Source organism: uncultured Pseudoteredinibacter sp. (assembly GCF_947502065.1).
Lineage (GTDB): Bacteria > Pseudomonadota > Gammaproteobacteria > Pseudomonadales > Cellvibrionaceae > Pseudoteredinibacter.
Window position 1 is genome coordinate 1 of the sequence record NZ_CANMYE010000015.1, and the last position, 57,671, is coordinate 57,671.

At 46.3% G+C, this 57,671-nt stretch carries 53 protein-coding genes, 1 tRNA gene and 1 pseudogene (1 of these 55 running past the window's edge); 19 read left to right on the forward strand and 36 right to left on the reverse strand.

Going from position 1 to position 57,671, the window contains the following annotated elements:
* Position 1: 1 nt before the first annotated feature.
* From Q1A41_RS19475 to Q1A41_RS19555, 17 genes are all read right to left on the reverse strand, one after another.
* Positions 2–77, reverse strand: a tRNA-Lys gene (locus Q1A41_RS19475).
* Between the two features lie 104 nt (positions 78–181).
* Positions 182–862 (reverse strand): 7-cyano-7-deazaguanine synthase QueC, encoded by a 681-nt coding sequence (gene queC, locus Q1A41_RS19480; RefSeq protein WP_299982602.1) that lies wholly within the window; start codon positions 860–862, stop codon positions 182–184.
* Between the two features lie 28 nt (positions 863–890).
* Positions 891–1,709 carry a transporter substrate-binding domain-containing protein gene (locus Q1A41_RS19485; protein WP_299982605.1) on the reverse strand — a complete coding sequence of 273 codons (819 nt, stop codon included), beginning with the start codon at positions 1,707–1,709 and terminating at the stop codon, positions 891–893.
* Between the two features lie 104 nt (positions 1,710–1,813).
* Positions 1,814–2,464 carry a 7-carboxy-7-deazaguanine synthase QueE gene (gene queE / locus Q1A41_RS19490; RefSeq protein WP_299982608.1) on the reverse strand — a complete coding sequence of 217 codons (651 nt, stop codon included), beginning with the start codon at positions 2,462–2,464 and terminating at the stop codon, positions 1,814–1,816.
* Positions 2,465–2,576: 112 nt separating this feature from the next.
* Positions 2,577–3,356, reverse strand: coding sequence for a YbgF trimerization domain-containing protein (locus Q1A41_RS19495; RefSeq protein WP_299982611.1), 780 nt, complete (start codon positions 3,354–3,356; stop codon positions 2,577–2,579).
* Positions 3,357–3,365: 9 nt separating this feature from the next.
* Positions 3,366–3,881: an OmpA family protein gene (locus tag Q1A41_RS19500; protein WP_299982614.1), complete on the reverse strand. Its 516-nt coding sequence runs from the start codon at positions 3,879–3,881 to the stop codon at positions 3,366–3,368.
* A 278-nt stretch (positions 3,882–4,159) separates the two neighbouring features.
* Entirely contained in the window at positions 4,160–5,476 is a 1,317-nt protein-coding gene (tolB, locus tag Q1A41_RS19505) for a Tol-Pal system beta propeller repeat protein TolB (protein ID WP_299982617.1), read from the reverse strand.
* On the reverse strand, positions 5,476–6,309 hold the full coding sequence (gene tolA, locus Q1A41_RS19510; RefSeq protein WP_299982620.1) for a cell envelope integrity protein TolA: 834 nt from the start codon (positions 6,307–6,309) through the stop codon (positions 5,476–5,478). Before tolA ends, tolB begins: the two co-directional genes overlap by 1 nt.
* Complete coding sequence (gene tolR, locus Q1A41_RS19515; protein WP_299982623.1) at positions 6,299–6,739, reverse strand: protein TolR; 441 nt, start codon at positions 6,737–6,739, stop codon at positions 6,299–6,301. Before tolR ends, tolA begins: the two co-directional genes overlap by 11 nt.
* Positions 6,740–6,747: 8 nt before the next feature.
* The gene (gene tolQ / locus Q1A41_RS19520; protein WP_299982626.1) at positions 6,748–7,437 is read right to left on the reverse strand and encodes a protein TolQ; all 690 of its coding nucleotides are present in this window, start codon (positions 7,435–7,437) and stop codon (positions 6,748–6,750) included.
* Between the two features lie 120 nt (positions 7,438–7,557).
* Positions 7,558–7,980, reverse strand: coding sequence for a tol-pal system-associated acyl-CoA thioesterase (gene ybgC / locus Q1A41_RS19525; protein ID WP_299982629.1), 423 nt, complete (start codon positions 7,978–7,980; stop codon positions 7,558–7,560).
* 148 nt (positions 7,981–8,128) lie between these two features.
* Complete coding sequence (gene ruvB / locus Q1A41_RS19530) at positions 8,129–9,157, reverse strand: Holliday junction branch migration DNA helicase RuvB (protein ID WP_299982632.1); 1,029 nt, start codon at positions 9,155–9,157, stop codon at positions 8,129–8,131.
* Between the two features lie 27 nt (positions 9,158–9,184).
* Positions 9,185–9,817 (reverse strand): Holliday junction branch migration protein RuvA, encoded by a 633-nt coding sequence (gene ruvA, locus Q1A41_RS19535; protein WP_299982635.1) that lies wholly within the window; start codon positions 9,815–9,817, stop codon positions 9,185–9,187.
* 68 nt (positions 9,818–9,885) lie between these two features.
* On the reverse strand, positions 9,886–10,416 hold the full coding sequence (gene ruvC / locus Q1A41_RS19540; protein WP_299982637.1) for a crossover junction endodeoxyribonuclease RuvC: 531 nt from the start codon (positions 10,414–10,416) through the stop codon (positions 9,886–9,888).
* A gap of 109 nt (positions 10,417–10,525) precedes the next feature.
* Positions 10,526–13,795 carry a sensor histidine kinase gene (locus tag Q1A41_RS19545; RefSeq protein WP_299982640.1) on the reverse strand — a complete coding sequence of 1,090 codons (3,270 nt, stop codon included), beginning with the start codon at positions 13,793–13,795 and terminating at the stop codon, positions 10,526–10,528.
* A 466-nt stretch (positions 13,796–14,261) separates the two neighbouring features.
* Positions 14,262–16,040, reverse strand: a complete 1,779-nt coding sequence (aspS, locus tag Q1A41_RS19550) for an aspartate--tRNA ligase (RefSeq protein WP_299982642.1) — start codon at positions 16,038–16,040, stop codon at positions 14,262–14,264.
* A gap of 68 nt (positions 16,041–16,108) precedes the next feature.
* Positions 16,109–16,342, reverse strand: a complete 234-nt coding sequence (locus tag Q1A41_RS19555; protein WP_299982645.1) for a zinc ribbon domain-containing protein — start codon at positions 16,340–16,342, stop codon at positions 16,109–16,111.
* Between the two features lie 502 nt (positions 16,343–16,844).
* Here Q1A41_RS19555 and Q1A41_RS19560 point away from each other — a divergent pair.
* Positions 16,845–17,225: an HU family DNA-binding protein gene (locus tag Q1A41_RS19560; protein ID WP_299776326.1), complete on the forward strand. Its 381-nt coding sequence runs from the start codon at positions 16,845–16,847 to the stop codon at positions 17,223–17,225.
* Positions 17,226–17,335: 110 nt separating this feature from the next.
* On the opposite strand, the gene Q1A41_RS19565 is transcribed toward Q1A41_RS19560, so the two are convergent.
* From Q1A41_RS19565 to speB, 3 genes are all read right to left on the reverse strand, one after another.
* The gene (locus Q1A41_RS19565) at positions 17,336–17,947 is read right to left on the reverse strand and encodes a DUF2799 domain-containing protein (RefSeq protein WP_299982648.1); all 612 of its coding nucleotides are present in this window, start codon (positions 17,945–17,947) and stop codon (positions 17,336–17,338) included.
* Between the two features lie 82 nt (positions 17,948–18,029).
* Positions 18,030–18,539 (reverse strand): shikimate kinase, encoded by a 510-nt coding sequence (locus Q1A41_RS19570; RefSeq protein ID WP_299982651.1) that lies wholly within the window; start codon positions 18,537–18,539, stop codon positions 18,030–18,032.
* Positions 18,540–18,650: 111 nt separating this feature from the next.
* Positions 18,651–19,613, reverse strand: a complete 963-nt coding sequence (speB, locus tag Q1A41_RS19575; protein WP_299982654.1) for an agmatinase — start codon at positions 19,611–19,613, stop codon at positions 18,651–18,653.
* A gap of 172 nt (positions 19,614–19,785) precedes the next feature.
* Between speB and Q1A41_RS19580 the strand changes: the two genes are divergently transcribed.
* Complete coding sequence (locus Q1A41_RS19580) at positions 19,786–20,694, forward strand: LysR family transcriptional regulator (protein ID WP_299982657.1); 909 nt, start codon at positions 19,786–19,788, stop codon at positions 20,692–20,694.
* Positions 20,672–21,589: a LysR family transcriptional regulator gene (locus Q1A41_RS19585; protein WP_299982660.1), complete on the forward strand. Its 918-nt coding sequence runs from the start codon at positions 20,672–20,674 to the stop codon at positions 21,587–21,589. The genes Q1A41_RS19580 and Q1A41_RS19585 overlap by 23 nt, the downstream gene beginning before the upstream one ends.
* Before the next feature lie 126 nt (positions 21,590–21,715).
* On the opposite strand, the gene Q1A41_RS19590 is transcribed toward Q1A41_RS19585, so the two are convergent.
* Complete coding sequence (locus tag Q1A41_RS19590) at positions 21,716–23,179, reverse strand: NAD-dependent succinate-semialdehyde dehydrogenase (RefSeq protein ID WP_299982663.1); 1,464 nt, start codon at positions 23,177–23,179, stop codon at positions 21,716–21,718.
* A 343-nt stretch (positions 23,180–23,522) separates the two neighbouring features.
* Between Q1A41_RS19590 and Q1A41_RS19595 the strand changes: the two genes are divergently transcribed.
* Together Q1A41_RS19595 and Q1A41_RS19600 are read left to right on the forward strand one after the other, a co-directional pair.
* Positions 23,523–24,005: a Dps family protein gene (locus tag Q1A41_RS19595; protein WP_299982666.1), complete on the forward strand. Its 483-nt coding sequence runs from the start codon at positions 23,523–23,525 to the stop codon at positions 24,003–24,005.
* Between the two features lie 246 nt (positions 24,006–24,251).
* Positions 24,252–25,037 (forward strand): transporter substrate-binding domain-containing protein, encoded by a 786-nt coding sequence (locus Q1A41_RS19600; RefSeq protein WP_299982668.1) that lies wholly within the window; start codon positions 24,252–24,254, stop codon positions 25,035–25,037.
* A 42-nt stretch (positions 25,038–25,079) separates the two neighbouring features.
* Here the strand turns inward: Q1A41_RS19600 and Q1A41_RS19605 are convergent, their stop codons facing one another.
* The 3 genes and pseudogenes from Q1A41_RS19605 to Q1A41_RS19610 form a co-directional block, all read right to left on the reverse strand.
* Entirely contained in the window at positions 25,080–26,921 is a 1,842-nt protein-coding gene (locus Q1A41_RS19605) for a TonB-dependent receptor (protein WP_299982671.1), read from the reverse strand.
* 27 nt (positions 26,922–26,948) lie between these two features.
* Positions 26,949–26,993, reverse strand: a pseudogene (locus tag Q1A41_RS20430) (hypothetical protein); the annotation flags it as partial.
* A complete protein-coding gene (locus Q1A41_RS19610; protein ID WP_299982674.1) occupies positions 26,990–27,373 on the reverse strand; it encodes a TonB-dependent receptor plug domain-containing protein in 384 nt (127 codons plus the stop codon). The pseudogene Q1A41_RS20430 and the gene Q1A41_RS19610, both read right to left, overlap by 4 nt.
* 298 nt (positions 27,374–27,671) lie before the next feature.
* On the opposite strand from Q1A41_RS19610, the gene Q1A41_RS19615 reads away from it, so the two are divergent.
* On the forward strand, positions 27,672–28,172 hold the full coding sequence (locus tag Q1A41_RS19615; protein WP_299982677.1) for a DinB family protein: 501 nt from the start codon (positions 27,672–27,674) through the stop codon (positions 28,170–28,172).
* A 28-nt stretch (positions 28,173–28,200) separates the two neighbouring features.
* Here Q1A41_RS19615 and Q1A41_RS19620 read toward each other — a convergent pair whose 3' ends face one another.
* The 3 genes from Q1A41_RS19620 to Q1A41_RS19630 all read right to left on the reverse strand — a co-directional run bounded on the left by Q1A41_RS19620 (position 28,201) and on the right by Q1A41_RS19630 (position 31,640).
* Positions 28,201–29,385 carry a CaiB/BaiF CoA-transferase family protein gene (locus Q1A41_RS19620; protein WP_299982680.1) on the reverse strand — a complete coding sequence of 395 codons (1,185 nt, stop codon included), beginning with the start codon at positions 29,383–29,385 and terminating at the stop codon, positions 28,201–28,203.
* 68 nt (positions 29,386–29,453) lie between these two features.
* Positions 29,454–30,539, reverse strand: a complete 1,086-nt coding sequence (locus tag Q1A41_RS19625) for a rhomboid family intramembrane serine protease (protein WP_299982683.1) — start codon at positions 30,537–30,539, stop codon at positions 29,454–29,456.
* Positions 30,540–30,653: 114 nt separating this feature from the next.
* A complete protein-coding gene (locus Q1A41_RS19630) occupies positions 30,654–31,640 on the reverse strand; it encodes an NAD(P)H-quinone oxidoreductase (protein ID WP_299982686.1) in 987 nt (328 codons plus the stop codon).
* Between the two features lie 125 nt (positions 31,641–31,765).
* Here Q1A41_RS19630 and Q1A41_RS19635 point away from each other — a divergent pair, with 125 nt between their 5' ends.
* The gene (locus Q1A41_RS19635; RefSeq protein ID WP_299982689.1) at positions 31,766–33,289 is read left to right on the forward strand and encodes an FMN-binding glutamate synthase family protein; all 1,524 of its coding nucleotides are present in this window, start codon (positions 31,766–31,768) and stop codon (positions 33,287–33,289) included.
* Between the two features lie 62 nt (positions 33,290–33,351).
* Here the strand turns inward: Q1A41_RS19635 and pdxH are convergent, their stop codons facing one another.
* A complete protein-coding gene (gene pdxH / locus Q1A41_RS19640; protein WP_299982692.1) occupies positions 33,352–33,999 on the reverse strand; it encodes a pyridoxamine 5'-phosphate oxidase in 648 nt (215 codons plus the stop codon).
* 149 nt (positions 34,000–34,148) lie between these two features.
* On the opposite strand from pdxH, the gene Q1A41_RS19645 reads away from it, so the two are divergent.
* From Q1A41_RS19645 to Q1A41_RS19690, 10 genes are all read left to right on the forward strand, one after another.
* Complete coding sequence (locus Q1A41_RS19645) at positions 34,149–34,769, forward strand: molybdenum cofactor guanylyltransferase (protein WP_299982694.1); 621 nt, start codon at positions 34,149–34,151, stop codon at positions 34,767–34,769.
* A gap of 66 nt (positions 34,770–34,835) precedes the next feature.
* Positions 34,836–35,813: a GTP 3',8-cyclase MoaA gene (moaA, locus tag Q1A41_RS19650; RefSeq protein ID WP_299982697.1), complete on the forward strand. Its 978-nt coding sequence runs from the start codon at positions 34,836–34,838 to the stop codon at positions 35,811–35,813.
* 21 nt (positions 35,814–35,834) lie between these two features.
* Positions 35,835–36,350, forward strand: a complete 516-nt coding sequence (moaB, locus tag Q1A41_RS19655; RefSeq protein ID WP_299982700.1) for a molybdenum cofactor biosynthesis protein B — start codon at positions 35,835–35,837, stop codon at positions 36,348–36,350.
* Positions 36,351–36,408: 58 nt separating this feature from the next.
* A complete protein-coding gene (locus tag Q1A41_RS19660; RefSeq protein WP_299982703.1) occupies positions 36,409–36,783 on the forward strand; it encodes a VOC family protein in 375 nt (124 codons plus the stop codon).
* 40 nt (positions 36,784–36,823) lie between these two features.
* On the forward strand, positions 36,824–37,117 hold the full coding sequence (locus tag Q1A41_RS19665) for a DUF1244 domain-containing protein (protein ID WP_299982706.1): 294 nt from the start codon (positions 36,824–36,826) through the stop codon (positions 37,115–37,117).
* Between the two features lie 44 nt (positions 37,118–37,161).
* A complete protein-coding gene (locus tag Q1A41_RS19670; protein ID WP_299982709.1) occupies positions 37,162–38,034 on the forward strand; it encodes an MOSC N-terminal beta barrel domain-containing protein in 873 nt (290 codons plus the stop codon).
* Between the two features lie 136 nt (positions 38,035–38,170).
* Positions 38,171–39,586: an aldehyde dehydrogenase family protein gene (locus Q1A41_RS19675; RefSeq protein WP_299982712.1), complete on the forward strand. Its 1,416-nt coding sequence runs from the start codon at positions 38,171–38,173 to the stop codon at positions 39,584–39,586.
* Between the two features lie 638 nt (positions 39,587–40,224).
* Positions 40,225–41,199 carry an asparaginase gene (locus Q1A41_RS19680; RefSeq protein WP_299982715.1) on the forward strand — a complete coding sequence of 325 codons (975 nt, stop codon included), beginning with the start codon at positions 40,225–40,227 and terminating at the stop codon, positions 41,197–41,199.
* Positions 41,200–41,246: 47 nt separating this feature from the next.
* A complete protein-coding gene (locus Q1A41_RS19685) occupies positions 41,247–42,434 on the forward strand; it encodes an alanine--glyoxylate aminotransferase family protein (RefSeq protein ID WP_299982717.1) in 1,188 nt (395 codons plus the stop codon).
* 237 nt (positions 42,435–42,671) lie between these two features.
* Complete coding sequence (locus Q1A41_RS19690) at positions 42,672–43,124, forward strand: GNAT family N-acetyltransferase (protein WP_299982720.1); 453 nt, start codon at positions 42,672–42,674, stop codon at positions 43,122–43,124.
* 25 nt (positions 43,125–43,149) lie between these two features.
* Here Q1A41_RS19690 and Q1A41_RS19695 read toward each other — a convergent pair whose 3' ends face one another.
* From Q1A41_RS19695 to Q1A41_RS19710, 4 genes are all read right to left on the reverse strand, one after another.
* Positions 43,150–44,376, reverse strand: a complete 1,227-nt coding sequence (locus tag Q1A41_RS19695; protein WP_299982722.1) for an acetyl-CoA acetyltransferase — start codon at positions 44,374–44,376, stop codon at positions 43,150–43,152.
* A 141-nt stretch (positions 44,377–44,517) separates the two neighbouring features.
* Positions 44,518–44,970: a ribosomal protein S18-alanine N-acetyltransferase gene (gene rimI, locus Q1A41_RS19700; protein ID WP_299982725.1), complete on the reverse strand. Its 453-nt coding sequence runs from the start codon at positions 44,968–44,970 to the stop codon at positions 44,518–44,520.
* 110 nt (positions 44,971–45,080) lie between these two features.
* Positions 45,081–45,995, reverse strand: coding sequence for a hypothetical protein (locus Q1A41_RS19705; protein ID WP_299982728.1), 915 nt, complete (start codon positions 45,993–45,995; stop codon positions 45,081–45,083).
* 103 nt (positions 45,996–46,098) lie between these two features.
* Positions 46,099–48,948 carry an autotransporter domain-containing protein gene (locus Q1A41_RS19710; RefSeq protein ID WP_299982731.1) on the reverse strand — a complete coding sequence of 950 codons (2,850 nt, stop codon included), beginning with the start codon at positions 48,946–48,948 and terminating at the stop codon, positions 46,099–46,101.
* 258 nt (positions 48,949–49,206) lie between these two features.
* Between Q1A41_RS19710 and Q1A41_RS19715 the strand changes: the two genes are divergently transcribed.
* Positions 49,207–49,875, forward strand: coding sequence for a hypothetical protein (locus tag Q1A41_RS19715; protein ID WP_299982734.1), 669 nt, complete (start codon positions 49,207–49,209; stop codon positions 49,873–49,875).
* Position 49,876: 1 nt separating this feature from the next.
* A complete protein-coding gene (locus Q1A41_RS19720) occupies positions 49,877–51,022 on the forward strand; it encodes a helix-turn-helix transcriptional regulator (RefSeq protein ID WP_299982737.1) in 1,146 nt (381 codons plus the stop codon).
* A 15-nt stretch (positions 51,023–51,037) separates the two neighbouring features.
* On the opposite strand, the gene Q1A41_RS19725 is transcribed toward Q1A41_RS19720, so the two are convergent.
* From Q1A41_RS19725 to Q1A41_RS19740, 4 genes are all read right to left on the reverse strand, one after another.
* Entirely contained in the window at positions 51,038–52,573 is a 1,536-nt protein-coding gene (locus Q1A41_RS19725; RefSeq protein WP_299982740.1) for a 2-isopropylmalate synthase, read from the reverse strand.
* Between the two features lie 365 nt (positions 52,574–52,938).
* Positions 52,939–53,397 carry a MarR family transcriptional regulator gene (locus tag Q1A41_RS19730; RefSeq protein WP_299982743.1) on the reverse strand — a complete coding sequence of 153 codons (459 nt, stop codon included), beginning with the start codon at positions 53,395–53,397 and terminating at the stop codon, positions 52,939–52,941.
* Positions 53,398–53,427: 30 nt separating this feature from the next.
* The gene (locus tag Q1A41_RS19735; protein ID WP_299982748.1) at positions 53,428–53,898 is read right to left on the reverse strand and encodes a glutathione peroxidase; all 471 of its coding nucleotides are present in this window, start codon (positions 53,896–53,898) and stop codon (positions 53,428–53,430) included.
* 178 nt (positions 53,899–54,076) lie between these two features.
* On the reverse strand, positions 54,077–57,671 hold part of the coding region annotated (locus Q1A41_RS19740) for an Ig-like domain-containing protein (protein WP_299982746.1) (this coding region is incomplete at its 5' end). 623 nt of the annotated region lie beyond the right edge of the window; 3,595 of 4,218 annotated nt are visible.

The window sequence follows — 57,671 nt, forward strand, 5'->3', positions numbered from 1 at the left end:
ATGGTGGGTCGTACTGGATTCGAACCAGTGACCAATTGGTTAAAAGCCAACTGCTCTACCAACTGAGCTAACGACCCAAAAGAGGCGCATATCTTAATGATTTAACGGCAAAAGACAAGGCCTTTTTTTGAGATTTGTAAGATTTTTTTCGCTGCAAAACAATCGCTTATGCAAAAGCTGTTCACGAGCCCCGATATAAGGTCGCATCTTCGACACTGGCATCGATAAAACCTTGTCTACGCAAACGGCAACTGTCACATACAGCGCAAGCCCTGCCCTGTTCGTCAGCTTGATAGCAAGACACTGTACTGCGGTAATCAACTCCCAAAGCACTTCCTTGCTGAATAATCTCGGCCTTGGTCAACTCCAGGAGTGGCGTTTGAATGGTCACCCTCTGCCCTTCGACAGCCGCCTTGGTTGCCAGGTTCGCCATCTGCTCGAAGGCGTTAATATACTCACCACGACAGTCAGGGTAGCCAGAGTAGTCCACAGCGTTGACCCCAATAAAGATATCCTGAGCTCCCAAAACCTCTGCCCAGCCCAAGGCTATTGAAAGAAACACTGTATTTCTAGCGGGTACATAAGTTACTGGAATGCCCTCGCCTTCTTCTTCAGGCACATCGATAGATGTATCAGTTAGAGCTGAGCCGCCGATAGTGCCAAGGTCTAGGCGAACCACCTTATGCTCTTGAGCACCCATAAGTTTTGACGTTTTCTCAGCGGCCTGCAACTCAGCCCTATGGCGCTGACCATAGTCAAAACTTAAGGTATAGCACTCATGACCCTGATTCTGAGCGATAGCCAATACTGTGGTGGAATCCAAGCCACCTGACACCAAAATTACAGCTTTTTTTGCAGTCATATAAAACTCTGATAAAACCCTTTCACAGCTATCTAGCGGCCACAATTGGTACAGCAACCTCCAAGGAGGACTCCTGCAACACATTAGCCGCATTATGAAGCTGACTAATTTCTTTTAATTTGTCCCAATGCTTCAGCATGGCTCGCTTAGTGGCCGCTTCAATTTCGGCCTTATTGACTGAGCTCAAGCGAGATAGAAAAACCGAGCCCTGCACGCTATTTAAATATTCAGCGCGCACACCCGGCACCTGTTCAATACCGAGCTGTTGCAATGCGTATTTATAAGCGGGAGCGGTTGTTACCAGCATATGCAGGCGCTCACGCCCTAGCATACCAACACCTTGAGCTACCGAATTAACCGTTACCCACTGTTGATCTTTTACCGGCAGGGAATCCGCCCCGTAAAAGCCCAAACGCAACCTCCCTACCTTAAGATCTTGCTTGTGCTGCAGATCTTCAAGCGTTAAATCTTCGCGCATCACCATAATTACATCGACCTTCGGCAATGACAAAATACGATGCGCGGCTTCTTCAGAACTAGGAGAATCAAACAGCACACTAAGGTCAGCTTTACCCCTTTCAATATCTCTTGCGACCCTGGCGTAAGGCATCACCTTTAGTTGGTACGCTTTGTTCCACTCACGACCAATATCGCGTAATAGCTCAACGTGCAAGCCCTGGGCCTTACCATCTTGCAGGTAGCCCCATGGGGCAATATTGGTAACGACCATATGCAATGAACGGTTATCGTCTACTGGCATAGACTCTGATACCCCCTGAGCACTCGACAAGGAGCCCATTAAAGATAAACAGATGACAGCAGTGAATAAATATGGACTGATCTTCATACTAGCAATAACCTACTTCAGGGCTGATAGCTTATAAGCGACAGCATCATTAGCGGGGACGCGCTTTAACTGGTACTAGATCCATCTGGTACGTTGCTTAGTGGCTAAAACCCTGGCTGATCTCCCCACAAAAGCTTATGCAACTGCATTTGGAATCTCACTGGCAAACGATCAGCTACGATCCAATCTGCCAAGTCTCGATGAGGCAGCTCCTCATGACTCGCAGAGAACAATACCTCAGCAACTCTTTCTGGTAAATTATATTCTGCTAATTTAAAGCGGGCCCACTCATAGTCTTCCCGACTGCAAATCACAAACTTGAGCTGATCATTATTCGTAAGATGCTCAATATTTTCATAGCGATTCCGATGGGACTCGCCAGAAGCTGGGGTCTTAAGGTCCATAACCTTGATAACCCTCGGGTCCACGCTGTCTACTGGCATGGCGCCACTTGTCTCTAAAGAGACTTCAAAGCCAGCGTCACATAAAGCGCTCAGCAGTGGCAGGCAATTGGGCTGCGATAAAGGCTCGCCACCGGTCACGCAGACGTGCTGAGCACCATAGGATTCAACCTTTTTCACAATCTCGGCCAGAGACATTTTTTCGCCACCGAAAAAGGCGTACTCGGAATCACAGTAATTACAACGCAAAGGGCAACCGGTCAAACGTACGAATACCGTACACAGGCCCGCGCTCAAAGCCTCACCTTGCAAAGAGTGAAAAATCTCAGTAATTCTTAACTGCTTGGAATCCATACTTCTCGCTGTGCAATTTTTAGCCAGACAAACAAAGGGCGCAGATTCTACAGAAATCTGCGCCCCTATACCAGCTCAATCCATCGCCAGCGCGACGATCGCTTCGGTGCTACTAGCGGAAATTCTTCGCTAGATAAGCCTTAGCTAGCTTGCCAACAGAACCACTGTCTTTTGCGGCCTGCTGCAAGTGTGGCATTGCACTGGCATTATCACCTAGCAAATGATATGCCTTGCCCAACTTAAACACGGCATCAATGTACTTATCGTGATCTGGGAACTGCTCTTTAACGATCAGAAAGCGTTGCTTGGCCTGCTCATAATCGCGCTTGATTAAGTAGATCTGCCCCAACCAATATTGTGAGTTTGGCAAAAACTTACTGCTTGGATAGTTGCTAATATGTTGCAGAAGCAGCTTTTCACCCTGATCATAATCTTGCTTGTGCAAAACCAAATCAATAGCCGCCCTATAATCTTGCAAATCACCCGCCGATACTGCCTGAGTTGCTGCAGAAGCAACATTGGCAACAGTACCTGGAGCGCTCACCAACGAACCGGGCGTACTAGTCGGCGCTGTCTTTGCTAGCGATGCAAGGCGGCGATCTAAATCCAGATAGTCGTCCATACGCTGCTGCTTGAGGCGCTTGAGCTCAAAGGCTTGTTCTTCCACTAGGCCACGAAGCTGCAACACCTCTTGTTGTAGCTGCTGCAGCTGATAAAAAACCTGGGCTTGACTGTCTGCCGAGGAATTAGAAACGGGGCCAGACTGAGAAATAGCCGGGCTGCGGTTATCAACAATAGGCTGAGTATCAACTACCTGAGCCTGGGCAAAGGATAGTTGGGCGGCAGATAAAGAAACCGCTGCAAGAGCAGCGGTTAAATATGGAGCTTTCATCAAAATAACTTACTTAAGTTCAACGCGACGGTTTTGGCCACGAGCATAATCGCTGGTGCCATCTTGTGCTGGACGCTCTTCACCGTAGCTTACGGTCTCTAGCTGGCTAGAACTAACACCTTGTAGCAACAAGAAGTCACGAACCGCATTGGCACGACGCTCACCTAGAGCCATGTTGTACTCGCGAGTACCGCGATCATCAGCATGGCCTTCCAAACGAACATTGTCGCCAGACGCTTTCAAGCGGGCAGCGTGGCCGGTCAAGGCTGTGCGAGACTCAGGGCGCAATAAGCTCTGATCAAAATCGAAGTAAAATACAGTGTCTAGCTCAGCGTATTGATCGCTGTTGTCGCCACTGCTTAAACCGTTGTTATCTGCAGTACCTGTGGCTACACCAGAGTCGGCGCCATTGGCAGATGCATTACCAGCATCACCTTCTTTAGTATCACCAGTGCTGCTACATCCAGCCATGGCAGCTACAATAATGGCCAAGCCCAAGCTATTTTTAATTGTTTTAAGTGTCATAGTTAACTCCCAATAATCTTTATACGCTCGCTGCGCAAAAATCAGTCAATTTAGGTACCGCAAAAAAATACAAATAATGTCGTGCAATCGGGCCCAAGCCGCTATTTGATGACAGGAACCTTCTTCTTGTTAGATAGCCGCCAATCTATTGGTCAGATATCAGACAATGGGATATTAAACCCTGTCACTATTACGATTCGATTATAGCTCTCAAATCTTCCTATGAATACCGGCTAAAGCGGCTTAGGTCAAGGCCTAGGCCACAAAGCTTGCACTTATTAATTAAAATATGGCGACCAAGCCGGTTCTCGAACATCTCCACGCTGAGAAGGCAGCCTAAACTTCACCCCGGCATCAAGAGAGACCGCCGCCAAAATACCCTTCCCTCTATGCCGAGTGGCATACATCAACATAGCACCATTTGGCGCAATCGTTGGCGACTCATCCAAACGTGTTTCGGTCAAAATACGTAGATCACCTGTTTCTAGATCTTGTGCGGCAATGTGGAAAATGCCATTTTGCCGATTCACGACCACCAAGGTTTTACCATCAGGTGATAGTCGCGCACGCGCATTGTAATCACCTAAAAAGGTAAGGCGCTCAACACGACCTGAAGCCAGTGTTTTCTGATAAATCTGGGGCTTACCGCCTCGATTTGAGGTGAAAATAATGCCCTTACCATCCGCTGTCCAACTTGCTTCGGTATCAATGGCAAAATGATTAGTCACTCGCGTTAATCGACGAGAGGCAATTTCAAGAACGTAAATCTCAGGATTACCATCTTTAGATAAGGTAATTGCCAGCTTCTTACCATCTGGCGACCAAGCTGGCGCACCATTGAGACCTTTAAAGTTGGTCAGCTGCTCACGCTTCGAGGTAGCCAGTTCTTGACGGAAAATCGCCGGGCGCCCTGTTTCAAAAGACACATAGGCAACCTGCTGCCCATCTGGTGACCAAGCGGGTGACAGCAATGGATCATCAGATTCCAATAACAAGCTTGGACGAGCGCCATCCACATCGGCACGATTCAAACGATATATCAGCTTACCTTGGCCATTACGGTGCGCCTCTACATAAATCATCTTAGTGGAAAAAGCGCCGCGAATCCCAGTAACCGCCTCATATACCTCATCACTGGCAAAATGCGCCATATCGCGCAGGCCTTTGGAGGTAACCGTCACATTCTTATTCAGCATACGGCGCTGACCCAACACATCCAAAAGCTGAAAATCTAAGCGATAACCATTGGTTCCCATTGCAGACAAACTTGGCTTAATAGAGCCAATCAATAAGAACTCAGCCCCCAAACGCGCCCAGTCACGAAATAGAACCTCTGACTCATCCTGCGGAAAGGACAGCATATCCCCTTCAGGGATCGGATCAAACTGGCCACTGCGCAGCAAGTCAGCCGATACAATATTGGCGACGTTTTCCGGTAAGGGGCCACTGCCAGCCCAAGAAAAAGGCACAATGGCAATTTTTGCTGGGTTATCGACGCCCTGTGTAATTTCGATGGTCAATTCCGCTTTGGCAAAGGCACTTATAGCCAACAAAAAAACTAGCGCCAATGATTTAATGTGTTGATGGATAGTCATCACAATCTCAAGTCCTTAGGGTTAAATACCAATCGTAATTGGCGAAAATTTCTTTCAAATACCGCCGGTGGTAATTGCTTAAGCTCTGGGAACTGCTCGGCTTTTTTTACCGCCTGCTCAGCAGAGCGATCAAAAGCCGCATTGCCACTGGATTTAACCACCGTAACACTGATCACGCGACCGGTAGGCACCAGCTGGATACGCAATTCACACTGCATGCCCTTGCGAGCGGATGCTGGGCGCGACCAGTTGTTTTCGACACGCTGAGCAATAAGGCCTATAAAGCTTTGGGCCACCACCTGATCTTCCTCGGCTTGCTGCTCGGCAAGCATAGCCTCTCGTTCGGCTTGCATCTCTTGATCAATTTGACGCTGCAACTCTTGTTCACGGGCGACCTGCTCAGCTTTTTCTCTGGCCGCCTTTTCCTTTGCCGCTTTCTCGCGAGCAGCTTTTTCACGCGCTTTCTTTTCTTTCGCCGCTTTATCTCTCGCCGCTTTAGCCTTACGCTCTCGCTCCGCCTTTTCGCGCGCTAAGCGCTTAGCCTTATCACGCTCTTGTTTTTTACGGCGCTCAGCATCACGGCGCTTTTTAGTTAAATCAATAACCTTCTGCTTAGGCTTAGGCGTCGCCTTTGGGGTAGCTTTGGGCTTAATTTCTACCAGCTTTGCCTGCACATACTTAGGAGTCACTCGGCGCTTTGGGGGCTCCTCACTACTTTCCCAGCCCCACAGAATTACCAGCAGCAACACAGCATGCAAAAGCACACTAATTAAAATTCCAATACCGCCAAAGCCGCCTTGCCGCTGCTCCAAACTTTTTTGATTAGCGCGCATTGCTCTCCCTTGGGGCTTCAGTCACTAATCCCACCGAAGGTGCACCAGCCGCTTGTAACTGGGTCATTAGGCCAACAACCAGACCATAATCCACATTATGATCACCCCAGACTAACACAGGGGTATTGGGTTTTTGTCGCAAAACCTTAGCAACCGTATCCGCAATTTGTGCGATAGGCTTGGCAACCTTGTCGTCTTTACCCAGGTTCAGATAATAGAGGCCAGCCTTATCAACAGAAACAATTAAAGGCTCATCCTGCTTTTCATCCAATGGGGCCGAAGGGGCTTGGGGCAAATCGACTTTGACACCTTGCATAAGCATCGGCGCCGTTACCATAAACACGACCAGCAGAACCAACATGACATCGATATATGGCACCACATTGATTTCCGCCATGGGTTTCTTTTTAACCCTGCGCTTCCAACTCATGGGAACACCTACTTAGCGTGCACTTGGCGATGCAAAATTGATGAGAACTCTTCAGCAAAGGTTTCATAGCTATTGCTTAAAGTCTCCGCTCTGGCCGAATATCGGTTGTAAGCCAATACCGCAGGGATAGCTGCAAATAAGCCCATTGCCGTTGCTACTAAAGCCTCGGAAATACCCGGTGCTACGGTAGCCAAAGTCGCCTGATGCACATTTGCCAAGCCACGGAAGGAATTCATAATTCCCCAAACCGTACCAAACAATCCGATATAGGGGCTTACCGATGCAACACTGGCCAAAAAAGGTAGGCTTTGCTCTAGCTTTTCCTCTTCACGAGCAAGCGCAACACGCATAGCTCGTTGAGTACCTTCCATAACCGCATCTGGATCCGCACTCACTTGCTGACGCAAGCGAGTAAATTCTTTAAAGCCGGCACGAAAAATGCTCTCCACACCATCAACCTTGCCGTTGGCAGAGCGGCTATTGCTCTGCCTAAACAGCTGGTTTAGATCGACACCCGACCAAAATTCGCGCTCAAATTGAACTAGCGCACGCTTAGCTTTGCTCTGGTATAAACCGCGCTGCACAATCATGGCCCAAGAGATAACAGAGGCTAAGAACAATAGCGCCATAACAAGCTGAACCAGCAAGCTGGCATTGGCAATTAAGCCCCATATAGATAAGGGTTCGGCAGAGTGCATCTTGTTACTGTTTCCTTATTGTGTATTAAAATTTCATTGATCGCCCAAAGCTTTGGGCGTTAATTGTGGCTTAAGCAGGTTGCAGACATAAGTCGGGCAAGCGGCCAAAGCCTTAGATAGCTACTCACATTTACCCAGGGCTTCCTGAATTACCCTAGGCATGGCTTTAGGCTTCATGGTATCTGCATCAACACAGGCGACCTTAACTTCACCCTCACAAAGTAGCTCATTGTCGCTTTGTCGCCATACCTGCTGCGCAAATACCAAATAGCTGCGGCGCAGCTGCACGACCTTTGCCGTTATTTTGAGCTCATCATCTAAGCGCGCTGGCTTGCGATAATTAATATTGGCCGAGTGCACCACCATAAGCTGCCCATCACCACCGACGGCGGCCTTATCAAAACCATTAGAGCGCATAAACTCGGTTCGCGCGCGCTCCATAAATTTCAGATAATTCACGTAATAAACAATGCCACCGGCATCTGTATCTTCGATATAGACGCGCACTGGCAAGGAAAATTCCCCGGATTGAGTTTCTTTCAAAATCTCTCCATCTTCGCCGACGAAAAGCCAGCAAAATTACTTGAACCAAAAGGCCGAAGTTTAGCCCAATGTGGAAGCTCTTAGTAGGGGAAGTTAAGGCAACAAAGAAGAGGAGGCTATAGCTGCCGTACTTTGCGACAGCTACGGGTTAATTTTTAGGCTCAGGCGGAATCATAGAAAAGTGCTTATAGGCGAGATCTGTCACCATTCGCCCTCTTGGGGTACGCACCATATAGCCCTGCTGAATGAGGTAAGGCTCTAGCACATCTTCAATGGTGTCACGCTCTTCACTAATTGCAGCGGCAAGGTTATCCACCCCAACCGGGCCACCGTTGAACTTCTCAATCATGGTCAGCAATAAACGCCTATCCATATGATCAAAGCCATGATGGTCCACATTCAGCATATTCAAGGCTTGATCAGCAACCTCTTTACTGACATGACCATCGCCTTTCACTTCCGCAAAATCTCTTACTCGGCGCAACAAGCGATTGGCAATACGAGGGGTACCGCGGCTACGACGAGCCACTTCATGGGCGCCTTCATCCTGCATATCGATGCCCATCAAGCGAGCCGAACGAGCCACAATGCTGCTTAAATCAGCGACACTATAAAACTCAAGGCGTTGCACAATACCAAAGCGATCACGCAGCGGAGAGGTGAGCAGACCGGCTCGCGTAGTGGCCCCCACCAAGGTAAAAGGTGGCAAATCCAATTTAATTGAACGCGCGGCGGGGCCTTCTCCGATCATAATATCAAGCTGATAATCTTCCATTGCTGGATACAAGACCTCTTCTACCATCGGGCTGAGGCGGTGTATTTCATCAATAAACAGCACATCACCCGGCTCTAGATTGGTCATCAGAGCGGCTAAATCACCGGCTTTTTCCAACACTGGGCCAGAAGTGGTCTTAAGATCCACTTCCATTTCATTGGCAATGATATTAGCAAGAGTGGTCTTACCCAAGCCAGGGGGCCCAAACACCAAGGTATGATCCAAAGCTTCGCCACGCTTTTTGGCCGCCCCAATGAAGATCTCCATCTGCTCACGCACCACTGGCTGGCCGACATAATCAGCAAGTGTTTTGGGGCGCACAGCCCTATCCACCACTTCTTCTTGCATGCGAGCTTGCGGGGAAATAATTCGCTCAGATTGCAGATCGTCTTTTTCAATCATGGTGATTCAGTTCTTAAGTGCCGACCGTTAAGCCGCCGGTAAATTCAAAGTACGCTTCAATGCTAAACGGATGAGATCTTCAGCACCGTTAATTTCTTCAGCAAATTGTTTACTGGTCGCCATAACCATTTTGCTCGCATCAGCAGGCTTGTATCCCAAGGCGACCAAGGCACTCTCCGCCTCCTCTTGCGCTGCATTAGAGACTTTTGCCGCGCTGGCAGCCTCTAGCTCAGCTAGCGGCATACTTGGCAGCTCCCAATCCTTTAATTTGTCACGCAACTCAATAATCAAGCGCTCGGCTGTCTTTTTGCCCACCCCGGGCACTTTTACCAAAGCGCTTACATTATCGCTCATGACACAATTGACGAGATCGCTGGCCTCCATGCCCGACAAAATCGCCAAAGCCATTTTAGGACCCACACCATTAATCTTGATAAGAATGCGAAACAACTCTCGATCTTTCTTTTCTGCAAAGCCGAACAACTGCTGGGCCGTTTCACTCACAGATAGATGAGTATGCAGTATCGCTTCGTCCCCGATAGCACCCAAACGATAGATACTGGTCATGGGCACCTGCACCTCATAGGCCACACCTTGCACATCAAGCAGCACTATCGGCAGCTGCTTTTCCAGTATGCGCCCATTTAAACGACCAATCATAAATCTTCCTTACTCGTTAACGTCGACATTTTCTTATCAGAGAATCTCAATAATCATCAAAACAGCCACTAAACCACACGCCCACGACGGTATTGGCGAGCATCACCAAGTTGAGAAAAGTGCCGGCGTGAATTGATATGACACAATGCAACAGCCAAAGCGTCAGCCGCATCCTCCTGGGGAACATCAGACAACTTCAATAGAGTTTTGGTCATATGCTGCATCTGCTGCTTATCCGCAGCGCCACTGCCCACTACCGACTGTTTCACCTTCTTGGCTTCGTACTCGGCAATTGGAATATCTCGAAAGGTGCCAGCCACAATTGCCGCGCCTCTGGCCTGGCCTAGCTTCAAGGCAGAACCGGCACTTTTAGACATAAATACCTGCTCCACCGCGATCTCGGCAGGGCGATACTCATCAATCACCTCCAACATAGAGTCAAAGATAATCTTTAAGCGCTCGGGTAATGGGCGATCGGCAGGCAGCCGAATGACGCCTGAAGACACATAGGCATTGCGGCTGCCATGTACATCAATGACACCAAAGCCAGTTTTTAGTGAACCTGGGTCTATACCCAACACTCGCAACGCTCGAGACATATCTACCAGAGTTATCCAAGTGCTTTGCCTTATATCTGTACAACTTGATATCGATGCATCTTTTAATCTATGCACACAATTATCAAGATATCAGCAACACACTGTTAATTTATCCAGTAGTTTCCCCGATAGCGGCCTCTGGGTCAATAGGAAGAATCATGGTGAAGCAACAACCACCACTTGCCGCATTTTCACAACGTAATTCACCAAAGAGCTGTTGGCTAACCTTTAAATAGGCGACATGAAGCCCCAAACCTGAGGTATCAGCCGAATCATGAAGCGTGTAAAAGGGATCAAAGATTTTGGCGCGATCGACTTCAGAAATACCCCTGCCATTATCTTCCACGGAAATGAAGACTGAATGCTCATCACTGACAGACACTCCCCAAGAGATATGCAACTGCGCTTGTTCAAAGTGGTTGCTATGCGCCCAATCTTTGGCCCAAGCATGACACAGGGCATTCTCGATGATCTCCTGCAAAACCTGATGCACGATATTGGAGTTTGAGACTATATTGAGCCCGGACTCTCCCGTAGTACGACAATGCACCCCTTGTAGGCGCTCATCCAGGCTTCGCAAGGAGCTATCAATTAAAGCATCCAACTCAAACTTCTTAATCACTGATACATTTTCATCCGGAGCCAATTCTTTAAATGTGCTCACCAAGCCACCAATGCGATCTATGTTTTTCCCGATCATTTCAAAACTGGTGGCCAAGGGCTTGCCTGTTTGCTGTTGAATGGAGTTGCTAGCATTAGAATGTAAAACTTCTGCTTGCTCTCTTAAGCTAGAAGCAGCCATTTTTATTACTCCCAGCGGCGTATTAATTTCGTGAGCCACACCACGCACCAAACGACCAAGCGATGCCATCTTTTCGCTAACCAGAAGCTTCTTCTGTGTCGACTGCAGCTCGCTCAAGGACGCCTCTAACTCTTGGGTTCGATACGACACCAAACCCTCTAACTCTTGCTGTTTACGTCGCAACTGTTTAACCCGCCAACGATAAACAAGCAACAACAGGCAAACAATTGAAATCAACGCGAGAAGTGCAAACCACCATGTTTGATACCATTTGGGCATCACCTTAAAAGCAATTACGGCCTGCTCGTTACTCCACAAGCCATGGCGATTACTTCCCCTCACCTGAAATTGATATTCCCCCGGACTTAAATTTGTATAGGTTGCCCGACGGTTTTTATAATCAACTTCAGTCCAATTTTCGTCATAGCCCAGCAGCCGATAGGCATATCGGTTGGATTTTGGAAACGAATAATCTAAGGCACTAAATTCAAAGCTCAGTGATTTCGAATGCGCCGGAAAACTAAATTTTTTTGTACTGCCATCAATTCTTTTACCATCGATAGTATAAGAACTTATATTCACCGGCGGTTGATAGACCCAGTGTTTATAGCGACTCGCCTTGAGCATGACCACCCCATATGGCGAGCCATAAAGATAAGTATCTTTTGCAGTTTTATCTAAGGAAAAAATCCAGCCGGATGTCATTGGCATGCCATCGGCCTCACCAAAACGCCCCTGCTCCCAAGTATTTGTATTTGCCCATTGCCCGTAAGCCCACCAAACGCCCTGATCATCTTCAAAGTGGTCTAGTTTTCCGTAGGATTCATCCAGGACCAATTCAAATATAGCCCTGTCAGCCTCAACAACACTGGCCAAGCGAAGTAATTTGCCACCTTTATACATATAAAACTGACCACTCTTTGAATCCCGAATACCAAGCGTTGAACCTTGCGGTAGGGGCGAGTCATCGAGCAAGCTTAGTGAAAGTTGCTTAGCTTTTGAGGAGTTTGCAGCAAGAAAGTATTGGCGGTCCATGCCGTTTAACCAAACATCGCCATTTTGGCGCTCATAGATATTCAGAATTGAATACTGTAAGGGAGAGTTTTCTTCTTCCATCATAAGAGGCGCAAAACTTTCACTCCCTTGTTTCTTTACCACCACGCCACGCTCACCAGCGACTAGCACATCGCCATTTGAACGGAAAAAGACATGTCTCAGCCTACCACCTAATACCCCATCTTGTTCAAAGTAATGTTCAAAGCTATCACTGTCTTTTAGATAACGAAAAACACCATTGGATTGACTGGCTAACCAAATGGTACCGTCAGCCTCCTGATCTATGGATAAAATATGAGGCCCCTGCAAAGCACCCTTCACACCAGCCTGGTGCCGATACGATCGGATTAATCCCTTTTTTTGATCAAAGACGTCGACACCATTACTTGTAGAGCCAAACCATACCTCCCCATCTGCCATAACTTTTACAATGTGAATATTGGCAACACTTAAACTGTTAGCCTTCTCTGGAGAAGGAAACAATAAGCGAAAGGACTTTTGACTGGGAACAATAGTATTGAAACCATGCCCTCGTGTACCAACCCACAAAATGCCCGACTGATCATAAAGAATTGATTCGAGCTCATCATTATCTAACGTTGATGCAACATTGCTATCGTGACGGAAACTCTCAATAAACTCAGCAGTCCTCCTGTCATATACTTGCAACCCCTTTGAATAACTTGCCAACCATAGTTCATCTTCTGTTACTGCCAATTCAGCCGTTGCCAAGCTACCGGCGAGGGGTTTTACCTGGCCATCAGGGTACACTCCATAGACTGCTGTGTTTTCACCGCTAACCCAAATTACACCATCGCTATCAGAGCGGATTGAAGAAACAGAAATATCATCAATCAGTAGCTCTATACCCGGAGAGTCAGCGTTACTTTTAAGCGCCTCAATCAACGCCTTTTCTGGTATAAACCCAAACTCATTCTGAGTGCCAAACCAAAGTCTATCGCCCTCTAGCCAGAGCGACCTAAAAAAACGTTGAGGAAGCAAAGCAAGCTTTACTGCGCTGAAAGTTCTGGATCTTGGGTCAAATAAGCACAGACCACTATCTGTACCCACCCAAACAGCGCCGGCCGATGAATCAGCAAAAGCCGATATTCGCCCACTGCACGCTTTTGGCAATGAAGCCTCCTCGATATTGAAAGCAAGCCATTCATTGCTCGAAACATCCCAATAGATAAGGCCTGCAGCTGCCGTTCCGGCAAATAGATCGCCCGCCCTCGAAAACCAGATTCTTTTTATATATTGGCGATTGTAGGATTTGAACCGTTGTTTATAGCCCTCTGGGCGAAGATAGTTATACCCGTCGAAATAAAACAACCCCCATTGACTGCCTTTCCAAATTAGACCATCAGGACCTTGGGCAATCGAAGTAATAACAGAGGAGCGCGCGCCATTAAGAGACACGCTCTGAAAATGCCTGTCACCTAAATCAAATATATCCCCAGCTCGGCTCATCTCAGCAACCAAAAACCAACTACAGAAAAGCCGTAGCAGGAATAGCTTCATTCAACTCACCCATATGAAACCCATGATATTTTTGAGTATAGGTGAATTTAAATCTAAGCTAGCTTGCAGCGAGCGTTTTTAATGGGGGAATTTAGTGATTAGGCAACAGCAAGAACGCAAAGCATTGTGTTTACTCGCGATCCCTCGATAGAACAAAGGGTAATTACTTCAAAGTGCTAAAATAATCTTTTGAAAGTCAGCATTTGGGTTGGCACTGCATACGTCATTGAGACTTTCCAGCATTGTGATAAGCGCCATCGTCTTTTGAAATTTATCCATAGCTAGTAAGACTTTAATCGCAGGCCCCATCACAAACTTCGCGCTTTCGGACTTAAAAACGTTTTTCTCTAAACTATCTTTTAGCGGAAAATAGCTTTCAAACTAGGTGACGATTTCAAAATTGATTGGAACTGGCATAAAAAAAGCCCCGCGCAGACACACGAGGCTTTTGTGAAGTCGCCGAGTCTTACTCTGCGCTTTCAGGCTTCTCTTTTAACTTCAGCTTAATGTTAAGCTCATTCAGCTGAAGCGTGTTAACCGCACCTGGAGCGTCAGTCATTACACAAGCAGCAGTCTGGGTTTTCGGGAAGGCAATCACGTCACGGATAGAGGCAGAACCTGTCATCAACATGATTAAGCGATCTAAACCAAAGGCCAAACCACCGTGCGGAGGCGCACCGTATTTCAATGCATCTAACAAGAAACCAAACTTCTCTTCTTGCTCTTCGCTTTCGATACCTAAGATTTCAAAAACAGTTTGCTGCATGTCTTGCTGGTGAATACGAACCGAACCACCGCCAAGCTCAGTACCGTTTAGTACCATATCGTAAGCTTGTGACAATGCTGCACCTGGGTTAGCTTTTAGCTCCTCAGGGCTGCATGAAGGCGCAGTAAATGGGTGGTGCAAGGCTGTCCAGCCGCCTTCAATTTCTTCAAACATTGGGAAATCAACAACCCAAAGCGGGGCCCACTCGCTGGTGTATAGATTTAAGTCTTCACCCAATTTGCAGCGTAATGCGCCCAAAGCCTCACTAACAACCTTCGCCTTATCAGCACCGAAGAATACGATATCGCCATTCTTCGCACCGGTTCGCTCCATGACATTCATGGTCACTTCATCGCCCAAGAACTTAATAATAGGCGACTGCAGACCTTCGATGCCTTTTTCGATCTCATTAACTTTGATCCAAGCTAGACCTTTGGCACCGTAGATGCCTACGAACTTGGTGTAGTCATCAATTTGCTTACGAGATAGCTGAGCACCACCATCCACTTTTAGCGCCGTTACGCGGCAAGATGGATCATTGGCTGGGCCTGCAAAAACCTTAAACTCAATATCTTTAAGTAGGTCTTTGATTTCAACAAGCTGCTGCGGAATACGTAAATCTGGCTTATCTGAGCCGTACTTTTCCATTGCTTCAGAAAATGGCATACGTGGGAACTCACCCAAATCAACGCCTTTTACATCTTGGAACAGCTTACGAATCATGCCTTCAGTTACCGACATAATTTCCTCTTCGCTCATGAAAGAGGTTTCCAAATCGATCTGAGTAAATTCAGGCTGACGATCGGCACGCAAATCTTCATCACGGAAGCACTTGGCAATCTGATAGTAGCGATCAAAACCCGAAACCATCAGCAGCTGCTTAAATAGCTGTGGTGATTGCGGCAATGCGAAGAATTTACCGTCGTGGGTACGTGAAGGCACCAAGTAATCACGCGCACCTTCTGGTGTTGCACGAGTTAGAATCGGCGTCTCAATATCTAAAAAGCCATTATCATCAAGGTAGTTACGGATGGCGGTAGTTACCTTTGAGCGCAAACGCAGATTGTTTTGCATCTCATCGCGACGCAAGTCCAAGTAGCGGTACTTCAAGCGAACATCTTCACCCACATTGGTGTACTCATCCATCTGGAAAGGTACTGGGGCAGATTCATTCAGAATTTCCAACTCGGTGCCGTAGACTTCAATCTCACCGGTCGCCATATTGCTGTTTACTGTTTCTGGGCTACGGGCACGGACCTTACCTTTTACCTGCAGTACAAACTCACTACGCACACGCTCTGCACGGCTGAAATCATCCTGACCATCAGGGTCAAATACCACCTGTACAATACCCTCACGATCACGCAGATCGATAAAGATAACGCCACCATGATCACGGCGGGTGTCGACCCAGCCACACAAGGTTACTTCTTGATCAATGTGTGAGGCGTTTAGAGTGCCTCCGTAAATAGAACGCATGTTGCTTTCCTGTAAGTTCGGCTTTTGGCCTAGGTTAAATTGCTGTAAACGTCTCGGCTTTGCAGCCTTTAATCAGAACCAGATGCTTGGGCACTGTCGCCAGCTAGGTTCTTCTTTTTGCCGGATTTAAAGTCAGTCTCGTACCAGCCGCTGCCTTTTAGGCGAAAGCCAGCTGCAGATATTTGCTTTTGCAACTGCGGCTGCTGACAGGCTGGACAGTCTTTTAAGGGCTCATCGCTGAGCTTTTGCAGAGCCTCCATTTGGTGCCCACATTCCTGGCACTGATACTCATAAATCGGCATAAATCTCTTTCATCGGCCAAGCGGCCAATTTCCTCTAACAATAACGACTTGCTGATGCTTTTTGCTGGGCCTTGTTCCGGCACAGACAAATGGCCAGGCTCTGTTTAGCTGGCCCCGCTCAAAAAGCCGGCAATTATACCCCAGCATAACGCGCTGACAAACACCCAAATGGGCTGATTTGCCCTTAAAAGCCAATTCAGCGATGGCTTTTTGGGCGGCTTGCGCAACGATGGAGTTTTGGATCTCGCTGGCCAATTATTCACCCTAGGTTAAGACTAGCGGGCATGAGCGGATGCAGATACCGCTTAATATCAAATAAATGCGGTTTTAAGCACATTTATGGTTGCTAGGGCCGTTTGAATACTATATATATAGGCTCAACCGCTTAGGCGGTGCATTAAAGACTGTATATATAGGCTTTTTTGACTCTCTAAGACCTGCTTAGAATCCAACAAAGCCTAAATGATAAATAAGATACCCAAATATTATAAAGGAACGGATTATGGCTGCTCGCAAACCTGCTAAGAAGGCCCCAGCTAAAAAAGCTGCTGCGCCAGAGCGTAAAATTAAAGCGGTGAAGGAACGCTACAACAAGACTCAAATCCTTACTCAAATCGCCGAAAATACTGAACTGAGCAAAAAACAGGTATCCGCTGTACTGGAAGAGCTGTCAGCAGTAATCGAAGGTCACATCAAAAAGCGCGCCTGCGGTGAATTCGTTCTACCAGGCCTGATGAAAATCACCACTGTGAAAAAGCCAGCCAAGAAAGCTCGCAAGGGTATCAACCCATTCACTGGTGAAGAAACCATGTTTAAAGCTAAGCCAGCTTCAATCCAGGTGAAAGTTCGCCCACTGAAGAAGCTAAAAGAGATGGCCGAATAAGCCATTTGCTTTAATTAGCTAGAACAAAAAAACCGGCCTAGGCCGGTTTTTTGTGTCTTCGCAATTAGTTGTGCTGCGTAATTCTAGCTCAGCCAGCTCTCAGACCAACGCTATCGACCATATTGCGCTTGAGCATCTTCAAACTCACGGCGAGCCTGATACACCTCTTCGTGCAAATCACGAATTCGATCCTTTTCTCGGTACAAGTCGCGCTTTAAATCTTCGATTTGGTTATATAACTGGCGACGTCTATCTGCAGCTGTCTTGTCATCCAACAGCTCTTGCTCGCGACTGCGAATATCTCGCTCAATACGATCAATACTATTTTCCGCACTGTTGAGCTCGGATTCAGCACGATTAAATCGCTGCTCAGCCCGAAACACGATACGGCCTTCTTCATAAGGGCCTACAAAAGCCGGCTCTAAATCAGCAGGACAAACCCCTTTATAGATATAACCTCTTCTGCCCGCCTGGAATGCTGAGGCAGGCTGGCAAAAATCTTTCAAACCGATGTTTCGACCGTATTTATAACGCTCTAGGTCCACCTTGATCGCATGTTTGGCGCAATCTTCTCGATAGTCGCCCACTTTCTCTAGGCCTTTACCAATCACCCCATCTTCAAATCCAATGGCCTCCCAATCCGCATTCATACATTCTTCTTGGGATAGACCTGAGCAGGACGCCAATACCAATACACTGCAGATCAACAAAAATCGCGCCATCTGAGAATTCCTTATTATTCGATTGATTCGCTTGTTTTTGAAATGATTAGACGAAGCTATTTAACTTAGCGCGCTTAAATACTTACAGCGCCAATAACTTTTCTACGGTAGTTTTTAGCACAGCTCCCTTGCTACTGCCATCACCATCAATAGTAATATCTGCATAACGGCGGTATAACTCGGTACGTTCGGCAAAGACATCCTCAAAGCTCTGGTCTTCTCGACGGGCTATACCGCGACTCTCATAGTTATGGATACGCCTGCGCAACTCGATTAGGCTTGCCTCTAAATAGACAATAGGCCCCAAGGTTGCCAAGTGTTTCATTGCGGCTTCGCAATAAACTGCACTTCCGCCGGTAGCAATCACATGGTTATGGTAGTGGGCATGTTGAATGACATCGGATTCGATATCACGAAGATGGAGGTAGCCCCCCTCATTCATAATCTCCTGTAGAGTGGCATTTTCGCGAGACTGAATAAGAATATCGGTATCGATAAAATCTTTGGCCAGCTCTTTAGCCAACATCACACCAATGGTGCTTTTACCAGCACCTGGCATACCAATTAAAATAACACTCTTACCGTCCAGCATAATGACCTCTTTGTGACTTTCTGACCCAAATAAAACAAGGTAAGAAGCAATTATGCCAGAGCATGTCGCCTAAGAGCTAACTCTTAGGCAGCTATCAATTCTAAGCAATAGCTAGCTATATTCATGGTAATTAACACCCGGCAAAACACAGAGCATTTCGTACAATAAATTGGCAGCGACTACAGAGGTGTTATGAGTCGTGTCGTAAGGCGGCGAAACTTCTACCAAATCACCACCGACAACATTTAAACCTTTGCAACCACGTACAATTTCCAAGCCCTGATGAACCGTAAGCCCGCCCACCTCCGCTGTACCCGTACCCGGCGCATAGGCCGGATCCAAACCATCAATATCAAAACTGATATAAACCGGACCATCACCCAACTGCTCGCGTACCTCAGCCATCAATGGTTCAAGGCTTTTGTGCCAACATTCTTCAGCCTGAACCACACGGAAACCTTGATCACGCGACCATTGATACTCATCAGGTGAATAGCCAGTTCCACGCAAACCGATCTGAACCACTCGCTCGCCGTCTAGCAGCCCTTCCTCCATAGCTCGCCTAAAAGGTGTGCCGTGGGCGATTTTCTCACCAAACATATGGTCATTAATATCGGCATGGGCATCAACATGAACCAAACCAACAGGGCCATGCTTTTTTTTCAGAGCTCGTAAAATAGGCAAAGCGATAGTGTGATCGCCCCCCATGGTAAGCGGCATAATATTTTTAGCCATCACCTCATCGTAAAACTCTTCGATAATGGCGATGCTCTTTTGCAAATTAAAGGTGTTAATGGGCACATCACCGCTATCGGCAATGGTAAGGCTATCGAAGGGCGCCGCACCTGTAGATACATTAAATGGGCGCAGCATACGCGATTCATCGCGAATCTCACGCGGCCCCAAGCGAGCCCCCGGGCGATTGGAGGTGCCGATATCAAACGGCACCCCCAGGAAAGCCACATCCAGATGCTCGTCCAAATCCACGGCGGGCAAGCGCATAAACGTCGCTGGGCCCCCAAAGCGGGGCATATCGTTACCACCTAGTGGCTCGTATAAAACCTTATCCGTCATAAATCACCTTTTCAGTTAAAGCCATTCTTGTTTTGCTCAGTTTAACCGAGACATAAATTCGATAAAGACCTACAATAAAACCTTTAGGTTGAAAATTTCAAACTAACTGAATGCCTGTCTAGTAGCAAATAGAGGAGAGCAATCGCGAGAATTTCGCGGTTGCAGCTTATTTATGAATGCCGATATTAAACTGCTTAGAATATTTGTAACCGTCGTTGATAACGGCGGCTTTGCAGCGGCCGAGCGCGAGCTAAACCTAGCCAGATCAACCATCAGTAATCATATGGCCGAATTAGAGCATAGGCTGGGCACTACCCTGTGCCGTCGCGGGCGAGCGGGCTTTGCACTCACCGCGGCTGGCGAATCTGTCTATCGAGAAGCCTTAAACTTGCTGGCAAGCGCCGAGGCCTTTGATCGCCATATCGATAGCCTCAAGCATTCATCGCTTAGCGGTGAACTTAAGCTTGCTATTACCGACGGGACTTTAAATGATAAGAATCTAAAGCTGCATGCTTGCCTTGCACGCTTTCGAGAGCTGGCGCCCGATGTATTCTTAAACTTGAGCAACGCAAGTCAAATTGATATAGAAACAGCTTTGGCTAAAAAAGAGATAGACTTAGGCATCATTGCCCATCACCGCAGCCTACCAGATTTCAAATACCACCATCTCTACCAAGAGCAGCACTTTCTATTTTGCGCCAGCAATCACGCTTTCTATGAAATTGCAGATAAAAATATCACTGAAGCAATGCTGGCCGAACAAGCTTTTGTGCACGCCGACTATCAACTAAATCCAGAGATTCAAAAGCTCACCCATAACTTCAATGGTCGAGCCAGTGCTGGGCATATGGAAGCTAGAGCACAGCTAATCTTATCAGGGGCTTTTATCGGCTTTTTACCTGAACATTTTGCTGCCCCCTTGGTTGCTGCGGGAAAAATTCGTACACTAAAAGCCCGCAGCAAATCTTATCGCAGCGACATTAGTGCGGTACACCGCAAAGATGCCATCAGCGATCGCCTGCTAACCTTATTTCTAGCCCAACTGAAAGAGCAACACCATGTCACTGCAACGCAAAATTAACGATGTTGACGTTCGCCTGCTAAGAATTTTCAAGGCCGTCGCTGAGTGCGGTGGCTTTAGTGCGGCAGAAACCGAGTTAAACATTGCCCGCTCTACAATCAGTACCCATATGGCTGATTTAGAGGCGCGCTTAGGTTTAATTTTATGTCGTCGTGGACGCAGCGGCTTTGCGCTAACTGACGATGGCAAGCAGGTTTATCAAGCTTGCCTGCAACTATTATCGGCTCTTGAGGGTTTTCGAAGTCAAATCAGCGCCCTGCATAACCAGTTAAGTGGCGAACTCAAAATCCTTTGCAGTGATGCCATTCTTGGTGATAAAGAGAACTTTTTATTAACCGAAGTTTTACGACGTTTTGCAGAACAAGCACCTGATGTAGAAATTTCTATCGCCACCGAAGTGCTACCTGAAATCGAGCGGGCCTTATTGGCTGGCCGAGCCGACATCGGCTTTATACCCTGCCACCGAGAGCTTGGCTCGGTTAGCTATTTGCCCTTGTATAAAGAACAATATCAACTTTATTGCGGTAAAGAACACGCTTTGTTTAACACATCGAGTGAAGACATTAATGCTGAGCTCATTAAGCAACAACGCTTTGTTCATCCCGGCATCCAGACCAATCCACAAGCCAGCCAAGTAATTAATAAATTACAGCGTCGCGCTACGGCTTATCATTACGAAGCACGTTTAGCTCTTTTGCAAACTGGTTTGTACATCGGCTACTTCCCTGAGTACTATGCCAATGAACTGGTTGCAAAAGGCGAACTAAAGAAGCTTGCTGCTGAGCGCTTTCACTACCATGCAAATATTGCTGCTTGCTTTAAACACAATAGCGGTAACAAAGCACTGTCTGTATTTTGTCAGCATTTGAAAGAAGCATACAATCTCGCTGAGTAAGGGCGAAGCTACCCGAGCTTTCAAACCCTGCTTGTCAAGAAAACGAATAACTAACTGGAAACAAAAAAGCCCGGCACTAAAGCTAGCACCGGGCTTTTAATTGTATTTAGGTTTTCTAAGTCGTATTTACTTATCAATTCCACCCATACACATATATTTCAGCTCTAGATAGTCATCCATACCGTACTTGGAGCCTTCACGGCCTGAGCCCGATTCCTTAACACCACCAAACGGTGCCATTTCATTAGAGATAATACCTTCGTTGATGCCAACAATACCGTATTCCAAGCCTTCACCTACACGCCATACACGACCAATATCGCGAGTATAGAAGTAAGCTGCAAGGCCAAACTCAGTATCGTTAGCCATCGCGATGGCTTCTTCTTCGGTGCTGAACTTAAAGATAGGGGCAACCGGGCCAAAAATTTCTTCACTGAAGACGCGCATATCCTGACTAACAGCCGTTAAAATAGTTGGCTCGTAATAGCAGTCACCCAGATCCGAGCGTTTACCACCGGCTGCTAAAGTTGCACCTTTTTCAACGGCATCTTGCACCATAGCATCAACATCGTTTACAGCCTTGGCATTCACCAATGGCCCCATGGTCACACCTTCGCTAAAACCATCACCAACACTAAAATCAGAAACAGCCGCTGCCAACTTCTCAACGAAAGCATCGTAGACACCTTCTTGAACCAACATACGATTAGAACAAACACAGGTTTGGCCAGCGTTGCGATATTTAGAAGCAACCGCACCAGCTACCGCAGCATCAAGATCGGCATCATCAAAAACAATAAACGGTGCATTTCCTCCAAGCTCCATGGATGTCTTCTTAACCGTAGCGGCGCACTGCTCCATCAAAACTTTACCCACTGGCGTTGAGCCTGTGAAGGTCACCTTCTTCACAATGGGATTGCCTGTCATCTCGCCACCAATAGCGCGCGAGCTGGAACCCACCACCATGTTCATTACACCAGCAGGGACACCGGCCTCTTCAGCCAATACACATAGCGCTAATGCAGAAAGCGGAGTTTCAGTTGCAGGTTTACCCACCACCGTACAGCCCGCGGCAATCGCTGGGGCTACCTTGCGGGTAATCATGGCGTTCGGAAAGTTCCAAGGAGTAATCGAAGCAACAACGCCCACTGGCTGTTTGATAACCACAATGCGCTTATCGCCAGAAGGCGCCGGGATAACATCACCATCCACACGTTTGGCTTCTTCGGCAAACCACTCCATATAAGAGGCACCATAAGCAATCTCGCCCATGGATTCAGCCAAAGGCTTACCTTGCTCTGCCGTTAGGATCTTGGCCAGGTCTTCTTGGTTGGCCATAATTAGGTCGTACCAAGTGCGCAACACTTTGGCGCGCTCTTTACAGCTGGTCTTTTGCCAAGCCTTCATAGCTTCTTCGGCACACTCGATAGCGCGACGGGTTTCCACCTCACTTAAGCTGGCGACCGTGGCTACAACATCACCACTGGAAGGATTTCGAACTTCAACGGTGGCGCCATTATCGGCATCTACCCACTGGCCATTAATATAAGATTGGGTACGCAGTAAATCGGGACGCTTGAGATCAAGCATAGGTGTCTCCTTAAAGTTGCTGAGTGTCGGCAAAGCCGTACTACTATAATAGGCAATTTCAGCATAACGGGAGGCTTAAACCGCCAATCCCGCAGAGATTTTGCTAATTTGTGAAGATAAGCCTAGTTTGCACCAAAGCCTATGTTCGTAAAAGTCTAATTTATTAGACTTAAGGTTATAAAACCTCAACCTAAGCATTCCTTTACAGCCTAACCCACATTAACAACAGAAAAAACTATCAAGTGGATATATTTAATTAATTTTAACTAAATCACTACTTTACTTATAGTTAACCCACTGATGAGTTACAAAGATTGAGTAACAGCCACTAAGGGGAATGACCATGAGCCAGACCAAAAGCCAAGCCATTAATATTGGTATTAACGATCAAGATCGTGCCGCTATCGCTAAAGGTTTAAGCCACTTGCTAGCCGATAGCTACACCCTGTATCTGCAAACACACAACTTCCACTGGAACGTTACAGGTCCGCAGTTTCGTGAACTGCACCTAATGTTCGAAGAGCATTACACCGAGTTGGCCACTGCGGTCGATGAGATTGCCGAGCGGATTCGTACCCTTGGCTACCCTGCGCCAGGTACCTATAAGGCCTTCGCTGAACTGAGCTCTATAAAAGAGGTAGATGGCGTACCTGCAGCCGGTGATATGCTGGTGCTATTAACCGAAGCTCACGAACAAGTGGTAAGAACATGTCGCGAGGTTTTGGTGCAAGCCCAAGAAGCCGATGACGAATCAAGCGCCTCACTGATCTCTGATCGCATGGTTATTCATGAGAAAACCGCTTGGATGCTGCGCAGCATGCTGTAAAAACACAAGCCCCCTCTTTTGGGGGCTTTGCTAACAGCAGCTCCCACCACTCTCCAAAAATTCAGTTCTAAGTTAGCGGCCAATAGCTACAATACTCTAGAGTGTTCTAATAGACGGAGCTTGTTAATAGACAATACTTGCTAATCAATAAGATTCACCTATAACTATTAACAAGGAGTATTTTTTACTGCCCTACTCTTCAGTCTCATTTGGCATTAGCTTGCCGTACTGCAGGTGAACGTTTTTGTGAGAAAAAAGACAGTAGCTTTATACCTAAACAAGCTCTTCAATCTGCTTTTCCTGCTGACCTTTTCGCCGCTACTTTCTGCCGACAGCATTAGTTTTGGTGTTTTTCATGCTCCACCATGGGGAATGGAAAAAAATGGCAGTGTGCAAGGCATTACCATCGACCATATCCGAGCGATAACGGACAGTGCCGGCCTTGAAGCTGAATTCAGCGTAGTGCCTTATCCAAGAATGATAAAACAGTTAGAACAGGGCAATATCGATTGCGCCATTGCTACCCGACATACATCATCTAGTAAAAACGTTATCTACCTGGCGTCACTTTACGAGCTGGATGTATCAGTTATTAGCCGCAAGGAAGATAAATATACATCTGATCAGCATTTAAGTAGTGCCAAGAAAAATCCGGTAGTAGGATTTGCAAATGGCACAGAGCATTTTCACCCGAAACTATTCAACAGCAATAAAACAAGCTTGCAGCTTGTAAAAGGTCATGCCCAAGCGCCCATTATGCTTACTAGAAAACGGGTGGATGCTTTTGTCGGAGTAGAACGCCTCTTACTTCATGAGCTGCGACAAAGTAATTTGTTAGATGATGTCTATTTTCCTGGCTACAGGGTCAACAAACTGCAAATGTGGCTACAGTGCTCTGAGCATTCAGAAAGTGCTCAAAGGCTTTCAGCGCGGCTTTTGTCAGCCATCAAAACACTTAAAGACAATGGCACTATCATAGATATCGTCGACCTATGGATACCTAAACTTAAGCTAGGTGAAGAAACCCCATAGAAACGACTTTCGAACACAGCGCGTCAAAAGAACAATTAAGCGCTAGAAATTATATTTCACTTCTAAACCTAAGGTTCTTGGCCTAACCACGGTATAATCAACAGGATTTTGAGAATCAGCAATAATATCAACAACAGCCAGATCGTTTAGCACATTGTTGACAAATAACTTTGCCTCCCAGTGATCATCACCGCTTATGGCAGACCGAATATTCATCAAACTGTATCCACCAATATTGTAATTATAGGGGTTTCGAGCATTTCCTTCCGTAGTCGACTCCCCCACATAAGCAATATCCGCACTTAGAGCAACATCAAAAGCAGAGCCCAGTGCTTGCGGCCATTCATAGTTAACGGAAAACGCCGCTGATAGCTTTGGGACGGCCGGAACCTTATCGCCAGTTTGCAATGGTGTACCAATTAATGGCGCACCACCCAGAGTGATTTGGGGTTGGTCTTTAGTAATTCTCACATCAGTATAGGCTCCAGACAAAGCGACCGATAAATTACTGGTAATCATGGCTGTCAGCTGTAACTCAAGACCTTTTAAGCGAGCCTCCCCGCCGTTAGTTACAAAATTAAAGATGCCGGTAACATTATCCGATTGAACAATCTGAATATCTTGCCAATCTGAAATGTACAAAGCACCATTTAATAATAAACGCCGATCCAAGCAAGCCGTTTTCCAACCTAACTCATAATTAAACAAGCTATCTGGCTTGTAGTCTTTTGGTATAGGAGCAAAGGGAGTCACTTGGTTAATCCCCCCAACTCTGAACCCTTCCGAATAAGTTAAATAGAGCAGAGCATCATCACTATAGTGATAAGATAATGCCAATTTACTTGTGAATCGATGGCTATTTATTTCAGAGCGCTGTACTTCACCCGCACCAATAGTGCCTATTCCTTTGATAGATTGCTCGAGGTTTATTTGAGTCGATTGGAAATAACGCCCCCCAAGTAGCAGTGCTAACTTTTCAGTAAGGTCTATGTTAATCTCACCGAAAATTGCCAACTGATCAAGCTCTCCACTGACAGTTCGCCCGAAGATTGCATTTCCGGGCACACCAGCACCTGGGCCAAATAGCCCTTCAGTATTAGGATCAAATTTGCTGCGTCGACCCGAACTGCTGGGTACCGCTATTTCCACATCAAAATCTGAATCCTCCTGTTGATAATAAGCCCCCAATAAAAAATTAAAAGGCCCACTATAAACAGAAGCTAAACGTAACTCATTACTCCAAAGATGTTTCTTTTGCGGGAATGCGGCGATCGAAACGACCCCCTGATTAAATACTGAAAATATAGTAGCCGCACCATCAAAAGTGTATAGGCTTTCTCGTTTCAGCAAGCTAGACACCGCTGTAAGCTTATATGAATCCCAATCCCAATCAGCGCTAAAACTATAGATATCCACATCATCTAACCAAGGCTGAATAACATAGTCGTTATTCAGAAACTCTCCACCTGGCAGATTGCTGAGATCGCCACCGGGTAATACTTGAGGAGGCTTTGCGGGAACTGTCACAGCAGGAAGTAGTGAGAATCTTGAAACATCGTCCACATCCGTCGTTTGTTTCAAGCCCATAAACTTTAAAGTCAGCTGCTCATCAACTAAATAACGCAACTGAACTCGAAGACCTTGAGTTTTCTCTGAATTAGCATCTTCAATGTCATAGCGTACTTGATCGATATAGCCACCAATATCTTCGTGCCAGGCCACAAGGCGAACGGCAAGCCTATCCTCTATTAATGGTACATTGACCATAGCATTGACTTGATAGCTGGCCGCTCCTCCGTCCGTGTTTTCAAGCGAGCTCACTAGGTAGCTGCTAGGCTCAGAAAAATCCGCCTCCTTAGAAACTATCTTTACCGTTCCCGCCATGGAGTTAGCGCCATATAAAGTTCCTTGTGGCCCTTTTAAGACTTCTATCCGCTCTATATCGTATAGCTTTATTTCAACATTTCGGCCGCCACCTCATTGGTTGTATTATTGGCCGTTAGTACTGCCTCATTGAAATAAACACCGACAGGAGAAGCGGCACGTGAACTTACACCTCTAATAATATATTGCTTATCCCCGGGGCCGTTATCGCGAAACTCTAATCCAGGAATGGCGTAGGCCCAATCAGAGAATTCTCTCACACCTTTAAGATTTAAATCTTCTTCAGACAGCGCCTCAATAGCTAGGGGAGTATCTTGCACATTTGACTCGCCACGCTTTGTTGCCGTTACAACAATTTCCTCAATAACATTGTCTGTTGCAGCGTTTGAGTAGGGCGCTGGAGCTGCAATACCAAGAAACACGCTAAGAGGAAGTGGTAATTTTGAATTCATAAGACATCTACGACGATATACCCGATAAAACATGAACTCGTATTACTAGGACCTCGCTGAATAATGCCCTTGAGTCTCGGGCCTTAGATTCTTGACCAGTCTGCTAATCACCTAGTATACGAATACCCATTAACGAAACAACAAGCTCTACTCAAACTCTAGTATAGGATTTTTTATCCGCTTTCACTTGGCTTTACCTCGCTATATCCTTAGCAGCTGTAAAAGTTGATATTCAATCAGATGCTGATATTGGGTAAGATGCGAATTGAAGCAAGTAGCTTAACTAAGAGACCGCTCAATGGAACAAAAGCGCTTAAGTGCATTACTGGTGGACTACAAAACCTGGGCAGACGCATTAACGTTAAAAGTTCTATCTCGCCTACCTGACGCAGCTTTAGTGCAGAATCAGAACATCATATTTGGCAATATTCTCAACACGATCAATCATGTTTACAGAATAGATTTGATCTGGCGGGGGCATTTAGAACGCAAGCCCCTCAGCTTTGACTCGAAAACCCCCTCTAGCCCCGATAGCATCAACACACTACAAGACAAAATGTTTGAGCTAAACCAGTGGTTTTGCAGCTATGAAGAGGCTTTAAATGAGGAACAATTAAAAGAAGTTCTTAGCTTCAGTTTTCTTAACGGCGAGAAAAGTGCGATGACAAGAGAGGCGATGCTACTTCACATCTCGAATCATTCCACTTATCACAGAGGGCATATTGCCGATATGCTATATAACCTCGGTGAAAAACCACCAGCCACCGATCTACCAGTTTATATTCAAAGCACCCAATGAAAGATATTAGCCTCCAGTTGCCAATGGGCTATTCGATTACACCGCTCGCTTTGAGGCGCGCCAACTCTTCAACACCTATACCTAACTGCTGAAGTACCTCATCATTATGCTCACCTAACTCGGGCCCGACCCACTCGGTGCTTCCAGGGGTACGATCAAGCTTTGGCAATATGGCTGGAATATCTAGGGGTTTGCCGTCGATTTCCACTCGCTCAAACATTCCACGTGCTTGATAGTGTGGATCTTCAAGCATATCTTCTACGTTGTAGATTGGGCCCGCGGGAACTCGCTGCTCTGCCATTACTGCTAACACGTCATTGATCGGCCTTGCTGAACACCAGCCCGATAGAATTTGATCAATTTCGTCTTCATGCTCTACTCGGCCAGCGTTATTCGCAAGGCGCGAATCTGCTGCCAAATCAGGGTGACCAATACCGCTCATCAAGCGCTTAAATATAGAATCGCCATTGCCGCCGATAACGACAAACTTGCCATCTGCGCAGCGGTAGGTATTAGTAGGTACGATGCCTGTTACCGTAGTGCCGGAAGCTTCTCGCACTTTACTTGCGCCGGAGTATTCTGGCACTACGGCTTCCAACAAATTGAACATAGCTTCATACAAGGCAACATCTATCGTTTGCCCCTCGCCTGACTTCTGTCTCTCGATCAAAGCCAAAGCAATACCGAGTGCAGCATGAATACCCGCTATGGTATCGCCAATACTTAAATTAGGCCGCACCGGCGCTTCACCAGGGAAGCCATTGACATGACGAAAACCAGAATAAGCTTCACACACCGATGCAAAGCCTGGCTTTTTTGCATTGGGGCCATTTTGCCCATAACCTGAAATGCGAGCATAAACCAAGGCTGGATTAAACTGCTTAACGTCTTCAGGCCCTAAATCCCAGTCTTCCATTACACCGGGGCGAAAGTTCTCCACTAGCACATCAGCATCTTTCAGGAGCTCTTTTAACAAAGCCTGCCCTTCGCTTTGTTTTAGATCGACACAAATGCTCTTTTTATTACGCGCTAGGCTGTACCACCAATAAGAGGTGCCGTTATTTAATTCTCGCCAGCCACGAATAGGGTCACCACCAGGCGGCTCCACCTTGATAACCTCCGCACCAAAATAAGCTAACATGGAGCCAGCGAAAGGACCTGCCAAAAGCTGCCCCACCTCGATTACTTTTATGCCTGCTAATGGCTTGCTCATATGCTTACTCCAATCTAGCGGTACTGTATGAGAATTATCAGTCGGGATGAAAACGTACAATCAATTATTCAGCGTTTTAGCTGAATTGACTCATGCCCTAATATGCTTAGCAAAGGGTTTTTCCTGTGCACCCAGCCTTTTAATAGTATTGCGAACAACAAACCAGCCGAGAAACCTGCAATATGCGCAGCGTAGTCCATACCATCATCAAAAAATAATAAGCCAGCAACATTTATTCCCAGCCACAAGGCAAAAAACCATATCACCGAGAGTTTTTTCTGATAAACAATAAACATAAAACTTAAGCTGGCATGGCGAAACCAAACCATATACATAGCGAACAAGCCAGCAATCGCGCCGCTCGCGCCTAAAGAAGGTATATCAGAGCCGTATCGCCACATCATCGTTCCTAGCGACGCTAAGACACCGCATGTTAAATAGAGTAGCAAATATGGAATATGCCCGAGAGCATCCTCTAGGTTGTCCCCAATAATAGCCAAAAAATACATATTTCCTACGATATGAAATACAGAGCCATGTAGGAACACACAGCTCAACAGTGTCCACCACTGACCTTCGGCTGCCACTATAGATGGGGTCATTCCGAACTGAGTTATTACCCAGTTATAGCTGTCATCGTTAAAGAAATAGGCCAAGAAAATAGCAATATTTAAGGCCAGCAGCGTGTAATTCACATAAGGTGTTTTTTTCGCCTTGATATTAAATTCAACGGGCAACTGAGAGAGCAGCTGAAAAAAATACGTCTTCCAACTTAGCCCCTTGTTAAGTTCTTTAAGATGCGTGTCAAGCTCAGGACTTTGCTCTACCGGTGGCAATTCCCCCCGATCCAGCCAGCTGCCATTACACTCAATACATATATCTATCTCTAAGTGAAAATGCTCCAGCAAATGATGTCTTTGCATATTTACCTGGCAACTCGGGCAATCAATTTCAGAGTTCCCTAAGCTTTCACCAAAACTCTCACTGAAACAGCCCAAATCAACATCGGGGTTCTTAGAGCGAATAACAGCATTGACCTCGTCTTTATCAAACCACAAACCGCCACAAAGGCGGCACAAGTCCAGCTCTTGTTGTTCATAGCGATGCTGTATCAATGTTTCATCGATACAGCGGGGACATTTTTTATGGGCCATAGCGATCTCTATTGCTATTTTGGGTGGCTAATTTGGAGGAGCTATATTGAGTTGTCATGTGGGCCTGCTCTTTATAGCTTTTATTTTATTAGCGCTTTTCTTTGCTAGCCGTTTTTACTCTACCGCTAGAACTACCTTACCTATCAGCGCATTAGATTCCATTAATTGATGGGCCTCAGCGACATCCTGAATGGAAAACTCTTTAGCCAGCAGAGGTTTAAACTTGCCAGCTTCTATCAATGGCCAAACGGTTTCTTTTAAACTTTTAGCAATCGCGGCTTTCTCTTGATCCGTCTGAGGACGCAAGGTTGATCCCGTTAGGCTTAAGCGTTTAGCCATCACCGGTCGAAAGTCAAGCTCAGCTTTCGCACCGCGTAAGAATGCAATACTAACAATACGACCATCTTTAGCCGCCATGGTCATATTTTTTTGAATATAATCGCCGCCAACCATATCCAATATGACATCAATGCCCTTAGCTTCACTGGCCTCTTTTGAAAGTTCGACGAAATCATCATCTTGATAATTCCAAACGACATCAGCGCCCAACTTTAAACAAGCTTGTTTTTTCTCTTCACTGCCTACAGTGGCAAACACTTTAGCCCCCAATGCTTTCGCCATTTGAATGGCCGTAGTACCGATCCCGCTGGCGCCACCGTGAACCAGAAAATTCTCACCGGCTTGTAAGCGCCCGCGATCAAAAACATTGGTCCATACGGTAAAGCAGGTTTCCGGCAAAGCAGCGGCCTCTGCCATGCTTAAGCCCTCTGGCACCGGCAAACACTGCTCAGCTGGCACGGCAACATGTTGAGCATAAGCACCACCATTACACAGCGCACAAACCTTATCACCAAGCTGCCAGCCTGTTACTCCTTCACCCATGGCAATAATTTCACCTGAGGCTTCCAAGCCCATAATTGGGCTCGCACCTGGCGGAGGCGGATACAGGCCAAGACGCTGAAACACATCTGGACGGTTCACACCTGCATAAGCAACCTTGATTAAAACTTCACCGGCCTTTGGGCTGACATCCTCAATCTCTTGCCAAACCATGTTTTCTGCTGCGCCAGCTTCTGTTAAGCCTATGCCCCATATACTCATCATCTACTCCTATTGAGAGGTTTTCGCCTTTGCTGTTTACCCTAATTTTACGGGGCTTATAATGTTGCAGCAAAGGATCTCCAAAAATACCTCTAATGTATAACATAGCCTAAAGGAAAACTACGATGCTCAGCGATGTACTGCACAGCACGGCCGCTTTGTTTATCGAATATGCCGCCTTGTTACTACTGCTTGCACTAATAACGTTAATTGGTGTAATTGTTTATATGTATTGGGTGGATGTTAATCAAACCCGCCACGCGATACGCCGCAACTATCCAGTGATCGGTCGCTTTAGATATTGGTTTGAACATCTAGGTGAGTTTTTTCGCCAGTATTTCTTCGCTATGGATAGAGAAGAGCTGCCTTTCAATCGGGCTCAGCGCACATGGGTTTATCAAGCCGCCAAAAATATTGATACCACAACGGCCTTTGGCTCTACCCGCCCACTAAACCAAGCGGGTGACATCGTATTTCTTAATGCCCTATTCCCGAAACTAAAACATCAGTTTAGTGATGCCGCCCCGGTTATATTTGGCGAAGGTTACGCCAGACAAGCCTATGCGGCGAATAGCGTATTCAATATTTCCGCAATGAGTTTTGGCTCATTATCTTCAGTCGCTGTTACGGCTTTATCCAACGGTGCCCAGAAAGCTGGGATTTGGATGAATACCGGAGAAGGCGGCCTATCGCCCTATCACCTTAGTGGTGGTTGCGATATCGTGTTTCAAATTGGCACCGCCAAGTATGGTGTGCGTGATGAGCAAGGCAATTTGAGTGACGATAAATTACGAGAAGTAGCTGCCCACCCAGAAGTTAAAATGATCGAACTAAAACTCGCCCAGGGTGCCAAGCCAGGTAAAGGTGGTATTTTACCGGCCGAGAAAGTAACGGCCGAAATTGCTGCCATCCGAGGGATAAAAGAAGGCCAAGCATCGCTTAGTCCTAATGGCCATCTTGATATTGAAAGCCTTGAGCAGCTACTGGATAAAATACACCATATTCGCGAGATCAGTGGCTTGCCTGTAGGTTTCAAAGCCGTCATAGGCCAGAGCCATTGGTTAGGAGAGCTATGCGAGCTGATTCATCAAAAGGGCCTTGAATACGCCCCCGATTTTATCACCATCGATAGTGGTGATGGTGGCACAGGTGCCGCTCCACAATCATTAATCGACTTTATGGGCCTACCAATAAAGCGTAGCTTGCCATTACTCATCGATACCTTAGTGGAATATGGTTTGCGCGATAGAATTCGTGTGATTACTTCTGGCAAGCTAATTAACCCCGCCAATGTGGCCTGGGCCTTGTGTATCGGTGCCGATGTTGCTGTATCCGCCCGTGGCTTTATGTTCTCTTTGGGCTGCATTCAAGCGCTACAGTGCAATAAAAATACTTGCCCAACCGGCATCACCACCCACGACAAAGAACTACAACATGGACTCGACCCCATAAACAAAGCGGAGCGAGTCGCTCATTTTGCTAAGAATATGTTGAAGGAGCTAGATGTAATAGCGCATTCTTGCGGAGTGGAAAATGTTCGGCATTTAAACCGTAGCCATGCTCAAATAATCAATGAACATGGCCTGCCAGAGCCTATGGCGTTAGTTTTCCCTGAAGCTAAAGCAAAGACAGAATTTCAAAAACACTAGGGTATAAACTCGAGCCCAGTTGTTAATAATGATTAATTACAGCAACTGGGCTTATATACTCTCTAAGGCGCTAGGCGTCGAATACCCCAGCTGCCTTTTTCTGCTTTTCGATACTCAAAGCGATCGTGCAAGCGATTAGCGCCACCCTGCCAAAATTCGATTCGCTCGGGCACAATTCTATAGCCGCCCCAAAAATTGGGCAGTGGAATTTTCCCCGCGGTAAACTTTTCCTTCATTGAAGCAAATTGTTGCATTAGCAGATGTCTTGAAGAAACGGGGCGACTTTGCTCGGAGGCCCAAGCAGCCAGCTGGCTTTCCTCTGGGCGGGACAAAAAGTATTTCAACGATTCTTGCTGACTGACTTTCTCTGCGCGCCCAGCTATCTTTACTTGGCGCTCTAATGCGTGCCAAGGAAAGTGCAAGCTAACCCTTGGGTTTTGTGAAATTTCCTCCGCTTTGCGAGAGCCATAATTGGTATAAAACACAAAGCCCTCTTCGCTAACACCTTTAAGCAAAACAATACGCTGGCTGGGCTGACCTTCAGCATCTACTGTGGCCACTGTCATTGCCGTTGGATCTTTAAGCCCAGCATCAACAGCTTGCTTTAGCCAATGTTCAAATTGCGCAATGGGGCAATCCTTAAGCTGATTACGGTTTAAGCCCCCTTGCAGGTACTCTCGTCTTACTTGGTCAATGGATAATTCTGCCATTGTATTCCTCGCCCCAGCTCTTCTAAAATCACTATCGTAACAGTTAGATTATAAACCAGTGCCACCCTAATTGGGGTAGCTAAGATCAAGTAGAGCCCCATGTCGAAATTCAGACCAATATTCACCAAATTAGACCAGAGCAATCCGTTATGAATTGTGCCAGCGTCATATTATGCGGTGGCCAAGGGCGACGGATGAAACAGGCCTATGACAACAAGGCACTGGCCCAATACCGGGGCCGCAGCCTCTTGGAGCATGCACTGCAAAAGCAAATGAATGGCAATGTCTTGCTGAGCTGCGGCCCCAAACCTTTTAGCGCGGAGATAGAAAACGCACTTAAAACCATAATTCAGCAAGCGCCACTGAAGCCCACACTGCTTTATGATGGTAGCACCGAACATCAAGGTCCTTTAGCCGGAATATTAAGTGCTTTAGAGTTTTGCACCCTTAAACGGCCAGACATTGACGCACTGCTAGTATCCCCAATCGACACCCCCAGACAAACACCCTCACTGAACAAGCAGCTTTTAAAGGAAGCGGAGCTAGGCAATTCTGAGCAGCGCAGCAATATCATACTGGCCGAATGTGCGGGCCGTACGCACCCCCTGCATAGCTTATGGCCCTTAAGCTGCCTTACTGAGTTAAAAACCTACCTTGAATCTGGCGAGCGACGCGTTATGGGCTTTATCCGCCAATGGGGTTATCGCAGCGTAAACTTCGATAATGCTGAAAGCTTTAAAAATATCAATAGCCCTGAAGACCTCCTTTAAGCTGGATTAACAAATTTTGACCATTTCGACACTGGCAGCCGAGGTTACTTGGGTTAATATCAAGCTATGACACTTAGCGACTCTTTTGGCAGACAGATTGATTACTTGCGGCTTTCCCTAACGGATCGCTGTGATTTTCGCTGTGTCTACTGTATGGCAGAGGATATGGAGTTCTTACCCAGAGCCCAAGTACTAAGCCTAGAAGAATGCGAAACCCTTGTAGAAACCTTTGTACAACTAGGGATAAAAAAGGTTCGCCTGACCGGCGGAGAGCCCTTGATCCGCAACGGAGTAGTTGATTTAGTTCGACGCTTAAAGCAAATACCAGGCTTAGAAGAGTTACTGCTGACCACCAACGGCTCGCGCCTAGAAGAACTGGCGCCCGCCTTAAAAGCAGCCGGCCTTGACCGTATCAATGTCAGTTTGGATACCTTAGATGCAGGCCGATTCAAAGCCTTAAGCCGTACCGGCAAGCTCGAAAAGGTGCTAGCAGGCTTACAAGCGGCCAAAGCCGCCGGCTTTGAGCGCATTAAACTCAACAGCGTTATTCTGAAAAACCGCAACGCCGACGAACTTGAAAATTTAGTAGAGTTTGCCCTGCAAAAGCGCTTTGATATTTCTTTTATTGAAGCTATGCCACTGGGCCATATTGACGATCACCAGCGTAGCGAAGAGTTTATCAGCTCTGCAGATATTCAAGATGTTTTGCAAAAACGCTGGCAGCTAAAAAACAGCAATTACAGCACAGGCGGCCCGTCGCGTTATTGGCAGATAAATGACAGCCAAATCGGCTTTATTTCCCCCCATAGCGATAATTTTTGCGCCAGCTGTAATCGTATACGCGTAACCGCAGAAGGGCGCTTATTATTGTGCCTTGGCAATGAGCACTCACTCGATTTAAAAGCCATAATGCGGCGCTACCCTGGCGAAACACAGCGTCTAAAAAACAGCATTATCGACGCAATGGGTAATAAGCCAGAGCGTCACCACTTCGACATTAATGAGACTCAAATCGTCCGCTTTATGAATACCACTGGCGGTTGATTTGGTCGTTGAGGATTTTTCATGAGCAAACCAAGCCCGAGCGACACCGCTATTCCATTGCGCATTGCCGTATTGACCGTTTCCGACACCCGCGATAGCAGCAACGATACTTCTGGCGATTTATTAGTAGAACTGCTGGAAAAAGCCGGCCACAACTTGCAAAGCAGAGATTTAGTAAAAGATGATATTTACCAAATTCGTGCCGTTTGCTCCCAGTGGATTGTTGACCCCGAAGTTCAAGTAATTTTAATTACCGGTGGCACAGGGTTTTCAGGTCGTGACAGCACTCCAGAAGCCGTACGTCCGCTATTGGATAAAGAAGTGATCGGTTTTGGCGAAATGTTCCGCTACATTTCTTTAGAACAAGTTGGTAGCTCCACCATTCAATCTCGGGCCATGGCTGGGCTCGTGAATAAAACCCTTATCTTTTGCTTACCGGGCTCCAATAATGCCTGCCGCACTGCTTGGGACGGAATTTTACTAGAGCAACTAGACAGCCGCCAAAGACCATGCAACTTTGTAGGTCTATTAAGCTAAGTACGACGGTGAACCAAAACCCAAACTCATAACAGATAGCCAAAGACAGGAGACCACGGTGAATTTAAATCAAGTTACCATTGACGCTCACGATTTAGCGGCCTCGGTCGCCTTTTATCAACTGCTCGGCTTAAATCTTATTGTCGATACCGATCACTACGCCCGCTTTGAATGCCCAAATGGCGAGGCTACATTTTCATTGCATAAAGTCGATGCAAAGCCCCCAGCCAATGGCAATGTCATTTACTTTGAGAGCGACAAGCTCGACGAGGAATATCAACGCCTCAGCGCTGCTGGCATCGAGTTCACCCAAGCCCCTAAAGACGAGCGCTGGCTGTGGCGCGAAGCGCGCTTATTCGACCCTAGCGGCAATCATATTTGTCTATTTTGGGGTGGAGAGAATCGCAAAAATCCTCCCTGGCGCGTAAACTAGCCCCAAGCAAGAAACCCATTTTCTAGATTTAGAGATAAGCATGGACAAACAAAGCCAAACCGAACTTGAAGCGGCGACTTTTCGACGCCTATTGAAACACCTAGATGAACGCAAAGACGTTCAAAATATCGACCTTATGATTCTCGCGGGCTTTTGCCGTAATTGCCTAGGCAAATGGTATAAAGCGGCAGCCGATGAGCAAGGCATTGAATTGGACGCCGAACAAGCACGAGACATTGTTTACGGTATGCCCTATGCTGAATGGAAGGACAAGCACCAAAAAGAGGCCACCCCAGAACAATTAGAGGCCTTTGCTAAACTGCAAAATAAGTAAGCCGCTGTCTCACTATTTACTGGGTCACCAATTAAGGAAGTTGCATGCCACGCGTTCGAGTCACCGATCTTTTTATCTACCCGGTTAAATCACTGCGTGGCATCGCCTTAAGTCAGTCGAGCCTTAGCTATACAGGCCTTTTACACGATCGTCGCTGGATGATTGTTAGGGCCGATAATGGCCAGTTTGTCACTCAGCGACAACTGCCCCAAATGGCCTTAATCGCCACAGCCCTCGACGAATATCATCTTCACCTTAAAAGCCCAGAACTGATGCCTTCTGCGCCTACTGTTAAAATCCCAATTGAACTACCTGATGGCCAAGAGATGAAGGCCCAGGTATGGCGTGACGAGTGCCGAGTGGTAGATGCTGGTGATGAAGTAGGCCATTGGCTCAGCCAAGCCCTAGCGAGCCCAAAGCCTTTACGCCTTGTCGCAATGGCTCCAGACTTCAAACGCCTGCAAAGCCAAGCCCATCGCTTTGGTGATCAAGCGGCGATATTTGCCGACGCAGCGCCCTTTCTTTTTGCCAACCGCGATTCACTGGAAGTGCTAAATCAGCGCCTCGTCGCAGAAGATAAACCCACAGCGGTCATCGAGCAATTTCGCCCCAATATTGTCGTTGCAGGGCTAGAGCCCTTTAGCGAACATGATTACAAACGTATTCACAGCTCCGGCGGAGAATACACCTTGCAACTACATGATCGCTGTGAGCGTTGCAGCATGATCAGCGTAAACCCCAAAACCGGCGAGCGCTACCCGGAGCAGGAACCCTACAAAACCCTAGCACTCTATAACGCCATGCCCGACAAACCCCAGGCCGCCGCCTTTGGTGAAAACGCCAGCTTAATGCGTGGTGATGGGCAAAATATCGGTGTTGGTGACTGGTTATCGATCGATCGAGAACTGGAAGATTAACCTACCCTATTAGGGTATATACGCCCCCAACAATCTATCGTACTGTGCCTGCTAAAGTGATCATAGCTGCCCAATTGCTGTGCATAGCGAGAAGCTTTGCTACACAGTGCGGCGCCGTCTAGACGAGGAGTATTTGATGAGCAAATTACACGATAAGTTTTATATCAATGGCCAGTGGCAAGATGCCAAAGGCCAAGGCCGTCACGATGTGATTCACCCTGCCACCGAAGAAGTGGTTGCTACCGTTGCCTTGGGTAATCAAGAAGACGTTGATAGCGCAGTCACTGCAGCGCGTGCCGCCTTCGATAGCTGGAGCACCAGCAGTGCTGATTTTCGCGCTGACTTGATCCGTAAAGCTGCTGCACGCTTGCGTGAGCGTCGTGAAGATTTAATCGCCGCAGTTTCACAATCCATGGGCTGCCCTCCTCACATTACTCCTTGGCTACAAATTGACGGGCCTATCGGCGGCTTTGAAGGCTATGCTGATCGCTGTGCCGATATGGAAAAAGCCAAAGAAGTGAACAACTCCTTGGTAGTTAAAGAGGCCGCTGGCGTATGCGGCTTTATCAATCCGTGGAACTACCCTCTTAATCAGTTAATTGGCAAAATTGCTCCCGCACTTGCCGCCGGCTGTACCATGGTAGTTAAGCCATCCGAGCAAACCCCACTTCAAGATATCATTGTGGCTGAAGTGCTAGATGAAGTGGGCTTCCCAGCAGGCGTGTTCAACCTTGTTATTGGTCTTGGCCATGAAGTAGGGGCTGCGCTATCTAGCCACCCTGAAGTAGATGTCGTTTCTTTCACTGGCTCTACTCGTGCAGGTATCTTGGTTGCTGAAGCTGCAGCACCAACGGTTAAACGCGTAACTCAAGAGCTAGGCGGCAAGTCAGCTTTCATCATTACAGATGATGCTGATCTTGACGCTGCGGTTAAGTGTGGCGTAAACGATGTAATGATCAACACCGGTCAGACCTGCATCGCTCTTACCCGCATGCTAGTGCCGGCCAGCAAATACGATGAAGCAGCCGAAATCGCGAAAGCATATACCGAGTCGCTTAGCGTTGGCTATGAAGGTGAAGAAGTTTTTGTAGGCCCTATGTCATCTGCTCGCCAGAAGGATACAGTACAACGCTATATCGAAATTGGCATGGAAGAAGCTACCTTACTAACCGGCGGCTTAGGCGCACCGGAAGGCTTGGAAACAGGCTTTTATGTTAAGCCAACAATTTTCCGCGACGTTAACAACGATATGCGTATCGCACGTGAGGAAATTTTTGGGCCAGTACTGGTAATGATTCCATACAATGATTTGGATGAAGCTGTCGCTATTGCCAATGATACGCCGTACGGTCTATCCAGCGGTGTCTACGCCAAGACCAAGGAGGATGGCTTGGCGATTGCTCGTCGCTTACGCGCTGGACAATGCTATGTAAACGGTGGTGATTACAACTACGATGCACCATTTGGTGGCTACAAGCAGTCTGGTAATGGTCGCGAGTGGGGCGATGAAGGCCTACACGAGTTTGTGGAAATCAAAGCAATTCAGTTGTAAATCCCCTCTCAACCTAAGCTAAGTATTTGCTTATCAGAAAGCCGGTGTTAGTAATAACATCGGCTTTTTTGTACTTTTGACCTTTTAGATTATTTTAATTGAGGGCTTCGAGCCGGCCTTACTTTGGAATTGCCCAGAAAAACGCGCCGTAAACCCATGGATTCTCACCATCCAGGTGCTCAGCCTTCGGCCAAGCCCAAATTCGCTCCAAGCGAATTGGTCCTGGGGGCTCCCCAAAAGCGTCCTTGCTTTTGAGGGTTTTTCTGGGCAATTCCAAAGCAAGACCTAACTACTTTCCCACTACAAACTCGTAAACCTCCTCAGAGGCTCCTTGGCCGCATATATTTTTATACTTTACTCTTAAAGTTACCTAACTACCGGATACGCAGTTAATTCAGCTTGTAGGTCAAAGGTTTCTTGCAAAACCCTCAAAAGCAGGGACGCTTTTGGGGAGCCCCCAGGGATGGGTTCACGGCGAGTTTTGCAAGAAACCTTTGACCTACATGCGGCTCGAAGCAACCAATGCAGGGCCACATACAATCATAATTTAAAGCTTAATTGATCCGCCTAAAGGCAAGTCTTGATCAGCAATGTTAAAATCACCCCATTTAAAGCTGATTAGAAAAGGGGAACGGACTATGCATCATACGCTTGTGATTTATGCTGGCGGCACAATAGGAATGGCCCCCGGCCCGAACGGCCTTGCTCCGAACGCTGAGCTAGAAAGCAATTTACGTCACGCATTGGCGGCCCATGAACAAATGGCTGATTTCGACTTTGTAAGCATGAGCCCACTGATCGACAGCTCAGACGCCACCCCTAGCGATTGGCAGCGTTTAGCCGGCACCATCAAAGCCAATAGCAACTACAAGGCTTACATCATCCTCCATGGCACCGATACCATGGCCTTCGCGGCAGCGGCACTATCTTTTATGTTCGCAGGCAGCCCTAAAACCATCATCTTCACAGGCTCACAGGTACCTCTATTGCTACCAGAGAACGATGCCGTAGATAACTTTATGGGTGCCTTGCGCAGCCGTGATGGTGGTTATCAAGGGGTTAGCCTTTATTTCGGTGGCCAATTACTGGAAGCCAATCGCTGCCACAAGGCCAGCAGCCAGGATTTTCATGCCTTTGTAAATGGCAATGGCAAAGGCACAAAGCCAGCTACAGCCTTTGTTTATGACGGCCAGATCACCCCAGAACAGCATGGTAGCGTAGGATTGATATACTTCTACCCAGGCATCAGCGCCGCAAGCGTCCAACAAGCATTGTCCTCTAAAGACCTAAAATTAGTTTTGTTGCTAAGCTTTGGGGCAGGTAATATACCTGCCGCTGACTCTGCCCTAGTCGCCGCATTAGCTGAAGCCAAAGAGCGAGGCATCTGTCTTTTCAATATCAGCCAGTGTCGCCACGGCGGAGTGCAACAAGACAATTATGCGACTGGCAGCGTATTGAGCCGCGCAGGCGTAAGGCACGCTAGCGACATCAATCTCGAGGCCGCCTTTGCTAAAGCCCATGTGCTTATCGCTCAAGGTTTACAAGGCCCAGCCTTAGCCGATGCAATGTGTGAAAACCTTGCCGGAGAGATTGGCGGCAATAGCCAAGAATGAATTTTTAAATTACGACATCAAGTACAACAAATACAATAGGAAACACCATGGCAACACCTTTTTATCCGCCGACGAGAACCCTGATGGGCCCCGGCCCCTCCGATGTAAGCCCGCGCGTATTAGCCGCCTTAGGCCGCCCAACTATTGGGCACCTTGATCCAGAATTCGTTACCTTAATGGATGAAATCAAAGGCCTATTGCAAATGGCCTTTCAAACCGAAAACCAATTAACCATTCCGGTATCCGCGCCAGGCTCTGCTGGCATGGAAGCTTGCTTTGTTAACCTGCTTGCGCCAGGCGACAAAGCCATTGTTTGCCAAAACGGTGTCTTTGGCGGGCGCATGAAAGAAAATGTAGAACGCTGTGGCGCTACCGCCATCATGGTGGAAGATGACTGGGGTACCCCAGTAAGCATCGACAAGGTAAAAGCCGCCTTTGCCGAGCACCCAGATACCAAAGTACTGGCCTTTGTACACGCGGAAACCTCTACCGGCGTAGAAAGTGATGCGGCTGCTTTGTGTAAAATTGCTGCCGACAATAACGCCCTTAGCATTATGGATGCCGTAACCTCTCTTGGTGGTATTGAGCTGAAGGTGGACGAATGGGGCGCCGATGCCGTTTATTCTGGCTCACAGAAATGTCTGTCTTGTGTACCAGGTATTTCTCCCGTTACTTTTAGCCCTAAAGCAGTTGAAGCCATCAAGAATCGTGAACACAAGGTTCAAAGCTGGTTCTTAGATATGCAACTAGTAATGGGTTATTGGGGTGGCGATAGCAAACGCGCCTATCACCATACCGCACCAGTAAATGCCATGTATGCCCTGCATGAATCATTGGTCATGCTGGAAGAGGAAGGCCTAGATTTAGCTTTTGAACGCCACCAGTTCCACCACGAAGCTCTGGTGAAAGGTTTAGAGGCCATGGGGCTCAACATGTTGGTTGACGAATCTTGCAGATTGCCACAATTAAATCTTGTGCAAATTCCAGAAGGTATCGAAGACGCCGCCGTTCGCTCAGCCTTGCTGTCACAATACGATTTGGAAATCGGTGCGGGCCTTGGCGCTTTTGCAGGTAAAGCCTGGCGCATCGGCCTAATGGGCCAAGCCTGTTATGAAGAGAACGTATTGCTTTGCTTAAGCGCGCTAGACAACATACTAGCAGCGCAAGGAGCCACACATGAGCGTGGCGCCGCCGTGGCAGCGGCCATGTCACATTACGACAGTGTTGGCGAATAGATTAAAACGACACTGTTATCAAACGAGAAGCCTCAGCAATTGCTGAGGCTTTTTTATTTACGCTCAAGAATGGTTGGCTTGTTAATTGCTATCTTTGCTTGAGTATGCGGAGTACCGCTGTTTTCTTCTTTATAAAAACCACTTTGAGTTTAATACTGGGGCACTACAGCGCACTGAGCACTAAAATAGAGCAAGCAGTTAACATAGAATATCTAAACACTACTTTAAGGACTATAGGTGATAAAACAAGAAACAGACTGCCCAGAAGATATCGTAGAACTCATACAGCAGCACCGACTGGAAATGCTTAAACATTCCCCAGAAGAAAGCGTGCATGCTCTAGACCAAGACTCGTTACAAGACACATCAGTTACATTTTTCTCTTACCGGGAAGATAAAGAACTCGCCGCTTGCGGCGCCATAAAACAATTTGCAAACAACGCAGCCGAAATTAAATCAATGAAAACTAAAGACGGCTATTTAAGACGCGGCATTGCTCAGCTACTTCTTACCCACATAGAAAAGTACGCTTTAGAGCAAGGCATGGAAACACTTTATTTGGAAACTGGTAGCGCCGAGGCATTTTACCCTGCCGTCGCCATGTATAAGAAAAATGGATTTACTGAATGCGGACCCTTTGCTGATTACCAAAGCGATCCGCATAGCTTGTTTTTTAAAAAGTGTATTTAATCAGCAAAGCATCAAGCGAAGTTGCTTAAACTCCCACCACAAAACTCGCGGTGGTCGTAGCACTACCACCAATATTTAAGGTGGCAATATTTTTTGCGCCATGCACCTGGTAAGAATCTGCTTGCTTGCTAGCTTGCTTATAAGCATCCAGCATCATGCGCACGCCGGTTGCACCGACTGGATGCCCCAAACCAATTAAGCCCCCACTTGGATTAATTGGCAGCTTGCCACCCATTGCAATATCACCGGCCTCGATAGCCTTCCAAGATTCACCTGGCTTGGTAATTCCAAAGTGGTCGATAGCCATATATTCAGTCATCGCGAAACAATCATGAGTTTCAATGGCATCGATCTGCTCCAAGTTTACATTCGCGCGAGTAAATGCTTGTTTGATGGCTTGATTAACATGAGGAAAAACCAGATCTTGATTTTCACTGGCGAGGATTTTATCACTATAGGCTATACCTGCTGTTGTGTGCCCCCAGCCCTTAATGCGCGGAATTGCGTTAATATCCAAGCCATTTTTAGCGGCATACGCTTCGGCGAACTCTTTTGATGCTAAGAATACAACCGCAGCACCATCGGTAATTTGACCACAATCGTTACGACGAACTCGCCCACTGATCACCGGGTTCAATTCGTCATTTTCCGTAAACGCTCCCTCAGCAAATTCCCATGCACGTGATTGAGAATTAGGGTTTAGCTTGGCATTGTCATAATTAATGCGAGCTATTTCTCCAAGGTGCTGATAATCGATGCCATAACGCTTTTCATACTCTAAGGTAAGCTCGCTAAACATATGGGGCCACATAAAAGTAACGCCCTGCCCCTCATGCCCGGTGTATGCGGCTGAACCTAGATACTCGGCGCCTTTATCACCTGGCACATTACGCATATATTCAACACCAACAACGCAGGCTGTTTGATAGCGGCCCGACTCGATATCGGCCATTGCGGCAAGAATCGCCATGCTACCCGAGGCACAAGCCGCCTCATGGCGTGAGATGGGAAGCCCTCTGAACTCTGGAATTTTTTGAGCTAAGACACCGCCCAACATGCCTTGACCACAAAATAGCTCGCCAACAAAATTGCCAACATGGGCGCTTTGAATGTCAGCGGCATCTATCTGGCTAGAGTTAAGGCCTTCACGCACCACCTCTTCCATCATATCGCCAATTTCTAAGCCTTGTCTTGACCAGTTACGAGCAAAATCCGTCTGGGCGCCACCCAGTATAAACACTTCTTTTGACATTATTCTTACTCATCCAGCAATGGTTTTATTAAGCTTACCACTCGTCTGTAGCTTTTACTATGAGACTTAGATTATCGGAAAGGATCATTCCTAGCAAGTTTTAACTGTACATACGTACACCATGAAACCAATAGGCGCCGTTTATTTTTGCACACTCAACGCATACAACAAGGCATCTTCACGTCCATGTTTACGGCAGGGATAGTAATCAGGCCGACAGCCCAGCTGGTGAAAACCTTGTTTCTCATAAAGCTTGATGGCCAAAGCGTTAGAAGCACGCACCTCTAAAAAAACATCAGCCGTTTCAGCTTTTAGATTAGAGATAAAATGTTGCAATAACTTAAAGCCTAGACCTTTGCCTTGTTGACTGGGAGCCACTGAGATATTGAGTAATTCAGCTTCCCCGGCAACTTGCGATGCCAAGTAATAACCATAAATCTTGCCTTTTATCACAAGAGCAGCGTGTAAATGGCGAGCACAATTAAGGCGCTTAGAAAATTGATTTAATGCCCAAGGGTGGCTGTGAGCAGCTTGCTCTATTTGAATAATTTCGGCCAAATCCGTTTCTTGAATTGCACGAATCAATTCAGTCATCCTTACTTAACCGCTAATGGTTTAGCAGGCTGCTGAAGAACTACCTGGGCTGCCATTGCTTTGTTAAACACACACAAAATGCTCATTTATTTTATATAAGCTCCGCTTTTTCATGTGTTTTGCTCTGAGCGCATCGATATGTTAGAGCGCCCGCAGCTCAAAGCCATAGCTTGCCATGCTTTGGCTTTGAGCTGCGGGCGCTCTAACATATCGGCTAAACTCGGCATAGTAATGAGCTGTGAGGCCGGGCTAACATTGGCGCCAGCTAACTGCTCAGCCTTAATAACTTGGCCAAAACCATCACCCGATTCAGCCAATATATCAGGCGGTAACAAATGAAAAGCATCCGCCCCCATCAGCCACCAATGGCTTAAGGGCTTATCAAGCAATGTATCTAAAAAGGCGCCCAACATTTCACGAGCAGCTTGCACGCCAGTATCGGCCTGCGGCATATCAAACATAGGCCATTGTAAAACCTGCGCCTTAGGTAGGTTGCCCAGCTTAAGGCCATAAGCTTGCAACATACTCAGCAATAACTTTTCCGTTGGTAGCGCTTTTTCGCTATGGCGGCTATCCAATACAAGCAGATCATCAAAACGCCATACGCTAAGACTAAAACGTAAAGCCTCGCTGGTTTGCGTGCTTAACAGCGCTTGAGCTTTAACATCTTTTGGCTTGCCATGATCATTGTTTTTGCGGATCGCCCCCAAATCCGCCAATAACTCCGCCGCCGCGCCTTTTTCCCCAACCCCTGTAGCTGAAGCAGCATCACTTTGTAAGCTTGTGGCTGCAGACGGTACCTGAGAAGCCGCCAAATCATCTTGAGCAGGCGATGATTCAAGCGCGGTATAAGTTTCAGGTGGCATCCCCTTTTTAGCGGCTGACTCAGCCGTAAGATCACCCGCCGTGCTCAACACTGGCCATTCACATTGCACTGGCAATGGGGCATTAGGCAGTAGACGACGCGGCATATAGCTGTCTATACCCATAGCGCTGAGATATTGATGGCGAGTAGTTTCGTACATAAAGATATCGACCTGTTAGATAAGCTTATTCTAACCTGTGCCGACAAATGAAGAAAGGCGCCCTCAAGGCGCCATTAGTGTTAACAGGCCCTAACTAAAGCGATTAAAATTTAATCTCATAGCGCAAGCCGAATGACCACTCACTGGATTTTAAACGATTCGCACCTTGCAGCGATTGATAATCCACAAACCCTGAAAAACCATGGCGAAACTGCGCGGCCAAACCCAAGCCTAAAGTGATAAAACTGCTATCAGGTTTGTCAGCCCGAATAAGAAAATCGGGTGTATCCAAGCCATCAATACCATGTACAAAGTTTGCACGAATGATCGATGTATCATTCTGAAACTCATGATAAGCCGTGGCATTAGCTCGCGCTGTTAACACCCCCCAATCTAGCAAGAAAACTTTTGCGGCATGAAGCCCTGCACCGGCAGTAAGCACCTCGCTGTTTTGATCACCATAACGTAACTCAAGGCCGCTATTTCCTCGCTCAGCAAATGAATCGATAACACCATCGATCAGAGAAAGACTTATATTAGGGCCAAAATACCAACCGTTATGGTGATAGTCGTAGCCAGCATCCAGGGTTGCCAACCATTGCTCGCCTTGTGTATCTCCTTCTTTAAGCAACGACACCAGACCTGCAGCATCGTTGTATTGTATACGTCGAGAGATATCATAATCTGCATCTGAATACGCAACACTGGAATCAATATAAAAGGCAGAGCCCATATTGATACTTCCATACAGCATGTAGTACATCGCCTGCGCATCCATAGCGCCGCCATTGTTTTTATAATCCAAATCACTTTTGGAATAACCCAAAGCCAATCCCGCGATTACATCTGGTGTAAAGCGATAGTCAATGCCAGCGGTGATGCCTTGCACATCCAGTTTATAACCACTGTTTTGCTGGCTTTCATCACGCTCACGATAGGCTATATTCCCGTTGATAAATATTCCCCATTTGGAATCTTGCAAGATAGCCTGCTCATCTTGCGCTTGGGTATCAGCACCCGCTGCACCGCCCAAGACAGCACCAGCAATACCCTCAAGCTGACCGCCACTCAGAACACTGCCATCCAACTGAAGATGCAATCCTGATATATTAATCCCCGATGAAACGCCACTGCGAAGCTGCATCATACGAGTACGAATATTATTTTGCTGGGTGCCAGAAAAACGAGTACTGGTTGATAACATAGCCTCGGTTTCTTCACCATTGATTTGACGCAAAGCCGTACGAACATCATTGTCATCAAGGTTTGGATCGGTCAGCTGCCTACAGCGCGCCAGCAAACCGCTTTGCCCAGCACTTAAATCGGTGGACTGGCTGGATTCTTCTAATGCTGGGCACAGCGCATCTAGAGATTGTGCCACGCTCTCCGACTCATTATCCAAACCAACAATCGTATTTAATGTTTTTGTTTCACTACTGTCTGTAGACTTGACTTCAAGCAAATAAGACCCCGCAAGGGTCTCATCACCTGGCGTTTTTATCACCAAAGAAAGGCTGTACTGACCAAGTTCTAGCTCTGTTTGAAGCTCTGAACCCGTCGACAAAAGTTGATTATCTAAATACCATTCAACGCTGGCCGATGAGACATCAACACCACTAAGCTCTGCTGCACTCGCGGTATACAGCACTTTTCCGTCACCATCAAAATCTGTGATGCTTTGATTATCAATCGTAAAACTGTCGGCATTGTCATTATCCAAAATTGTGACAACTGCTTGTGGCGCTTGCTGCCTAAGGTTAACAAATTGAGAATCAATTAACTTTACTACAAATTGCTCATCACCTTCGGGTAAGGCGTCATCAATAATAGGGATGGCTAGCGATTTAATACTGGCATCGCCAGGTGCCCAGGTAACTCGAACATTATTTTGCGCAGTATAATCTTCTGGCGCCGTAGCTGTTGCATCCTCAGATGAGATAATAACAAACGCCTCTTCGGCAGGTGGATGACTTAATCGAAGCTGTATGTTGAGCTGCCCAGCAGACTCGTCGACTGTCGGTGGAACAACAATATCGATATCCGGTGCACCATCATTATCTTCCACAATAAAATTTAACGCAGCAGGTACTGAGGCTATACCAACCGGATTAGAAAATACCACCCGAAATCGTTCGACGTCTTCTAGTTGTGTATCATCCACAGCGGTAAATTTTATTTCTCTAGAATTGGTATCACCCGGCCCCCAAATAAGCGTTCCGCGCAGAGAACTACTCTCTTGCTCAGAGATGATAATACTGTCTGTACTAGTAAAAAATACGGCATCTTTTTCTGTTGAGGCCGGATCTAAAATAGCCGTTTCAGGAATAATTTCATAATCTAAAGATGCCGTTTCATTTGGAGGGCTGTCTAAATAGATATTAAATCGCCCCATATTATAAAAATCCAAACCTTCAACAATACGATATACCGTTGTATTAATATTAGAACCCAAGCCTGAGGGCACTAAACGCGCATTAACCAAGGCATTAGTATTACTTTTTCCGATTCGGAAACTGCGAGATGTTTCACAACGATATGGGCGACTAAAGCTGCAATTTTCCAATCGAGCAACGATGGTATAATCACCATCATCCAGTAAGTCTGTCTCAAATTCAAAACTGCCCGTACCATTAGTTTCACAGGCATATCGAAAGCCAGATAATTGAGTACACTGCAAACCATCGGTCACTCTCAGAAATTGAATACCCATCCCTGGGGTACTTCCTTCCAGATTAATAATGATTTCAGTACTGCCCCCTTGACCACTAATGGCATCGCTGAATGCATTCACCCCAAATAACACATTTGTTGGCGCCGTCATTTCATAGGGGTAAAAGATGTCAATCCCAATCTCAGCCAGACCGGCTGAGTGTGTTATTGATGAACAAACCGACATAAACAAGAAACTTATGTAGGCCGTTAAATGAAAGGCTTGTTGTTTGATTTTTGCCATCCTAGCGACACCCTTACGTTATACCAAGCCCCGCAATATAACAAAGACAGACAAGAGGAAAATCACCCAAATCCGCCCTAAAATTGGGGAAATAAAGACTTAAACGACAAATAACCAAATATAGTGATATATCGTATTTACCCCCATCGGATACATTATTAGAGCTAGTTAATATGATCTCGCTTTCACCATACCCAATAAGCATTAATGGCGACGCATACAGCTGAGAAACCACAGACCGGAGCTCGGGCACATAGGATGAATGAATTTAGCATTGTGCAATCAATTTACATCAACAGTTATGAGCCACAGCAATGGCCACAAACGCTCAATGCGCTATGTCGTTTTTTTCATTGCTCAGATTCAACTCTAAGTGTTTTGGTAAATAATGAGACCAAACCAAGATTTTATTACTGCTCTGACACTCATAAAGACACTACAGGGGCGTTTTCAAAATGCTCAACAATACCACTGGACAAGAATAGATATATACAACTGAAGCTGATCAGATTAAAAGAAAATATTGACGCTCAATTAAGCACTAAAACAATATTCGACAACATATGCAAACATATAAGGCGCTCATTCAAGCATTCTGAAGCAAGCTTATTTCTGTATGCCAACACCATCACCCAAGCAGCAGCACCTATTGGTAAAGATGAAAATTGCCTATATAGCCAACCAAACATCAACCATAAAGCTAACAATCAAGTTGATATGCTATGTTGCGTCTATCATCTCAAGCCATCAGAAGCTAAAATAATTTTAGAACTTTGCATAGGAAAATCTCTTAAAGAAATCAGTAGTGTTATGCACATACCCACAAACAGCCTACAAAAAACCATTAGCCATATAATGAGAAAAAATAATTTTAGAAACAAACAACGTTTTATATTAGATGCACTAAGACTTCTGAGAGAGGTTTAATATGCATAAAAATTTACACCAAGGAATCGAATTAATATATGACAGCATTCATGACCAAACCATATGGCCAGAAGTCTTGCAACACATTGTAACCTGCAGCAAAAGCAAAGGTGGCGTCTTAATGCTGGAAGACTTTGGCGGGGGAAATATCTACAATGAAGTAAATATAGGCATAAGCGATAGCTCGATGGAAAATTATGCTTTGCATTATGCGAGTGTTGATTTTATCAATAAGAAATTAATGAACTATGATACTCATCAATTCTGGCGACTCAGCGAAATCGATACTGACAATTATTACTTAAAAAGCGAATTATATGCCGATTTCTGTCGGCCAGAAAACATACACCATTTAGCCGGGGGATACATAAACATCAACAACACTTTAGCAACTCGATTAGGACTGCAAAGAGCTCATGGTGAAAAAGATTATAGCGACGAAGATATACACTTTATCAATCAATTAAACTCACATCTAAAAACAGCTATCACACTACAAGACAGACTGACAGGCATACACAACCATAAAAATATAAGCATAAAAGATTTTGATAATATTCAACAAGCCATCTTTCTTGTTGATAAAAAACTGAAAATCTACTACCAAAACGAATACAGCGAAGCTTTTAGCACACACAAGGAATTTTCTGTTTTTAATGGCTCTTTGATTTTAGATCATGCCTTAGAAACGCAATTAAGACCAATTATCAACCACGCCATAGACGCCGCCCAAGGAATCAGTGGCTTCACTATGCAAAACTGCATTTATATAAAAGAAGGCAACAAAAAAAGCCATTATGATCTTTTTGAGATTTTGGTGCTGCCTTTCTCTACAAGCGATCAACAAATTACAATTCAATACCGAAAAGCCTTAGCCATCATTTTGATCAGACCTATTAGAAAAAACACGCACATAGATAGCACTGACTTTGCAAAGCTCTATAGTCTTACAAAAAAAGAAGCTTGCATACTAACGCACATCAGCAAAGCCAGAACCATCAATGAGATTTCTGAGCATGAAAAATTAAGCCACAATACGATTAAAACCCACATCAAGGCATTGCTTAGAAAGACCGATTGTAAAAATCAAACCCAACTATTGCATAATTTATTCAAACACAGCAACGCTCTTGATATACAAATATAGTGCCAGCGGCAAACCTCAAACCCCATACTGAGGATGAGGGCGTACCCCTGATTCCAACAGATTTAAAGCATGCAGATAGGCTTTCGCGGAAGCAGCTACCACATCGGTATCAGCGCCCACACCATTAACTAGCTGGCCATTGCGTTCAAGGCGGACAGTTACATCGCCCACGGCCTCGGTGCCTTGGGTAATCGCATTCACTGAATATAACAACAAGTCTGAGCCGCTTTGGAACTGCTTTTCAATGGCCTTAAACACCGCATCGACTGGGCCACTGCCTTCAGATTCAGTTTCGATTAACTGCTCGCCAACTCGAATCGCCAACTTAGCATGTGGAGACTGACCTGTTTTGCAGCTGACTTCCATGCTTTCAAAGCCATAGGTTTCCTCAACCTCTTGGGCCTCACCTACCAAAGCCTGCAAATCTTCATCGAAGATCTCATGTTTCTTATCAGCTAGTTGCTTAAAAGCTTGGAATATCTGATTGAACTCACCATGCTCTTCGAACTGTATACCCAGCTCTTCATATCGGGCTTTCACCGCTGCACGACCTGAATGCTTACCTAGAACAAGCTTATTGGTATTCCAACCTACATCTTCTGCTTTCATGATTTCATAGGTTTCACGATGCTTTAGCACGCCATCTTGGTGAATACCCGATTCATGGGCAAAGGCATTGGCTCCAACAATGGCTTTGTTTGGCTGAACAGGGAAGCCTGTGATACTGGAAACAAGGCGCGAAGTAGGCACGATGTGTACCGGATCGATTTCAGTATAGACAGGCATGACATCATGGCGGGTTTGCACCGCCATCACCAATTCTTCCAATGAAGCATTACCCGCACGCTCACCCAAACCATTGATAGTACATTCCACCTGGCGCACGCCATTCATTACCGCCGATAGTGAATTAGCAACAGCCAAGCCCAAGTCGTTATGGCAGTGAGTCGAGAAGATAGCTTTATCTGCATTGGGTACATTTTCAATGAGACGTTTAAACATCAAGCCATACTCTGCTGGCTCACCATAGCCTACGGTATCCGGAATATTGATCGTGCCCGCACCCGCATCAATAACGGCTTCAATAATACGGCTGGCAAACTCAAACTCCGTGCGAGAGCCATCTTCCAATGAAAACTCCACATCATCGGTAAACTGTCTAGCGCGCTTAACGGCATCAATGGCTTGAGCCAAAACCTCTTCGGGCTCCATTTGCAACTTGTACTTCATATGAATAGGAGAAGTGGCAATGAAGGTATGGATTCGGCCTGAGTTAGCATTTTTTAGCGCCTCACCAGCACGTAAAATATCCGGCCCCATGGCGCGGGCTAAACTACATACTGTGGAATCTTTTACGGTTTCGGCGACGGCCTTCACGGCCTCGAAATCACCTGGACTGGCTATCGCAAAACCCGCCTCAATTACATCAACTCGCATCTTTTCTAGCATCTTAGCGATACGAATCTTTTCTTCTTTTGTCATGGATGCGCCAGGGCTCTGCTCCCCATCACGCAAGGTGGTATCAAAAATGACCAATTTGTCCTTAGACATGGCTTATCACTCCAAAGAAATCCTAGGCTTTTGCTATGCTTGCAACCTAAATAATAAATAGAAATTGTATATAAAAACGGGGGAAATCAATATTAGCCGCGCAGCGGCAGTCGCTGCGGCAGGAGGCGCAGAGAAGCTAGCTCGAAAGAGCTGGTGCAAGTATTTTTAAAAAAATGGCAATTCATGGCTAATATTGTTTGTGGCTTCCTAACATAAGAAGCATTGTTTACAGGCCACACATAGTACAGGCAGCCTAAAAACACATCAATAGCCATCCTAAAAATCAGACTTATTTAGGATAAAATTGCAAAAAGTAACGCCAAAACCCAAATGATAAAAACATTCATCCTAAAAACTGGGATTTTTTAGGAAAATGAATCTATTAACACATCTAAGTTTTCCGACAAAGCTTCCAAATCTAAGCCTTTAGACCTTTCCCCTTCCCGAACAGGGCGCATCCAAGCCAAAGCTCTTTCACGCATGACAATAGCCTTAGAGGTCAGGCGAACATGCCTCTCGCGCTCATCCTCTAGCCCTCTAAACCGCTCTAGCAAGCCTTTAGATTCCATACGTTTTAGTAAGGGCGTTAAGGTGCCTGAATCCAGCTGCAAGCGCTGCCCCAATTGCCCTACCGTAGAGCTTTGCTGCGCTTTGTCTTTCCATTCCCACATCAACATCAACACCAGATATTGGGGATAGGTAATATCCAACTCTTTAAGCAAGGGCTGATAGGCCCTTATGATAAGGCGAGACGCCGTGTAGAGGCGAAAACATAACTGCTGATCCAAATACAGCAGCTCAGCTTCGGGAATTTCTTTAGGCATAGGCCTTCATTGTCCGGAGTTTTTGAATGTTTACAGTAGAGCTTCGATGGCCGCACGCATTGATTCAGGCTTATCTTTAGGAGCAAAACGCTTAACAGTTTGGCCATCTTTGGCAACCAAGAATTTAGTGAAATTCCATTTTACCTTTTTGGTCCCCAAGATTCCTGGCGCCGCTTGCTTTAAATCTTCAAATAGCGGGTGAGCATTGTCACCATTTACATCCAGCTTAGCGACCAATGGAAAAGTGACACCAAAATTCAACTCGCAAAACTCACTGATCTGGGAATCACTTCCCGGCTCTTGGCTTGCAAACTGATTGCAAGGACAACCAATAATAACCAACCCCTTGTCTTTATAATCCTGATGAAGAGCTTCTAACCCCTTATATTGAGGAGTAAAGCCGCACTTACTGGCGGTATTTACGATTAGCAGGACCTTGCCCTCATATTGAGACAAATCCAATGGCGCTGCGCCCGCCTGGTTCAAACTATGCTGAAAAATACTAGCCACGATATGCTCCTATTGATTTCGTATTAAAGTATAGCATTGTAAACAACTATATTGTGCACAACATATTAACTTAAAATAATGCCCAGCACTAGCGTACTGGGCTATTTGTAAAATCTAGCGAAACCCGGCTCCCTACAAAGCGGCCGAAGCCGCTTTAAGGCCCAATAAGCTAGTGGTCAAGCAGTGACTTCTGAGAATCAACCAACCCTTGAATCATCTCGACATCGATATTTTCCTGTCCGACCAGACTATCGAAGTAACAGATATGAGCTTCACCTTGCCCCTCAAGTAACTCAGCAGGAATATCTCGAGCTTGCGAAAGCTCTGGAATTTCTACTTCAGCATCTTGGATGAGATCCATTATTTCTATCGCCTCACTATTATCCGCTGCACCGGAATCATAGCCGAACCAAACGTCATCAATACTTAGATCATTCCCGTCTTTATCTGTATAGCTCGAGCTCAAACCAATGATATTGCCATTATCGGTTTCATTATTAGTCTGTGCATCCAAATTAATACTGATAACGCCGGCTTCATCCAATCCAAATAGCTCACCGTCTTGCACTTGGCCATCGCTATTACGGTCTTGCCATAGCTGTAAGTGTGAATAGGCATCATCATTTGCATCAAAAACGCCATCCTGATTGCTATCGAGTTCACGCAAGGCCTCAAAACCATCTTTAGCTAAAGAGCCATCAGCCTTTTGTGTTGCCGCACCGAACAATTCAGAGCCATCGTTGATCTGCTGGTCTTGGTTGCGATCGTAAACCAACAGGGCATCATCACTTGCAACCCAGCCAGTGACATCCAACTTACCATCGGCATTAATATCAAACTTAACACCTTCTGTTTTAGAAATGGTCTCGGTACCGTCACCATCTAGATCCAACACCAGCGGAGTAGTTAGCTGGCTTGCATCTGCACCGGCTACAGCGATGGTATCGATCGAAACCGTTCTTTCGACATTGGCATCAGGAGCAATATTGCTTACACGCACTGTGTATTCACCGGCAGCTTCTGCATCTATTGAGAAATCTGCATTGTTCTCAGTTTTACCATTAAACTTAATAGTTTTCTCTTCGATAACATTGCCACTTGGGTCCAGCACTTCGATTTTAACAATCTTCTTATTCCCAGCTTCTTCATCTACAGAAATGGATGCCGTTAAATCGTAAGTTTGACCAGCCACCGCTTCAAAAGTAGTCGTTGTAGAAGTTACATTAGCGCTTGCTGCCAGAACTTGAGCACCACCATCAGGAGTAGAGTCACCGGCCCAATTACCACTCAATACATTGGCTGAGTTTTCATAAGTTTTATCCGAAACTTCAATATCGAAATCCAGCTCTTTTTCACTGCCATCCGAAGATTCAGCTAAAACTTTGATGGTTATAGTACCGAGGTCGGAACTCTCAACAGCACGAGCTAAAGTTACAACGCCGGTCTGTTGATTAATGGTGAACAAGCCGCCGCCATTATTTTCAAGGCTATAGCTAACTGTATCACTATTATTACTATCAATAGCATTAGCTGTAACACCAACCTCATCACCGATCGAAGCATCGCTATATACACTATTGTCTGCTGCATCCTGATCCGTAACTGCTTGCAGGTCTACATTTTCGACGATATTAATAGTGAACTTTTCCTCGGCCGTTCGCTGCTTGTTTGTGAATACTGAAATGGTGATTTCATAACTACCGATATCCGCATCTGTCACATCCCTTGCTAAAGTGACTTGACCGTTAATAGGATTAATCGCAAACAAACCACCGGGGTTTTCAGTTAGGGAGTAGCCAATAGCAATTTCTTGCTCTGTTGTCTTAAGGTTAACCGCACTACCAGTTACGCCAACAGAATCTCCTGCACTGGCTTGATCGGTTACCTCATTAATGTCGTCATTACTGTCCCTGACGCCCAGCTTTCCGGTACCGATATCAATACCTATTTTGCCGTTGAGATTGAATTTCAGTGAATCGCTCGGATTACTTTCGCCGTTACCAGCTTCATCAGTTTGTGTGACAAATATTTCATAAGGAATCTCGACATTTTTTTCAAAGTCGAGTTCTCTCTGGAAAGTCCAATCACCATTACCATCGGCGGTAGCCGTCCCCAACTTTTCTACGCTGCCATCTACTTTTCTATTATAGATATGAACAGTTGCATTCTTCTCGGCTTTACCACTGAAGGTGGGAGTAATATCGTCGATAACAGAGTCCTGAACAATATTTCCTTTAACATCACCTTGATCATCGAAACCCTGCAAGCTTAAAGGTGGCTCAGGGATTACAGTATCTAATTCAATGGTATACGGTCCTGTTACAGGGCTTGGCGTTCCGCCGCCAAAAACAGCATCCGCATAAAAGTCGTGCGTGCCATCGGCTAACGGAGAACTATCTTTAACAGTGAGGCTCCAAGTCCCATCACCTAATACCGTAGTTGTATCTATAACAACACCACCATTAGCAGGGTCTCCATCATAGATTCTAATAGTCGCACCGGAAGGCCCAGTGCCTTCGATGGTCGGAGTAGCATCATTAGTTAAGCCCTTATGGATCACCTCATCAGTACGACCACCTTCATTGTCAACATCATCAAGCACACGAACAATGCTAGGAGCACCTGGTGTTGCGGTATTAATTGTAAAAGTAAGATCGTCCGAAGCTGGCGATTCGTTTCCGGCTTGATCTACAACCACTGCATAAACGGTATAAGTACCATTACCCAAGGCAGGGCTTGGGTCGAAGGTCCACTCGCCGGTTTGACTATCAACAGCGATATTGTTGTATTCAACTGGAGCTCCACCCAAACCATCATCTAAATAGAGTTTTACATGCACCCCATCTGACGCATCCGCCAAGGTAACCACACCTTCAAACGTAGGCGTGTTGTCATCGATAACAGAATTATCTTGAATTTGCTCATATGTACCGACATCGTCGAAGCCTGCAAAACTGGTTACTGCATCTGGAGCTGTTCTATCAACCGTAATTGAGAAGGGCGGTGTTTGCGCAGACTCGTTGCCCACATCATCCACACTGCTGGCGGTAAATATGTGCTCACCTTCTGTCAAAGCCGTAGTCGGTGTGTAAGTCCAGCTGTCATCCGCTTGAACGATTGCCTCACCAACAAAGCTTCCATCTTTGTATATACGAATCGTTTCCCCTGCCGTTCCAGTACCGTTTATTTTCGGAGTATCATCATCAGTATGATCCCCATTTAAGAGTTTTTCCTGGAGCGCACCAACATTATCATCAGCATTGACAATGACAGGTACCTCGTTTGCAGTGGTATCAATTTCGATGGTAAATGTGGTTTCAACATCATTATTAGACGCATCTTTTGCAACTGCTTTAAAGACTGCAGAACCTTCTGGTAAGGCATCACCCTCTGGGATTTGAACCTGCCAGACACCATTGCCGTCAGCAGTTACTGGTCCATAAGTTTTACCATTCACCTCTAAGGTTACCTCAGCACCCACTTTGGCACTGCCGACAATTAATGGCGTGGTGTCATTGGTTTTACCGCCATCATTAATATCTTCTGTGGTACCCGCCGGCTGACCTGGACTAACAACGTTATCCACGGCCTTATCAATACTCACTGTTACTAAAGTTGTATCTACAATAAAACTCAACGGATTACTTGGTGCACTTGGGCCATTGCCGGCCGCATCAGTTAAGGCTATTTCAACGGTGTGCTCACCATCTGTTAATGGAGGTTCAGGTGTGTATTCCCAATTACCATCCTTATCACTATCTACA

Bases quoted from the DNA above. Each gene is read 5' to 3' on its own strand.
- Q1A41_RS19555 (WP_299982645.1), bottom strand. From the start codon at position 16,342: ATGCCGATTTATGAGTATCAGTGCCAGGAATGTGGGCACCAAATGGAG.
- Q1A41_RS19720 (WP_299982737.1), top strand. From the start codon at position 49,877: ATGCATAAAAATTTACACCAAGGAATCGAATTAATATATGACAGCATT.
- Q1A41_RS19610 (WP_299982674.1), bottom strand. From the start codon at position 27,373: ATGAATTCAAAATTACCACTTCCTCTTAGCGTGTTTCTTGGTATTGCA.
- Q1A41_RS19585 (WP_299982660.1), top strand. From the start codon at position 20,672: ATGTCACTGCAACGCAAAATTAACGATGTTGACGTTCGCCTGCTAAGA.
- aspS (WP_299982642.1), bottom strand. From the start codon at position 16,040: ATGCGTTCTATTTACGGAGGCACTCTAAACGCCTCACACATTGATCAA.
- Q1A41_RS19715 (WP_299982734.1), top strand. From the start codon at position 49,207: ATGAATGAATTTAGCATTGTGCAATCAATTTACATCAACAGTTATGAG.
- Q1A41_RS19560 (WP_299776326.1), top strand. From the start codon at position 16,845: ATGGCTGCTCGCAAACCTGCTAAGAAGGCCCCAGCTAAAAAAGCTGCT.
- Q1A41_RS19580 (WP_299982657.1), top strand. From the start codon at position 19,786: ATGAATGCCGATATTAAACTGCTTAGAATATTTGTAACCGTCGTTGAT.
- tolQ (WP_299982626.1), bottom strand. From the start codon at position 7,437: ATGCACTCTGCCGAACCCTTATCTATATGGGGCTTAATTGCCAATGCC.
- Q1A41_RS19500 (WP_299982614.1), bottom strand. From the start codon at position 3,881: ATGACACTTAAAACAATTAAAAATAGCTTGGGCTTGGCCATTATTGTA.
- tolR (WP_299982623.1), bottom strand. From the start codon at position 6,739: ATGAGTTGGAAGCGCAGGGTTAAAAAGAAACCCATGGCGGAAATCAAT.
- Q1A41_RS19630 (WP_299982686.1), bottom strand. From the start codon at position 31,640: ATGAGTATATGGGGCATAGGCTTAACAGAAGCTGGCGCAGCAGAAAAC.
- Q1A41_RS19710 (WP_299982731.1), bottom strand. From the start codon at position 48,948: ATGGCAAAAATCAAACAACAAGCCTTTCATTTAACGGCCTACATAAGT.
- tolB (WP_299982617.1), bottom strand. From the start codon at position 5,476: ATGACTATCCATCAACACATTAAATCATTGGCGCTAGTTTTTTTGTTG.
- Q1A41_RS19595 (WP_299982666.1), top strand. From the start codon at position 23,523: ATGAGCCAGACCAAAAGCCAAGCCATTAATATTGGTATTAACGATCAA.
- ruvA (WP_299982635.1), bottom strand. From the start codon at position 9,817: ATGATTGGTCGTTTAAATGGGCGCATACTGGAAAAGCAGCTGCCGATA.
- Q1A41_RS19625 (WP_299982683.1), bottom strand. From the start codon at position 30,539: ATGGCCCATAAAAAATGTCCCCGCTGTATCGATGAAACATTGATACAG.
- Q1A41_RS19545 (WP_299982640.1), bottom strand. From the start codon at position 13,795: ATGAAGCTATTCCTGCTACGGCTTTTCTGTAGTTGGTTTTTGGTTGCT.
- Q1A41_RS19495 (WP_299982611.1), bottom strand. From the start codon at position 3,356: ATGAAAGCTCCATATTTAACCGCTGCTCTTGCAGCGGTTTCTTTATCT.
- ruvB (WP_299982632.1), bottom strand. From the start codon at position 9,157: ATGATTGAAAAAGACGATCTGCAATCTGAGCGAATTATTTCCCCGCAA.
- Q1A41_RS19570 (WP_299982651.1), bottom strand. From the start codon at position 18,539: ATGCTGGACGGTAAGAGTGTTATTTTAATTGGTATGCCAGGTGCTGGT.
- pdxH (WP_299982692.1), bottom strand. From the start codon at position 33,999: ATGGCAGAATTATCCATTGACCAAGTAAGACGAGAGTACCTGCAAGGG.
- Q1A41_RS19670 (WP_299982709.1), top strand. From the start codon at position 37,162: ATGCCACGCGTTCGAGTCACCGATCTTTTTATCTACCCGGTTAAATCA.
- Q1A41_RS19665 (WP_299982706.1), top strand. From the start codon at position 36,824: ATGGACAAACAAAGCCAAACCGAACTTGAAGCGGCGACTTTTCGACGC.
- speB (WP_299982654.1), bottom strand. From the start codon at position 19,613: ATGACGGATAAGGTTTTATACGAGCCACTAGGTGGTAACGATATGCCC.
- moaA (WP_299982697.1), top strand. From the start codon at position 34,836: ATGACACTTAGCGACTCTTTTGGCAGACAGATTGATTACTTGCGGCTT.
- queC (WP_299982602.1), bottom strand. From the start codon at position 862: ATGACTGCAAAAAAAGCTGTAATTTTGGTGTCAGGTGGCTTGGATTCC.
- Q1A41_RS19675 (WP_299982712.1), top strand. From the start codon at position 38,171: ATGAGCAAATTACACGATAAGTTTTATATCAATGGCCAGTGGCAAGAT.
- Q1A41_RS19695 (WP_299982722.1), bottom strand. From the start codon at position 44,376: ATGTCAAAAGAAGTGTTTATACTGGGTGGCGCCCAGACGGATTTTGCT.
- Q1A41_RS19590 (WP_299982663.1), bottom strand. From the start codon at position 23,179: ATGCTTGATCTCAAGCGTCCCGATTTACTGCGTACCCAATCTTATATT.
- Q1A41_RS19705 (WP_299982728.1), bottom strand. From the start codon at position 45,995: ATGTACGAAACTACTCGCCATCAATATCTCAGCGCTATGGGTATAGAC.
- Q1A41_RS19620 (WP_299982680.1), bottom strand. From the start codon at position 29,385: ATGAGCAAGCCATTAGCAGGCATAAAAGTAATCGAGGTGGGGCAGCTT.
- Q1A41_RS19615 (WP_299982677.1), top strand. From the start codon at position 27,672: ATGGAACAAAAGCGCTTAAGTGCATTACTGGTGGACTACAAAACCTGG.
- Q1A41_RS19605 (WP_299982671.1), bottom strand. From the start codon at position 26,921: ATGGCGGGAACGGTAAAGATAGTTTCTAAGGAGGCGGATTTTTCTGAG.
- Q1A41_RS19680 (WP_299982715.1), top strand. From the start codon at position 40,225: ATGCATCATACGCTTGTGATTTATGCTGGCGGCACAATAGGAATGGCC.
- queE (WP_299982608.1), bottom strand. From the start codon at position 2,464: ATGGATTCCAAGCAGTTAAGAATTACTGAGATTTTTCACTCTTTGCAA.
- Q1A41_RS19730 (WP_299982743.1), bottom strand. From the start codon at position 53,397: ATGCCTAAAGAAATTCCCGAAGCTGAGCTGCTGTATTTGGATCAGCAG.
- tolA (WP_299982620.1), bottom strand. From the start codon at position 6,309: ATGCGCGCTAATCAAAAAAGTTTGGAGCAGCGGCAAGGCGGCTTTGGC.
- Q1A41_RS19645 (WP_299982694.1), top strand. From the start codon at position 34,149: ATGAATTGTGCCAGCGTCATATTATGCGGTGGCCAAGGGCGACGGATG.
- Q1A41_RS19635 (WP_299982689.1), top strand. From the start codon at position 31,766: ATGCTCAGCGATGTACTGCACAGCACGGCCGCTTTGTTTATCGAATAT.
- rimI (WP_299982725.1), bottom strand. From the start codon at position 44,970: ATGACTGAATTGATTCGTGCAATTCAAGAAACGGATTTGGCCGAAATT.
- Q1A41_RS19725 (WP_299982740.1), bottom strand. From the start codon at position 52,573: ATGTCTAAGGACAAATTGGTCATTTTTGATACCACCTTGCGTGATGGG.
- Q1A41_RS19685 (WP_299982717.1), top strand. From the start codon at position 41,247: ATGGCAACACCTTTTTATCCGCCGACGAGAACCCTGATGGGCCCCGGC.
- ruvC (WP_299982637.1), bottom strand. From the start codon at position 10,416: ATGTCTCGAGCGTTGCGAGTGTTGGGTATAGACCCAGGTTCACTAAAA.
- Q1A41_RS19485 (WP_299982605.1), bottom strand. From the start codon at position 1,709: ATGAAGATCAGTCCATATTTATTCACTGCTGTCATCTGTTTATCTTTA.
- moaB (WP_299982700.1), top strand. From the start codon at position 35,835: ATGAGCAAACCAAGCCCGAGCGACACCGCTATTCCATTGCGCATTGCC.
- Q1A41_RS19565 (WP_299982648.1), bottom strand. From the start codon at position 17,947: ATGGCGCGATTTTTGTTGATCTGCAGTGTATTGGTATTGGCGTCCTGC.